The organism is Sphingomonas sp. NFR04, from assembly GCF_900114095.1.
Classification (GTDB): Bacteria; Pseudomonadota; Alphaproteobacteria; order Sphingomonadales; family Sphingomonadaceae; genus Sphingomonas.
This window is the reverse complement of the sequence record NZ_FORV01000004.1, coordinates 451,379-509,049: the sequence shown is the minus strand read 5'-3', so window position 1 is coordinate 509,049 and position 57,671 is coordinate 451,379. Positions and strand designations below refer to the sequence as shown.

At 65.2% G+C, this 57,671-nt stretch carries 46 protein-coding genes (2 of these 46 running past the window's edge); 36 read left to right on the top strand and 10 right to left on the bottom strand.

Features of this window, described 5'->3' with window-relative positions; translation table 11 throughout:
* A protein-coding gene (locus BM009_RS14725) for an AraC family transcriptional regulator (RefSeq protein WP_093297300.1) crosses the window boundary here: on the bottom strand, positions 1-689 show its 5' portion. Its footprint begins 115 nt before the window's first position; 689 of the gene's 804 nt are visible here — the first part of the coding sequence; its start codon is at positions 687-689; its stop codon lies beyond the left edge, outside the window.
* A gap of 145 nt (positions 690-834) precedes the next feature.
* Here BM009_RS14725 and BM009_RS14720 point away from each other — a divergent pair, with 145 nt between their 5' ends.
* The 7 genes from BM009_RS14720 to BM009_RS14690 all read left to right on the top strand — a co-directional run bounded on the left by BM009_RS14720 (position 835) and on the right by BM009_RS14690 (position 8,725).
* Positions 835-1,527, top strand: a complete 693-nt coding sequence (locus BM009_RS14720) for an O-methyltransferase (protein WP_093297299.1) — start codon at positions 835-837, stop codon at positions 1,525-1,527.
* Entirely contained in the window at positions 1,527-2,270 is a 744-nt protein-coding gene (locus BM009_RS14715) for a siderophore-interacting protein (protein WP_093297297.1), read from the top strand. Before BM009_RS14720 ends, BM009_RS14715 begins: the two co-directional genes overlap by 1 nt.
* A gap of 398 nt (positions 2,271-2,668) precedes the next feature.
* Complete coding sequence (locus BM009_RS14710) at positions 2,669-4,867, top strand: TonB-dependent hemoglobin/transferrin/lactoferrin family receptor (RefSeq protein WP_093297295.1); 2,199 nt, start codon at positions 2,669-2,671, stop codon at positions 4,865-4,867.
* Between the two features lie 17 nt (positions 4,868-4,884).
* Positions 4,885-6,003, top strand: a complete 1,119-nt coding sequence (locus BM009_RS14705) for a DUF6607 family protein (protein WP_254772297.1) — start codon at positions 4,885-4,887, stop codon at positions 6,001-6,003.
* A gap of 519 nt (positions 6,004-6,522) precedes the next feature.
* A complete protein-coding gene (locus tag BM009_RS14700; protein WP_139216630.1) occupies positions 6,523-7,065 on the top strand; it encodes a surface-adhesin E family protein in 543 nt (180 codons plus the stop codon).
* Entirely contained in the window at positions 7,062-7,778 is a 717-nt protein-coding gene (locus tag BM009_RS14695; protein WP_093297292.1) for a hypothetical protein, read from the top strand. The genes BM009_RS14700 and BM009_RS14695 overlap by 4 nt, the downstream gene beginning before the upstream one ends.
* A 5-nt stretch (positions 7,779-7,783) precedes the next feature.
* Positions 7,784-8,725: a hypothetical protein gene (locus BM009_RS14690; protein ID WP_093297290.1), complete on the top strand. Its 942-nt coding sequence runs from the start codon at positions 7,784-7,786 to the stop codon at positions 8,723-8,725.
* A gap of 300 nt (positions 8,726-9,025) precedes the next feature.
* On the opposite strand, the gene BM009_RS14685 is transcribed toward BM009_RS14690, so the two are convergent.
* On the bottom strand, positions 9,026-9,289 hold the full coding sequence (locus BM009_RS14685; RefSeq protein ID WP_093297288.1) for a hypothetical protein: 264 nt from the start codon (positions 9,287-9,289) through the stop codon (positions 9,026-9,028).
* 170 nt (positions 9,290-9,459) lie between these two features.
* On the bottom strand, positions 9,460-10,320 hold the full coding sequence (locus BM009_RS14680) for a class I SAM-dependent methyltransferase (RefSeq protein ID WP_217644204.1): 861 nt from the start codon (positions 10,318-10,320) through the stop codon (positions 9,460-9,462).
* A gap of 67 nt (positions 10,321-10,387) precedes the next feature.
* On the opposite strand from BM009_RS14680, the gene BM009_RS14675 reads away from it, so the two are divergent.
* The 12 genes from BM009_RS14675 (at position 10,388) to BM009_RS14620 (ending at position 27,590) form a co-directional block, all read left to right on the top strand.
* Complete coding sequence (locus tag BM009_RS14675) at positions 10,388-10,792, top strand: helix-turn-helix domain-containing protein (RefSeq protein ID WP_093297287.1); 405 nt, start codon at positions 10,388-10,390, stop codon at positions 10,790-10,792.
* Positions 10,793-11,762: 970 nt separating this feature from the next.
* Positions 11,763-13,559, top strand: a complete 1,797-nt coding sequence (locus tag BM009_RS14670; protein ID WP_093297285.1) for an alpha-glucosidase — start codon at positions 11,763-11,765, stop codon at positions 13,557-13,559.
* A gap of 208 nt (positions 13,560-13,767) precedes the next feature.
* The gene (locus BM009_RS14665) at positions 13,768-16,551 is read left to right on the top strand and encodes a TonB-dependent receptor (RefSeq protein WP_175488037.1); all 2,784 of its coding nucleotides are present in this window, start codon (positions 13,768-13,770) and stop codon (positions 16,549-16,551) included.
* 90 nt (positions 16,552-16,641) lie between these two features.
* Positions 16,642-18,144, top strand: coding sequence for a tryptophan halogenase family protein (locus tag BM009_RS14660; RefSeq protein WP_093297281.1), 1,503 nt, complete (start codon positions 16,642-16,644; stop codon positions 18,142-18,144).
* Entirely contained in the window at positions 18,141-19,658 is a 1,518-nt protein-coding gene (locus tag BM009_RS14655; RefSeq protein WP_093297279.1) for a tryptophan halogenase family protein, read from the top strand. The genes BM009_RS14660 and BM009_RS14655 overlap by 4 nt, the downstream gene beginning before the upstream one ends.
* Complete coding sequence (locus BM009_RS14650) at positions 19,655-20,689, top strand: cupin-like domain-containing protein (protein WP_093297277.1); 1,035 nt, start codon at positions 19,655-19,657, stop codon at positions 20,687-20,689. The genes BM009_RS14655 and BM009_RS14650 overlap by 4 nt, the downstream gene beginning before the upstream one ends.
* A gap of 72 nt (positions 20,690-20,761) precedes the next feature.
* On the top strand, positions 20,762-22,240 hold the full coding sequence (locus tag BM009_RS14645; protein WP_093297275.1) for an aldehyde dehydrogenase family protein: 1,479 nt from the start codon (positions 20,762-20,764) through the stop codon (positions 22,238-22,240).
* Positions 22,237-23,337 carry a zinc-binding dehydrogenase gene (locus tag BM009_RS14640; protein WP_093297273.1) on the top strand — a complete coding sequence of 367 codons (1,101 nt, stop codon included), beginning with the start codon at positions 22,237-22,239 and terminating at the stop codon, positions 23,335-23,337. Before BM009_RS14645 ends, BM009_RS14640 begins: the two co-directional genes overlap by 4 nt.
* 75 nt (positions 23,338-23,412) lie before the next feature.
* Positions 23,413-24,750, top strand: coding sequence for a histidinol dehydrogenase (gene hisD / locus BM009_RS14635; RefSeq protein ID WP_093297272.1), 1,338 nt, complete (start codon positions 23,413-23,415; stop codon positions 24,748-24,750).
* Positions 24,743-25,516 carry an SDR family NAD(P)-dependent oxidoreductase gene (locus BM009_RS14630; RefSeq protein ID WP_093297270.1) on the top strand — a complete coding sequence of 258 codons (774 nt, stop codon included), beginning with the start codon at positions 24,743-24,745 and terminating at the stop codon, positions 25,514-25,516. Before hisD (BM009_RS14635) ends, BM009_RS14630 begins: the two co-directional genes overlap by 8 nt.
* On the top strand, positions 25,513-26,262 hold the full coding sequence (locus tag BM009_RS14625) for an HpcH/HpaI aldolase family protein (RefSeq protein WP_093297390.1): 750 nt from the start codon (positions 25,513-25,515) through the stop codon (positions 26,260-26,262). Before BM009_RS14630 ends, BM009_RS14625 begins: the two co-directional genes overlap by 4 nt.
* Positions 26,259-27,590 carry an amidase gene (locus tag BM009_RS14620; protein ID WP_175488035.1) on the top strand — a complete coding sequence of 444 codons (1,332 nt, stop codon included), beginning with the start codon at positions 26,259-26,261 and terminating at the stop codon, positions 27,588-27,590. The genes BM009_RS14625 and BM009_RS14620 overlap by 4 nt, the downstream gene beginning before the upstream one ends.
* Positions 27,591-27,633: 43 nt before the next feature.
* Here BM009_RS14620 and BM009_RS14615 read toward each other — a convergent pair whose 3' ends face one another.
* Both BM009_RS14615 and BM009_RS14610 read right to left on the bottom strand, forming a co-directional pair.
* Positions 27,634-29,937: a TonB-dependent receptor gene (locus BM009_RS14615; protein WP_093297267.1), complete on the bottom strand. Its 2,304-nt coding sequence runs from the start codon at positions 29,935-29,937 to the stop codon at positions 27,634-27,636.
* 240 nt (positions 29,938-30,177) lie between these two features.
* A complete protein-coding gene (locus BM009_RS14610; protein ID WP_175488034.1) occupies positions 30,178-31,230 on the bottom strand; it encodes a LacI family DNA-binding transcriptional regulator in 1,053 nt (350 codons plus the stop codon).
* 147 nt (positions 31,231-31,377) lie between these two features.
* On the opposite strand from BM009_RS14610, the gene hisD (BM009_RS14605) reads away from it, so the two are divergent.
* Entirely contained in the window at positions 31,378-32,670 is a 1,293-nt protein-coding gene (hisD, locus tag BM009_RS14605; protein WP_093297263.1) for a histidinol dehydrogenase, read from the top strand.
* A 103-nt stretch (positions 32,671-32,773) separates the two neighbouring features.
* On the opposite strand, the gene BM009_RS14600 is transcribed toward hisD (BM009_RS14605), so the two are convergent.
* Complete coding sequence (locus BM009_RS14600) at positions 32,774-33,796, bottom strand: cupin domain-containing protein (protein WP_093297261.1); 1,023 nt, start codon at positions 33,794-33,796, stop codon at positions 32,774-32,776.
* A 3-nt stretch (positions 33,797-33,799) separates the two neighbouring features.
* Here BM009_RS14600 and BM009_RS14595 point away from each other — a divergent pair, with 3 nt between their 5' ends.
* The 3 genes from BM009_RS14595 to BM009_RS14585 all read left to right on the top strand — a co-directional run bounded on the left by BM009_RS14595 (position 33,800) and on the right by BM009_RS14585 (position 37,074).
* Positions 33,800-34,657: an alpha/beta fold hydrolase gene (locus tag BM009_RS14595; RefSeq protein ID WP_093297259.1), complete on the top strand. Its 858-nt coding sequence runs from the start codon at positions 33,800-33,802 to the stop codon at positions 34,655-34,657.
* A complete protein-coding gene (locus BM009_RS14590) occupies positions 34,654-35,790 on the top strand; it encodes a nuclear transport factor 2 family protein (RefSeq protein WP_175488032.1) in 1,137 nt (378 codons plus the stop codon). Before BM009_RS14595 ends, BM009_RS14590 begins: the two co-directional genes overlap by 4 nt.
* A 69-nt stretch (positions 35,791-35,859) precedes the next feature.
* On the top strand, positions 35,860-37,074 hold the full coding sequence (locus BM009_RS14585; RefSeq protein ID WP_093297258.1) for an MFS transporter: 1,215 nt from the start codon (positions 35,860-35,862) through the stop codon (positions 37,072-37,074).
* 138 nt (positions 37,075-37,212) lie between these two features.
* On the opposite strand, the gene BM009_RS22270 is transcribed toward BM009_RS14585, so the two are convergent.
* On the bottom strand, positions 37,213-37,488 hold the full coding sequence (locus BM009_RS22270) for a hypothetical protein (RefSeq protein ID WP_139216627.1): 276 nt from the start codon (positions 37,486-37,488) through the stop codon (positions 37,213-37,215).
* A gap of 91 nt (positions 37,489-37,579) precedes the next feature.
* A complete protein-coding gene (locus tag BM009_RS14580) occupies positions 37,580-40,153 on the bottom strand; it encodes a TonB-dependent receptor (protein WP_093297256.1) in 2,574 nt (857 codons plus the stop codon).
* Positions 40,154-40,314: 161 nt separating this feature from the next.
* Here BM009_RS14580 and BM009_RS14575 point away from each other — a divergent pair, with 161 nt between their 5' ends.
* The 8 genes from BM009_RS14575 (at position 40,315) to BM009_RS14540 (ending at position 47,833) form a co-directional block, all read left to right on the top strand.
* Positions 40,315-41,262 (top strand): aldo/keto reductase, encoded by a 948-nt coding sequence (locus BM009_RS14575; RefSeq protein ID WP_217644203.1) that lies wholly within the window; start codon positions 40,315-40,317, stop codon positions 41,260-41,262.
* Positions 41,262-42,356: an ABC transporter substrate-binding protein gene (locus BM009_RS14570; RefSeq protein ID WP_093297252.1), complete on the top strand. Its 1,095-nt coding sequence runs from the start codon at positions 41,262-41,264 to the stop codon at positions 42,354-42,356. Before BM009_RS14575 ends, BM009_RS14570 begins: the two co-directional genes overlap by 1 nt.
* Positions 42,353-43,228, top strand: coding sequence for an ABC transporter permease (locus BM009_RS14565; RefSeq protein WP_093297251.1), 876 nt, complete (start codon positions 42,353-42,355; stop codon positions 43,226-43,228). The genes BM009_RS14570 and BM009_RS14565 overlap by 4 nt, the downstream gene beginning before the upstream one ends.
* Positions 43,225-43,995, top strand: coding sequence for an ABC transporter ATP-binding protein (locus BM009_RS14560; RefSeq protein WP_254772296.1), 771 nt, complete (start codon positions 43,225-43,227; stop codon positions 43,993-43,995). The genes BM009_RS14565 and BM009_RS14560 overlap by 4 nt, the downstream gene beginning before the upstream one ends.
* A complete protein-coding gene (locus tag BM009_RS14555; protein ID WP_093297249.1) occupies positions 43,988-44,833 on the top strand; it encodes a nitroreductase family protein in 846 nt (281 codons plus the stop codon). The genes BM009_RS14560 and BM009_RS14555 overlap by 8 nt, the downstream gene beginning before the upstream one ends.
* 41 nt (positions 44,834-44,874) lie before the next feature.
* Entirely contained in the window at positions 44,875-45,990 is a 1,116-nt protein-coding gene (locus tag BM009_RS14550; protein WP_093297248.1) for an LLM class flavin-dependent oxidoreductase, read from the top strand.
* Between the two features lie 15 nt (positions 45,991-46,005).
* Entirely contained in the window at positions 46,006-47,256 is a 1,251-nt protein-coding gene (gene soxC, locus BM009_RS14545) for a sulfite dehydrogenase (protein ID WP_093297246.1), read from the top strand.
* A gap of 130 nt (positions 47,257-47,386) precedes the next feature.
* Positions 47,387-47,833, top strand: coding sequence for a c-type cytochrome (locus tag BM009_RS14540; RefSeq protein WP_093297385.1), 447 nt, complete (start codon positions 47,387-47,389; stop codon positions 47,831-47,833).
* A gap of 139 nt (positions 47,834-47,972) precedes the next feature.
* Here the strand turns inward: BM009_RS14540 and BM009_RS14535 are convergent, their stop codons facing one another.
* A complete protein-coding gene (locus tag BM009_RS14535) occupies positions 47,973-49,151 on the bottom strand; it encodes a winged helix-turn-helix domain-containing protein (protein ID WP_093297244.1) in 1,179 nt (392 codons plus the stop codon).
* A 230-nt stretch (positions 49,152-49,381) separates the two neighbouring features.
* Here BM009_RS14535 and BM009_RS14530 point away from each other — a divergent pair, with 230 nt between their 5' ends.
* Genes BM009_RS14530 through BM009_RS14520 form a run of 3 tightly spaced genes read left to right on the top strand, consistent with a single transcriptional unit; the run spans position 49,382 to position 51,583 of the window.
* The gene (locus BM009_RS14530) at positions 49,382-50,212 is read left to right on the top strand and encodes an oxidoreductase (protein WP_093297243.1); all 831 of its coding nucleotides are present in this window, start codon (positions 49,382-49,384) and stop codon (positions 50,210-50,212) included.
* Positions 50,209-51,231: an AraC family transcriptional regulator gene (locus BM009_RS14525; protein ID WP_217644202.1), complete on the top strand. Its 1,023-nt coding sequence runs from the start codon at positions 50,209-50,211 to the stop codon at positions 51,229-51,231. Before BM009_RS14530 ends, BM009_RS14525 begins: the two co-directional genes overlap by 4 nt.
* Positions 51,232-51,283: 52 nt before the next feature.
* On the top strand, positions 51,284-51,583 hold the full coding sequence (locus BM009_RS14520; protein ID WP_093297239.1) for a putative quinol monooxygenase: 300 nt from the start codon (positions 51,284-51,286) through the stop codon (positions 51,581-51,583).
* A 151-nt stretch (positions 51,584-51,734) separates the two neighbouring features.
* Here BM009_RS14520 and BM009_RS14515 read toward each other — a convergent pair whose 3' ends face one another.
* Positions 51,735-54,128 (bottom strand): zinc-dependent metalloprotease, encoded by a 2,394-nt coding sequence (locus BM009_RS14515; protein ID WP_254772295.1) that lies wholly within the window; start codon positions 54,126-54,128, stop codon positions 51,735-51,737.
* 152 nt (positions 54,129-54,280) lie between these two features.
* Here BM009_RS14515 and BM009_RS14510 point away from each other — a divergent pair, with 152 nt between their 5' ends.
* Both BM009_RS14510 and BM009_RS14505 read left to right on the top strand, forming a co-directional pair.
* Positions 54,281-54,781, top strand: a complete 501-nt coding sequence (locus BM009_RS14510; RefSeq protein ID WP_093297236.1) for an Lrp/AsnC family transcriptional regulator — start codon at positions 54,281-54,283, stop codon at positions 54,779-54,781.
* Between the two features lie 231 nt (positions 54,782-55,012).
* Positions 55,013-57,671 carry the 5' portion of a TonB-dependent receptor plug domain-containing protein gene (locus BM009_RS14505; protein WP_254772294.1) on the top strand. Its footprint extends 458 nt past the window's final position, so 2,659 of the gene's 3,117 nt are visible here — the first part of the coding sequence; its start codon is at positions 55,013-55,015; its stop codon lies off the right edge, out of view.

Below are 57,671 nucleotides of genomic sequence, written 5' to 3'. Positions count from 1 at the left end.
ATCGAGGCGCCCGCGGCGAGCCACTTGACTGCCAGCACAACGCCGAGCTGCTGGCGCCAGCGGCCGAAGCTCATCCCGGTCTCTCGATGGATCAACCGCTCCAGCGATCGTTCGCTCATGGCGGCGCGCTGCGCCCACACCTTCAGGCTGCCCCGATCCGCGGGCGACGCCATCATCTCGTCGACGACCTTGCGCAGGCGCGGATCGCTGGGCATTGGGAGATGCAGATTCTCGACTTGGGCCGCCGCAAGCTCGTCGAGCAGCACCGCCACCAGCCGCGCGTTGGCGCCATCCTCTTCATAGAAATACGGCAGATGCGCAGCGCGGGCCAGAAGCTCGCGCAGCAGCGGCGTCACCGAAACCGCGCAGCAGACCTTCGGCAACTGTCCGGCCATGGCGGCATCGACGAACGCATTATAGCCTTCGAGCGCGCCACTTGCTCTGATCGCGTGCAACGCGCCACCGGGGATCCAGATCGCGCTGCGCGGCGGCACGATCCACAGCCCGCCTTCGACCTCACAGCTGAGCGCGCCGCGCCGCACGAGCAGCATCTGCCCTTTCTTGTGGCAATGGGGTTCAAGCTCGAAGCCGTCCGCGTCGGACATCTGTGCGCCGAAGGCCACGATCGGACGCGGAACGTCGTCCGGTTCGATCCATTCGAAGTTCTGCAAGTCGCTGAGGATCGGCATCCTTACGCCCTACGCAAAATAAGTTCGGCTGGCGAGATCGGATAACATCTTGTCTGTCCTTCGTAATGACGCCAGTACGGCGCGCGTCTATCCGGGTTGCCATTCCGCCGAGCCGATCCGGCTCGGGGCATTGCGAGGTCCCATCATGAATACCCTGACCAGCCCCCGTGTCTCGGACCTTCTGACGGCGCTGCACCGCGAAGCTGAGACGAGCGATCGAGCACATGTTGCGGAGATGCAGGCCAAAATTGCGGCGCCGGGCGCATCGATCGAGGGCCTGGTTGCGGATTTGCTCGCGGATGAGCGCGCCGACTATCGCGCAGCTTATCGCGACCGCGCTGACAATTCCCTCGCGGTCTCGCCGGATTATGGGCGTTTCCTCTATGCGATCGCCCGCGCCCGCGGGGCGACCATGGTCGTCGAGTTCGGCACGTCGATGGGAATTTCGACGATCTATCTCGCCGCCGCGCTGCGCGACAATGGCGGCGGGCAGCTCATTGGCAGCGAGATGGAGCCGGCTAAGGTGACGCGGGCGCGGGCCAATCTCGACGAGGCGGGGCTGGCAGATCTCGTTGAAATCCGTGCCGGCGATGCGCTCGAGACGTTGAAGGACCTCGGCGGCGACGTCGACCTGTTGCTGGTGGACGGGGCCTTCTCGCTTTACCTGCAAGTACTCAAGCTGGTCGAGCCACGGCTTAAGCCCGGCGCTGTGATCCTCGGTGAGAACGCCTTCGAGCCTGGCTATCAGTCTTATGTAAGCGTTCCTGCTAACGGGTATGTTTCTTTCGCCCTGCCGGATGCAGGCCGCGGCAATGCATTCACCGTGAAGGTTTCGTGATGCTCGCCGCTGGATCAACGGAGCGCCCCATCAAGGGGCCGGGACGGCTGAGCAAGGCGTTGATGCGGCTGTGGATGAAGCCCGCAACTATCGTCGCCAACGATCAATTGGCCGATCGCTTCCATCTTATCACGCTGGAGGGCCCCGCACTCGCTGATGTCGCGTGGCTCCCAGGACAGAAAGTGCAAGTCGCAATGGGTTCAGCCTTCGCGACGCGAACCTACACGCCGATCGAATGGAACGCGTCGGCCGGGCGAACATGCATAGTGGGCTATGCGCATGCCGAGGGGCCGGGAAGCACCTGGGTCCGCAGCGTTGCGCCGGGTGATCAATGCGACATTTTTGGTCCGCGCCCATCGTTGGACCTGTCTCGTCTCCCGTATCCGCTTTTCATCACGGGCGACGAGACCTCGATGGGCCTTGTTTATGCGGCAAGCCATCAAGACCCAGCACGCCGCGTATCAGCCTGTCTCGAAGTCTCAGATCTAGAGGCCGCCCGGCGCGCCGCGGGACACCTTGGCCTGCAGGATATCGCGTTTTTCGCGAAGGGAGCCGACGATGCTCATATTTCGGCGATGCAAGCGGCGGTATCCGACGCAGCCACCACTGGCGCGTCGTCCGTGCTGACCGGAAACGCTTGGACGATTCAAGCGCTCCGCCAAAACCTGCGGCTGCAATCCAAATCCGCCGCACGCGTCGTCACCAAGGCTTATTGGGCGCCGGGCAAGACTGGCTTGGACTAACCTGGCACGGTACAATGCCGCTTGCCTCGCCTGAACCTGCCCGACCGCTCCCGGCCCGATTTCGATCCTCTCGATCGCGGGTCGAGCAATCGCCGGCATCGCGGCTCGGAACGGCAAGGCCCCACTTCTCCCCATGCAGACAACCGGCGACAGTCGGTGAACTCAGGCCGTTCACTGGTAGTGCTGCGAACGGCAGGCTTTGCCAAACTGGTCGTTAGCACGAACTCCAGCGAAGCTCGTGAGCCAACTGCCAGCAAGCCTTCCCGACACGGGCTGCTTGGTGACTTTGGGCGCCTACTTCGCCCGACCCTCCAATCGTTACGGCGTCGTTTGACACCCTTCAATTTGCGACTATAGCAAGTGCGACTCAGTCGCAGTAGCAAGCAAGGGGAGCCTTCGTGATCCATCTAATCGCCCGCCTGACGGGGGCGGCGAGCCTATTCGCCTACCTGTCTTCCACACCGGCGTTCGCGCAGGCGCAGCAGACACCCATCGCAGGGCAGGACGGCAAGCCTGATCTTGCCACCATCACCGTAACCGCGACGCGCCTCGCCACCGATACGCAAAAGGTGCCGGCGACAGTAACCGTGGTGACCGATGAGAAGATGGCCAATCAGCTGGTCAATGACCTGAAGGACCTCGTCCGCTTCGAACCCGGTATCAGCGTACCGCGCCAGCCCGCCCGCTTCGGCGCGGCATCGGGCACCACCGGCCGCGCGAGCAATGAGGGCTTCGTCGTGCGCGGCATCGGCGGCAACCGCGTGCTGATCCAGGTGGACGGCGTGCGCGTGCCCGACGGCTTCACCTTCGGCGCGCAGAGCGTGGGGCGCGGCGACTATGTCGACCTTGGCCTCGTCAAATCGGTGGAGATCCTGCGCGGCCCGGCCTCGGCGCTCTATGGCAGCGACGGCCTGGCGGGCGCGATCAGCTTCACCACCGCCGATCCGGGCGATTTCCTGACCGGCGGCAAATCGGTGGGCGGCCTGGTGCGGGCCGGCTACCAGTCGTCGGACCAGGAATGGAGCGAGACCGGCATCCTCGCTGCGCGCAGCGGCGCCTGGTCGGCAATGGTCGCCTATACCCGCCGCGACTTTTCCGAACTGGAGAACAAGGGCAGCGTCGGCGGCAGCGGGGCCGCGCGCACCGAGGCCAACCCGCAGGACGGTGAGTCGAACGCGGTGCTCGGCCGGATCGTCTACGAACCCGGCACCGGCCACAAGCTGCGGCTGACCGGCGAATATCTCGACAACGGGATGGACAGCAACGTGCTGACCAGCGTGACCGCGAGCGTCGCCGGGACCACCGCCAACGACAGCACCAAGCGCAAGCGCGCCGCATTCGACTGGACTTGGGCCGGGCAGGGCGCGATCCAGCGCACGCGACTCAGCCTCTACTGGCAGCAGGCCGAGGACCGCCAGTTCTCCGCCGAGGACCGTGTCACGCTCGCCGACCGCACCCGGCTGAACACCTTCGACAATCGCGTGTTCGGCGGGTCTGGTGAGATCGTGTTCGGCTATGAGACGGGGGCGCTGCGCCACCGGCTGATCGTCGGCGCCGACGCCAGCCGTACCCGCCAGGAGGGTATCCGCGACGGCACCGTGCCGCCGGCGGGCGAGACCTATCCCACCCGCGCCTTCCCGATCACCGATTTCACGCTGGCCGGCCTGTTCGTCTCGGACGAGATCAGCCTCGGCCCGGTCACCTTGTTCCCGGCGCTCCGCTTCGACCATTATGCGCTCGATCCGAAGAAGGATGCGGCGCTGCCGGCGTTCAACTCGGCGAGCCAGAGCGGCTCGCGCGTCTCGCCCAAGATCGGCGCGACGCTGGCGCTGAGCCCGGACGTGAGCCTGTTCGCCAATTATGCGCAGGGCTTCAAGGCGCCCGAGCCGAGCCAAGTCAACCAGTTCTTCCAGAACCTCGCCTTCGGCTATCGTTCGGAACCCAACCCCAATCTGAAGCCCGAGACGAGCCGCAGCGTCGAAGGCGGCATCCGCTTCGGCGGCGGCGGCGTGCGCGTGCAGCTGACCGGCTTCCATGCGGACTACGACAACTTCATCTCGCAGGAAGTGGTGGGCGGCGCCTTCACCTCCGCCAACCCGGCGGTCTATCAGTTCATCAACCTCGACGAGGCGCGGGTGAACGGCATCGAGGGCCGGGCGGATGCGCAGCTCGGCCGCGGCTTCACTGCGAACCTCGCCTTCGCCTATGCCGATGGCGACGTGATCCGGAATGGCGCCAGGGCGTCGCTCTCGACGGTGGATCCCGCGAAAATCGTCGGCGGGTTAGGCTATCGCGCGCCGGACGGAGCGTTCGGCGGTCAGCTGATCGTGACGCACAGCACCCGCAAGGAAGCGAGCGCCACCACCGGCGTGTGCACCGCCGCATGCTACCGGCCGGACGCCTTCACCATCCTCGACGCGACAGCCTTTGTGCGGCTGACCCAGGGGCTCACGTTGCGCGCCGGCATCTTCAACCTGCTCGACAAGAAATATGCCTGGTGGAACGACGTGCGCGGCCTCGCAGCCAGCTCGACGATCACCGACGCCTATACCCAGCCGGGGCGCAACGGCAGCGTCTCGATCAGCTACCGCTTCTGACCATCGGAGGGCACATCATGAAGTTTCGACGTTTCGGCCTGCTGGCCCTGAGCCTTGCCGCCATGGTTCCGGCGCTGCCTGCCCAGGCGGACGGTCCGGTCAAGCCCCGCACCGCCGCCGAGGAACAGGCGTCGTTTGAAGCCGACCGGCGCGACATCCTCACCATGGCGGGCACCTTCAAGGTCCGCTTCGATATGCAGGAATCGACCGCCTGGCGCGCCGACTACACCCCGATCGACCGGTCGATCTCCGGCGGCAACGAAGTGGTGCGGGTGATCGAGGACACCGGCCGCCATATCGTGCTCCAGCATCTGCTGGTGGTCGAGCAGGGCGGCAAGACCATGGTGATCAAGCACTGGCGGCAGGACTGGGACTATGAACCCGCCCGTGTGCTTGTGTACGCCGGCCCGAACGAATGGAAATGGGAAGCGGTGCCCGAGGCGATGCGGCGCGGCCGCTGGTCGCAGACCGTGTACCAAGTCGACGACAGCCCGCGCTATGGTAGCTGGGGCCAGTGGACCACCGAAGCCGGGGTACGGCGCTGGCGTTCCGGCTGGACCTGGCGTCCGCTCGCCCGGCGCGATGCGGTGCGCGGGCCGGTCTATGACCGCTATCTCGGCATCAACCGCCACCAGCCGACGCCGACCGGCTGGATCCACTGGCAGGACAATACCAAGATGGGTCTGATCGACGGCAAGCTGCAGCCGATTGTCCAGGAATATGTGCTCAACAGCTACACCCGCTTCGACGGCTATGACGTGAAGGCGGCCGACGCCTATTGGGCGGCGACCAAGGGCTATTGGGCGGCGATCCGTGCGGAATGGGATCGCATCGCGCAGGCCAAGAACGGCATCCGCGTCACCGAGGCCGCTCAGGCGGGAACGGTGGTCGCCAGCAGGCTGCTCGAGATCGCCGACGAGGTGCTAGCCGGAAAGAGGAAGGAAGCCGACGCGATCGCCCTGGCGAAGACGCTTATGGATCAGGCGACCAGGCCGCCTGATCCTGCGCGCGGGCCGGGGAGTTCGAAGGCCACCGGCCTGCGCGCGAATTGCGTGGCTGTATGCCGCACCTTGCGGCGCAGCGGAAAATCGAGGGGCGTCATACCCCGCGCTCGTGCGTGCGAAGGGACAGGGTGAGTTCAGTTTTGCCTCGACGCCTATCGATGTGGAAAGTGGTAAAATGAGCCCGGTGCATCTGCTGTCATCTGGTACGCGATCACGTAGCCGCTGAAAGTCGGCTTCTCAGAGCAGCTGCCGTTCAACATGCCGTTTGGTCACGGCCGTAAAGTCCCAGCACACGTCAATCCACCTTCCGGCAGCAGTCGACCAGAACGCGCCGTTCGTCGGCTGCGCCTCCACGGCAGCTTTTCCCATGAGCCGACGCCCAGCAGTTCCCCGACCGGTCATCGGAGTGCACCCGAAAATGGGCCGGTCGCGGACTGGCAGGTTCTAGGCGATCAACTTGCGAAAGCTGCTGCAGAGCTGGTACACGACAACTTCCGATCAGAATGCGTCGTTCAGGTGTCATCGCTGCATGGTTGGGTTCTGCTGCTAGCTACCTCTATGCCTAAGCGACTGTCATGCAATCATTGCGGTGGTTGAGAGCACCTTACTGTTCTAATGTCTTTGGGCATGTAGGCGCAAGGTGGGGAACTGATGGCGCAGAACATTACACCGCAAGAGGCAATCAGGCGGTTAGAGCGACCCCCCTGCGATCGCGCGGGCCTGTCGTTCGTACGGGGATTCGCGTTATCTGCTGCGTTGTTGGTGCCAGGGATTGCCCGCACACAGGACCTCCAGCCGTGGGCAGGCTACACCACACAGGGCTTAGCCGAGACCCGCGCACCTTGGCAGTTCAGGTGGGACGATCCCGAGAATGAATGGCTGAGGATAAGCACTGACAGCCAGAAGGCAACTTGGTTTCTACAGCTGGCCGCCAGCGATCTAAGGGCCAAGGATCAACCCAAGAGCGCGCGTCGCGTGTGGCTCAAGATCGACTACAGCAAGCAGGCAACCGAACGAGCACGCGAGGCCAAGGCGCTGTGGGTCGTGGATTGCAACAGCCAGACTTTCACGGTGCGTAACATGACCTGGTATGCGCCCGATGGCGTTTCCCAGGAGACCCGGTCCTATCCGACCACGGACATTATCCCGGAGAGCATGTCCGCGACAGTCTCGCGCCGGGTCTGCTCTCAATGAGCGAGGATGCCGACGACTTTATCGACTGCATGTTAGCGCCGGCGGGACCGACTGAACCAAAAGCCGAGCCACGCCGGCAACGTCGGATGCGGGCAATCGTAAGCAATCACCACGTCGATTACGCTCACAACGATGTCGCCAATGCGGCATGGTTTTTCAAAGAGCGATTGACCAAAGCGTTCCAAGACAAGGAGCGCAGCGATGGCATCTTCGTGGATATGATGGCGATGGCGACCATGACGGCGTTCGCGCTGGAGGGTTACGTCAATTTCGTTGGGATGACGCTGATCGAGCGCGGGCATGAAGGTGACAATGCCAAGGGTTCCTGGCTAAGGTTTGAGAAGAAGTCACCGCGAGATAAGATCAAGGTTATCCGTCGTCTAACCGGGGCAACAATCGATTGGAACAAGCGGCCTTACAGAACCGTCCGCGACCTGATGGGCCTGCGTAACATGCTTGCTCATCCCAAAGCCCACCGCCCTGAGCAAAGGGAGTTTGAAGCGGTCGGCACCGAGGACGAACTAAAGAAGATGCTGCGCGATTACCGGCCGGAGTACGAGCGCCAGCTGACGTGGGATTTTTTAACGATGGCCTACGAGGACGTCGAGGTAATTTGGAACGAACTGTTGGGCTTTGCCAAGATCGAGGCCCATGAAACGTGGAGCGGCGGGATGCAGGGCCTCGAATTTCTCGAACACGTCGATGAGGACTAGGGGCGATGAAGTTTCCGACACTTCCTAAGGACGTTATTGACGCTGCTCGTGCGGCGTTCGCTGACGCTAACGATCGGGTGTCTCACCTTCTAATGCGTCAGCCGGCGATGCACGAAGAGGGGCTCGATTTCCACTTGGTGTCTAAGTTGGACGAGGTGGGCGCGCAGGTTCTGCCGTCTGGAACAGCCCTGGTTATCGAAACCCATTGGCTGGGTGGTCGGCGACATTACGGGCGCTGGGAAATCTCCGACATAGCCATCGTGATCGCGGTGCGCGTCCAGGGTGGGCTGATCGCCAGGAAAGTTGCGTTGCTTCAAACGAAGCGGCTCTACTCCAAAGAAATACCGGTCGATCACACCGATAGGAGCGACTACGAAATCGGGATTGGCCGTCTCGTCGATCGCACCGATAAGGCGAAACCGCTGTTCATCCAGCGCAATTTTTCGTTCTCCGACAAATGCGTTTACGGTGCACTATCGGCGGGCAGTGAGCAGGTTCAGCGCATCGACGATTATGTCGATGAGCGCGGTATTCCCGTCTATTATGCGCTCTACAATCCACCTAAGGTACCAGCTAACGGACTTCATCCCCCAATAACCGGCTACGCGCGCCTCGATGAAAACGAGGTAGGGTGCCGCGTTCTCAAGCGGGAGGAAATCCACGGCGTCCTGGACGATCTACCTGCCGGTTCAACGCCCTCGTTCGGCGACATGCAGAACAGCAAGCGCAAAACGACATTTGATCCCTTCGCGGCTCACGGTTGGCGGCTTGAAACGTTCGTTGCAGATGAAGTCATGCGATGTCGAGAAGGCCGTCTGTTTGAGGACGCACAGGATGATGTCTTGGCCTCGCTGCTCTACCGTCGGTCAGCGCCAATCACGGCTGCGGTGGTTATGACGGTTGACCTTCCCAAGAGTGAATTAGCTTACGAGTATGGAGAATCTTGACCATCTTAGTTGTTGAACTTAATCGGTTGCTCGCTCGCTTGGCTGAGAGTCGAGACGAGACGATCGCGACAGCCCGGCTCCTCTCAGTCCATTGACAAGCGGCTAAGCCATGACCAACTTACGCGAACGGGCTTCTCCACGGAGGTGGGGCAGTCATCATCTGGAGTCACCTGTTCTATCAAGTTTGCCTGCATAGCTTCCTCCACATCATTATTGAAAGCCTACTGGAGAAGGGGAGAAAGCCTATGACTACATTCATTGATACAACTAAGGCCGCTTATAGTTCGTCCACTTGCTGGATTAAGAAATTCGCTGTTCCTGCTCTAGTTGCTCTGGCTGCAACAACATAAAGGCCCGCCGATTGGCGGGCCTTTGACGTTCTGCGTTTGGTTGTCCGCTGATGGTGATCTGGATGCTCTCGAGCGAGACGCCAAAGAAGATCAACAGCCTTTTCGTGGCGTCCGCGAAAACTTCGCGGCTTTGAGTTTGGGCGGCGCGGTGCAAAGTATGATCGCGGGGAGGGGGCATGGGTTTGACAGCTTTGCGGCAAAAGCCGCCCTTCATCGCCTGGCGCTTGAACGACGGCTTCGTCCCAAGAAACGTCGACCAGCCTTCCGACAGCAGTCGACCATAATGCGTCGCTGGGCGAGAGGGCATGGAGCGGCGGCATGTTCCTAAACACGCCGTTCGCCAGAGATTGCCTCCCCTCCCAACGGCAAGGTTTCTTTCGAGTGCTACTCTGACGAGCCGGCCTTTGCCCAGATTATCCAGCACGCAGCGTTGAAAGCCGCATGTCCTTCGACAAGAAAGGCGGCAAACGCCGCATCGAGCGTCGCTATGACGTCGTCACGAAGCGCATCGTCGAGGTCTGGCAGGATCGCGCCAACGCGCCCCATTCGCCGACTGTAGGTAATGAGATCGCCTGCAGTGAGGCTACATGCCACATCTGTGGGCGTGATATCGACATTGCGCCACCCTGCAGCGGCCAGGATGCGAAAAATGTGGGTGGCATTCGCGAAGGCAAACTGGCCAGGTGCTTCGGGGTTGGCCTCGGGCTCATCCTTCCACCCGAGCAGCGGCCCCGCCGCGCGTTCCGCCGCCGTCATGAAGGGGTTTTCCTCGCGGCCCCGCCATACCATGCAGGTCATCGTGCCGCCGTTGCGCACTGCCGCGCCGATATTCGCGAAGGCTGCGATAGGATCGTCGAAGAACATGACTCCGAAACGCGACACCACGGCGTCGAATGTACCGGGTGAGAACCGGTGGCGCTGTGCATCTCCAGCGATAAAGCGCACGTTATGCGCACCTGTCGCAAGGGCTCGCTGGCGTGCATGGTCCAGCATCGCCTCCGAGACATCGATGCCAGTGCAATGCGCCGACGGCCCCAGCCTGTCAGCCAGCGCCAGCGTAATGGCTCCGGTGCCGCAGCCGATATCGAGCACCGCCTGTGCGGGCTCGGTCGTCACGGTATCGACCAGCATCCGCTCAAACGGCAGGAACAACCGATCGAGCGTCGGCTGAAGGTCCACCCAGACGTTTCCACGCTGCTTGTTCCAGCCAAGCCCGCCGCTGTCCTGATCGTGATCGTGATTCACTGGCTCATCCTTGATACGGTTGATGATTCGCTGAACGGTGCCACTTCAAGTCAGCTTGAGGTCAAGGATGGGTTTGATCGATATTGCCGAGGTCGCGCGTCGTTCCGGCCTCCCGGCCTCGACCTTGCGCTACTACGAACAACAGGGATTGATTGAGTCACTCGGCCGCCGGGGCCTGCGGCGTACGTTTGCCGCCGACGTGATCGACCAACTGTCGCTGATCGCGCTGGGCCGGTCCGCCGGCTTGTCGCTTAGCGAGATTGGCGGGATGCTGAGCCCCGATGGCGAGATTCGGATTGATCGTGGGCTACTCGCCGCGAAGGCGGATGAGATCGGTCGCACTATCAGGAAGTGGGAGACGCTTCGCGACGGTCTTCGAAGTGCAGCGCGTTGCCCAGCGCCCAGCCATGCCGAATGTCCCACCTTTCGCAGCCTACAAGGAGCCGCCCTGGGTAGCCGCCGCGGGCAATAGCTCGGCGGGATCGAAGGGACGCGGGCCTTCGCGAACTTCTGCTTCCGCCGAAAGCCGTCGTTCGAAGCGCCTGCCTCCGATGACGGCTTTGTCCCACTTTTCGCCATCACTAGCGGGTGAACTCCGACACGTGCGCGAGTTTGGTGCAGGCGCCTCGCCGAGGCCACGCACGGGTGGGATCATTGATTTCACAACCGCCTGTACCGCAAAAGTCAAATACCCGTCGTTCCTTGCTCCGATTTGCGTTTCCGGGCGCCAGATGGCAATAGCCCGTCACGCGTTAGGCTGACACAAAGCTAGAATCGCCTGCTATTTTGGAATCGAACCCACCCCACATTTGCAAGTGACGGTATCTCGAACGGTATCTGGGCCGACGATATCTTGCTCAAGTCTTTGAAATAATTTTTTAATTTCAGTCAGTTCGATTCCGTCCCCGCATCGAACCGGGTGAACGCCGCCCCCTTCTTATCAAGACACCCCTCCTTCCCCGGCCCCGCGTTGCTCTTTCATTGATCGCTTTAGATGCGATCAGGCGGACAAAAGCACCACTCAGCACATCGGGCATCAGGGCGCCACTTCGCCGGTGCAGGGACGGTTCAAGAAAGAAGCGGCACTCACAACTTGCCATCCCGACCTGCTGCGGCAACTACCCCCCGGCAGCGCCGCGGACGCCCACGCGCGCTTTCGTTTAACGATGTTGATCCACGGTCCGTGCATTGCGGCACCAGCGTTCCTTGATCAGGGACAACGATCAGTGCATTCGAATGCAAATTGTTGTGGACATATTGAGCGCGCGTGCCTAGCGTTAGTCATCTGGAGCCGCACGAAGATGGTGGCACGGACGCAGGAGGTGCTCGCGCCTCAGAATCCGGCACCTTAGTGCCGGCTACACGAGCGCGTGATGGGATGTTGTCAAGCTACGCCGATGCGGCGTTGGCTTCAGGAAGGCTGTCAGTCGCGCATGCGCAGAATGAATTTTAGGAGCTCGGCCCGGCATGCCGTGCCGCTGAGCATTGCCCTCTTTACTGCGGGCCTGACTGCACCCGCACCAGCGTTTGCCCGCGGCGAAGAGGCGGCACATCGCCACCAAGCGCATCGGAATGCCAGCACGCCCTGGTGGAAGAAGGCGGTAATCTACCAGATCTACCCGCGCTCGTTTGCCGATTCGAATGGCGATGGCGTGGGCGACCTGAACGGCATCATCGGCCGGCTCGACTATCTCCAGTCGCTCGGTGTCAATGTGGTGTGGCTCAGCCCGCATTTCGACAGTCCGAACGTCGACAATGGCTATGACATCCGCGATTACCGCAAGGTCATGGCCGAATTCGGCACGATGCGCGATTTCGACCGGATGGTCACTGGAATGCGCGCGCGCGGCATCAAGCTGGTGATAGATCTCGTCGTCAATCACACCAGCGACGAGCACCGCTGGTTCGAAGACGCGAAACAGGGACCGAACGCAAGGTACCGCGACTATTATATCTGGCGCGCCCCCAAAGCCAACGGCACGCCGCCGAACAATGCCGCGAGCTTTTTTGGCGGCAGCGCCTGGTCGCGCGCAGGGAAAAATGGAGATTATTATCTCCACTATTTCGCCAAGCAGCAGCCAGATCTGAACTGGGACAATCCTAAGGTTCGCACCGACATCTACGACATCATGAAGTTCTGGTTGAACAAGGGTGTCGCCGGCTTCCGCATGGACGTGATCCCGCTGATCTCCAAGGATCCGGCGTTCCCGGATCTGACGCCCGCCCAGCTGGCGGACATTGCCGTGCCCTATGCGCACGGCCCGCGCACCCATCAGTATCTCCGCGAGATGAACCGCGAAGTGCTGCGCCGCTACGACGCAATGACCGTCGGCGAGGCCATCGGCATCAAGGACGACGAAGACCCGCTGTTCACCAGCCCTGCGCGGCAGGAACTGAACATGATCTTCCACTTCGACGCATCGAATGTCGATCGCGACGGCTGGAAGACCCGTGCCTGGACGCTCCCCGAGTGGAAGGCACGGTACGATCGCCTGTATACGGCGCTCGGGCCGCGCGGCTGGACGGCCACGTTCCTGACCAATCACGACAAGCCGCGTGCCGTATCGCATTTCGGCGACGATAGCCCAGAGTGGCGCGCGCTGTCCGCAAAGGCGCTCGCGACCATGTCGCTCCTGCAGCGTGGCACGCCTTTCGTCTACCAGGGCGACGAATTGGGAATGACCAACTTCCCGTTCACCGCAATCGATCAGTATCGCGACATCTCGGCGCTCAACCTGTGGCACGACAAAGTCGAGACGGGCGAGGCAGCAGCGAGCGATGTGCTCGCGGTACTGGCAAAGACCAGCCGCGACAACGCCCGCACACCGATGCAGTGGGACGGAACGGCCGCAGCGGGGTTCACCACCGGCACGCCCTGGATCGCCGTCAATCCGAATTACCGCACGATCAACGCCGCGCAGCAGGCGGCCGACACGACGTCCGTGCTCACCTATTACAAGCGCCTGATCCGCACGCGACGGAGCCTGCCCTTCCTCATCGACGGCAGCTATCGCGACATCGATCCCGGTCACGCCAACGTCTATGCGTTTACCCGAGTGGGGACCGGCGGTCGCGCGGTAGTGCTGATCAATTTCTCGAAGAAACCCGTCGACTATGCGCTGCCGCAGGGCATTCGCCTGCGGCGACGCATCATCAACAATGGCACGGGCGCTGCAGTAGCGCCGGGCGCCGCCCGGGTCGTTTTGGCGCCCTGGGAAGCCAGCGTCTACACCTTCTAAAATCAGAGAATACCACCGCCGGGGGGCTTCGAATGCCAACAACCGCATTCGAATGCATCATAGACCACTTATTGGTTGTTGTTTGGGGAGATCAAAACACGTGTCCACCACTTATCGCAAGTCGCTCATATCTTCGACAGCACTGGTGCTGTTGCTGACGGCCAATCATGCATTCGCACAAACCCAGGTAGGGCAGGTAGAGGCAGCTATGCCCCAGACGGCGGGCACTCAGGATGCTGCTGGCAGCGAAGAGGATCCCGCGATCGTCGTGACCGGCTACCGCGCTGGCCTTCAGCGCGCGCAGGCCGTGAAGCAGAACAACTTTTCGGTGGTCGAGGCGCTTTCTTCGGAAGACATTGGCAAGCTGCCGCAAGCAAGCGTCGCGGACTCGCTCGGCCGCCTGTCGGGCCTGGCCGGTGAACGGCGCGCCGGTCGCGTCAGCGGCATCTCGGTGCGCGGCTTCCGCGAGGATTATGTCGGCTCCATGCTCAACGGTCGCGAGCTGATCGGCATCGGCGACAATCGTGGGGTGGAATATGACCTGTATCCCACCGAGATCATGGCGGGCGCCACCGTCTACAAGACGCCGAATGCGGCCCTCGCCGCTACCGGCATCGGCGGCACGGTGGACCTGCAGACCATCCGCCCGCTCGAACACGCCAAGGTGCTGACGCTCAACGCCAGCTATGAGCAGAATGGTCAGAAGTCGGACAATCCCGACTTCAGCAATCGTGGCTATCGCTTCGCCGGTTCGTTCAGCGACAAGTTCGCCGACGACACGCTGGGGGTCGCATTTACTGCAGCGGTGACCTCGTCGCCGACGCAGGACGAATATACCAGCGTCTGGGGCTATAGTAAGGGCCAGGTCACGTCCGGCCCCAACGCCGGCAAGTACGCGCCGACGGGCGTGACGATCAGCTCAAACTCCAACGTGCTGAAGCGGACGACCTTTGCCGGCGTGGTGCAATGGAAGCCTTCCGACGTGTTCAACGTGACCTTGGATGGCCTGCACATCAATTACTCGGAAACCGGCATTTCGCGCGGCTTCTTCGACTCGCTCTCGCTCCAGTCCGACGGCAGCGGCGTGATCAGCGCGACGGATACCACGATCACCTCGGGGCGCAGCACCGGCTTCAACTCGGTGATGTTCCAAGACCCCCGTCGAAAGACCGGGAAGCTGAACGTGTTCGGGGGCAACTTCAAGTTCGATCCTTCGAGCGACTTCCATGTCAGCTTCGATGCATCGCATTCGGACAGCAACAAGAGCGACGCGCGCGACGAGACCTATGCCGGTCTGGGCCGCGCGGGCCTGACCAGCCAAGGACCCAACACGCTGCGCACCTATCAGGTGGCTGGGAACGGCATCCAGTTCTCAAACAACTCGCAATCGTTCGACAATTTCTCGGCCGTCAAGCTTGCCGGCCCGCAATCCTGGGGCGGCACGATGGCCCCGCTGGGAGCGCCCGGCGGTCCGCTGTACCAGACGGCGGTGCGTAATGCCTCCGGCACGCCGATCGGCTACGCCCAGGCGCAGGACGGCTTCATTAACGACGCGCTGTTCGACGAATTCCTCAATGCCGCGCGGCTGGACGTGCGCAAGGACTTTGCCGATGGCCTGGTCAAGAACATCCAGGCAGGCTTGCGCTACTCGTCGCACAAGAAGTCTAAGGTCAACCAGGGCTATTTCCTCGTCGCCTCGACCTACCCGAACGACGGCACCGTCCCCGCCGGCTCGCAGGCGGGGCTCGCCAGCCTCGAATGGACGGGCCTGGGCAAGATCGTCGCCTATGATGCGCGCGGTCTGATCGATAACGGCTTTTACAAGCGCTTCGACGATACCCAACTCGAGCCGGATCGCGCCGGTGATACCTACACCATCCGCGAAACCATCTGGCAGCCTTACGTGCAGAGCGATTTCGAGCACAACTTCGCCAGCGGCGCCCGGATCTTCGGCAATGCCGGCGTGCAGGGCGTGTTCACCAAGCAGCGCGGATCCGGGAACAACTCGTACACCGGTGCCAACCTGTACGATATCGCCATTCCGGTTTCGGACGGTGCGAGCTATGCGCGCGTTCTGCCCAGCCTGAACTTCAACCTCGACCTGACGCACGGGCACATGATCCGTCTGGCGCTTGCGAAGACTATCAGCCGCCCTCGCATCGACTCGCTCAACCCCGGATCCTCGGTCGCGTTCAAGAACAGTGTTGCGACGGTAACCAGTACCGATCCGGTGCAGGGCCCGTGGGTCTCCTCGGGTGGCAACGCGCAGCTTCGCCCCTATGAGGCCAATCAGGCGGACCTTTCGTACGAATATTACTTCGCACGCGACGGGTTCATTTCGGTCTCGGCGTTCTACAAGCACCTGGTGAACTGGAACAAGCTTTCCACCACGATCCGCAACTATAGCCAGTTCTACATCCCGGGCTATCACCAGGCCGTGAGCAACAACGGCTCGACCGTCTATACCCCGGCAACCTTCCTGGGCGTCAACACGGGCTATGTCGGCGGACTGAAGGGCGAGGTGAAGGGCGTCGAAGCCCAGGCGACGATCCCGCTGGGGCACCTCGTCCACTTCCTCGACGGCTTTGGTGTCGTGGCGGGTGCCGCTTATACCGACGGGTCCTTGGACGATGGTTCGCGCGTCCCGGGCCTGTCGGAGAACGTCTACCAGGCGACGCTCTTCTATGAAAAGGACGGCTTCGCGGTTCGCGTCTCGGGCAATCGTCGCTCGAAATGGCTGTCCGAGGATCGGGGCGGCAGCAACACGCTGGTGGCCGTCCAGCGCGCAGGCGAGACGCTGGTGGACGCCCAGATCAGCTATGACTTCAAGAACGCGGGCATCCGCGCCTTGAGCGGCCTGCGCCTGTCGCTGCAGGCGCAGAACCTGACCAACCAGCAAGATACCTACACCGACTCGGTCAGCGGACTAATCCTCCGCAACGAGCGCTTCGGTCGCAACTTCCTGCTGAACGCCACCTTTTCGCTGTTCTGATCCGGGGCTTCTCCGGACAGCATAAGGGCTAGAACGACGGCTCCACCAAGTGGCAGTGGTGGAGCCGGTTTTCGAAGAAGCGGGAGCGGGATGCAGGCCGACGCAACGTCAGTCATCGTGGTGGGCGGCGGCACGGCCGGGTGGATGACGGCCGCGCTGCTCGCCAAAATCCTAGGCGCGCGCGCACACGTAACGCTGGTGGAATCCGAGGCGATCGGGATCGTCGGCGTCGGAGAAGCAACGATACCCCCCATCTGCGCCGTGAATGCGATGCTGGGGATCGACGAAGGCGCGTTCCTCCGGGCAACAGGCGCCACAATCAAGCTGGGTATTCGCTTCGATGGCTGGGGCCGCCCAAGCGATTCCTACGATCACAGCTTCGGCGGCGCAGGCCGCGACCTGCCCTTTTGCGGCTTCCACCATTTCTGCACCCGCGCAGCAATGGAAGGGTTGCCCGCGAACTACTGGGACCATGACTTCAACGCATTGTGCATCCAGGCCGGCCGCTTCGCGCCCGATGCCGAGACGGCACCCAATCCCGTCTGGCCGCTGCCCCATGCCTATCATTTCGACGCCGGACTTTATGGCCACTTCTTGCGGGGCATCGCGGAAGGCCTGGGCGTGCGTCGCATCGAGGGGCGCGTAGTCGATATATCGCGCGCACCCGAAACCGGCGACGTCACCGCGCTCCACCTCGAAGACGGACGCAGTCTCGAAGGGGCGCTGTTCATCGATTGCTCGGGTAGCCGCGGTCTGCTGATCGAGCAGTTCCTGCAGACCGGCTATGAGGACTGGAGCCACTGGCTACCCTGCGACCGGGCCTTGGCGGTGCCATCGGCGCGCGAGGCGGTGTCACCGCTGTACACGCGCGCCACTGCACGGGCGGCGGGCTGGCAATGGCGCATCCCCCTGCAGCACCGCAACGGCAACGGCCTCGTTTATTCCAGCGCCTATATCGACGACGACGCGGCAGCCGACACGCTGATGGCGGGGCTGACCACGGCGGCGCAGGATGCCCCCCGTCTGCTCCGCTTCCGCACGGGTCGGGCGCGGCGGCAATGGCACCACAATGTCGTCGCGATCGGCCTGTCGAGCGGTTTTCTCGAGCCGCTGGAATCGACCAGCATCTATCTGATCCAGTCGGCAATCGTGCGGCTGCTGCATCTGTTTCCTCATGACGGCCGCCCCGATCCCCAGCGCGCCGAATATAATCGCCAGTCGGCGATCGAATATGAACGGATCCGCGATTTCGTCATCCTCCACTATCATGCGCAGCACCGCCCCGAGCCCTTTTGGACAGAGCGCCGCGCGGCGGCGCTGCCGGATCGACTTGACGAGAAGATCGCGCTGTTCGCCAGCACCGGCACGATTGTGCAGGACCCATTCGACATCTTCACCGAGGCATCCTGGGTGAAGGTGCTGCTCGGCCAAGGAATCACCCCCGCCGCCTATCACCCGCTCGCCGGCGGCTTCAGCCGCGATGCGCTGGCGCGTCAGTTCGAGCAGATGGCGATGGTCAAGCGACAGGGCGTGGCGCGGCTGCCGCTGCACGACGCGTGGCTCAGCGCCACGATGGCTCGCACCGCGGCATGACCCCGCCACGGCGCATCGTCATCGCCGGCGGCGGCACCGCAGGCTGGATGACCGCCAACCTCCTCGCGCATCGATGGCCGCTCATGTCGATCGAACTGCTGGAGGCACCCGAGATCCCGACGATCGGGGTCGGTGAGGGCTCCACGCCCTCGCTCAAGCGCTTCTTCGAAGTACTCGGCATCGCGGAAGCCGAGTGGATGCCGCGCTGCCACGCCACCTACAAGGCGAACATCCGCTTCGTCGGCTGGAGTCCAGATGCCCCAGCCGACGCCTATAGTCACCCTTTCACCACGCAGCTGGACCTGCACACCATTGACGCGTTCTTCGCGAATTGCCGCAACCGGCGCGGCGGCTATGACGTCCCGACCGACCCCGGCACCTTCCTCCTGAACGGGGCTCTCGCCGACGCCGGCAAGGCGCCGCTCGCGCCGCCGAGCTTCCCGTTCAAGATCGACTATGGCTATCATTTCGACGCGGCGCTGCTGGGCATGTTCCTGCGCGAGCGGGCGGTGGCGCGCGGCGTCGTTCACCGGCCCGCCAAGATCGTCTCAGCGGTGCGGCACGAGAATGGCGACATCGCTGCGGTGTGCACCGAGCGTGGCGACGTGGTTCCCGGCGACCTGTTCGTCGACTGCACCGGCTTCGCTGGCCTGTTGTTGCAGGGCGCGCTGGGCGTCGGCTTTCGCAGCTTTGCCGACAACCTGTTCAACGATGCCGCAGTGGTCATCCCCACCATGCCCACCGAGCCTGCGGCACCGCCGGTCGAGACGCGCGCCACGGCGCTGTCCAGCGGCTGGGCATGGTCCATCCCGCTGCAGAGCCGGGTCGGCAATGGCTATGTCTATGCGCGCGGCTATCTCTCGGACGATGCGGCGGAAGTCGAATTGCGGGGGCATCTCGGCTTGCTCGACAGCGACGTGGCCGCGCGGCACCTCCGGTTTCGAACTGGTCAGGTCGCGCAGCACTGGCATCGCAACGTGCTGGCAGTGGGACTGGCACAGGGCTTTATCGAGCCGCTGGAAGCGACGGCGCTGCACCTGGTGCTCAACACGGTCGAGAAGTTCATGCGCCAGTACGAAGAAGGCGGGTTCACTCCCGCCAAAGCGGGCGCGTTCAACGATACCATCCGTGCGATGTTCGAGCGGGTCCGCGACTATATCGTCGCGCATTACAAGCTGAACACGCGTACCGACACCGCCTACTGGATCGATAATCGCGCGCATGATTGTCTTTCGCTCCCGCTCCGCCGAATCCTCGACCTCTGGTATCGGCATGGCGATCTTGCGGCCGAGTTCGCGGCGGATCCGGACCTCACCTATTTCAGCGCTGAATCCTGGCACTGCCTGCTCGCCGGCTACGGCACGTTCCCGCCGCCACGGGCGGACCAGCGCGACGACGTCGATTTCCATCGCGCGAACGGCGTCGAAGCATTCCTGCACGGCTGCAGCATGAACTTCCCCTCGCATGCCGACGCGCTCGCCCGGCACACCGCGACTGCGAGCGCCGGCGCATGATCTGGCAAGACCTTCCCGAGACCCCGGTCGTTCCGCCGCAACAAGCACCGGGCGTTACGCCGATCTCGGGAGCGCGCGCCACCCCGACGATCTTCCGCGGCCAGACAGCGGACTGGGAAGCCGTCCGCGCCGCCCGCCAGTCGCCGCAGGCGGCGCTTGCCTATCTGTCCGCCTGCGCCAGCAGCGTCCCGGCTGAGGTCTGGGTGGGGCCGGCGAAGAGCAAGGGCCGCTTCTTCTACACCGAAGATCTTAGCGGACTGAATTTCGAACGACGGCTGGCGGCACTGCCCGAGATCATCGCGGCGCTAGGCAAGGCGCTGGCGGGAAGGTCATCGCATTCGATCTTCGCCGGCGCGGTCAATTTGGCGCGCCACGTGCCGGGGCTTGCCGACCAGGTACCGATGGCGCTGCTCCCCGAGGACCAGCACCGCCTCACCTCGCTCTGGATCGGCACGCCTTCCCGCACCGCTGCCCATTGGGACTATTCGGACAATCTCGCGTGCCCTGTGCTGGGCACGCGCGCCTTCCTGCTGTTCCCGCCCGAGGCGCTGCCGGACCTGTATCTCGGCCCGATCGACTGGACGCCGGCCGGGCAGCCGGTGAGCATGGTCGATTGCGAGCAGCCGGATCTCGCGCGCTACCCGCGCTACGCCCAGGCGCTGGAGCGCGCGCAGGTGGCACGGCTCGCACCGGGGGACGCGCTGTTCATCCCGTCGATGTGGTTTCATTACGTCCTGTCGCCGGAGCCGGTGGGCGCGCAGGTCAACTTCTGGTGGCACCAGGGCAGCGCCCGGCGATTGCCGCCGATGAACAGCCTGATGCATACGCTGCTCGCCCTGCGCGACGCCAGCCCGGCCGAACGAGATGCGTGGCGCATCGTCTTCGATCACTTCGTGTTCGGTGATCCCGCCGCTGTCGTGGCCCATTTGCCGCCATCGGCACAGGGGGTGCTCGATCCGGAGAACAAGACTGCAGCCGACCATCTCCGCAAGCAGCTCGATGCCACCTCGTTGGGTACGCGCAGCCGCTAAGAAACTACCGCCATCAGTGTTGCATTCGAATTCACTCCGCAGTAGCGATGTGCATGGGAGGGGTCGCATCACATGAACATAGAACAGGGGCGCACGGCCTATTCCGCGGAGACGCTGCCGGACAGCGAGCTGTATATCGGCGCCGGCTGGCGGAAGGGTGCGCGCGGCCGAACGGCTGCGGTGACCAATCCCGCAACCGGACGGCCGATCGGCGACGTCGCGCTGGCCGAGGCCGAAGATCTCGCTGACGCGGTGGCGGCCGGCGAGGCCGGGTTCCAAAGCTGGCGTCGCATGTCGGCCTTCCAGCGCGCCGCCATCCTGCGCCGCGCGGCGGCGCTGCTGCGCGAGCGTGCCGATGTGATGGCCCGCCGGATCACCCTGGAGCAGGGCAAGCCGCTCCGCGAGGCAACCGCCGAGATCCATTTTTCCGCCGAAGTGCTCGACTGGTTCGCCGATGAAGGCCGGCGCACCTATGGACGGATCATTCCTGCTCGGGCGAACGACGTCACGGCGCGCGCGACCATGGAGCCGCTGGGGCTGATCGCAGGCTTTACCCCATGGAACTACCCGGTCGGCCAGGCGGTGCGCAAGATCGCGATCGCGCTGGCAGCCGGCTGCTCGATCATCGTCAAGGTCGCGGAGGAAACGCCCTCAGCGGCCGTGGAAATGGTTCGCGCCTTCATCGATGCAGGCGTGCCGCCGGGGGTACTGCAGCTGGTCTACGGCGATCCGGCGCAGCTCTCGGCCTTTCTGATTGCGTGCCCCGAAGTTCGCGCGATCAGCTTCACCGGCTCAACGGCGGTGGGCAAGACGCTTACCGGGCTGGCTGGCCAGCATCTGAAGCGGTGCGTGATGGAGCTGGGTGGACACGCACCCGCCCTCGTCCTTGCGGACGCTGATGTCGATGCCGCGGCAGCATCGCTGGCAGGCGACAAGTTTCACAATGCAGGCCAAGCCTGCATCTCGCCCACGCGGCTGCTGGTTGCTCGAGGCGTAGTTGATCGGTTCACCGCGGCGTTCGTCGATCGCGCGTGGGCGGTCCGCGTCGGCAACGGTCTCGATGCGACCACGACGATGGGGCCGCTGGCGAATGCGCGGCGTGTCATCGCGCTTTCACGGCTCGTGGAGGATGCCGTCGCCCAAGGCGCGCGTCTGCTGTGCGGCGGAGCCGGTGGCCCGAGCGAACATGGCCACTTCTTCCTGCCTACCGTACTAGCGGAGGTGCCGCCCACGGCGCGCATTCTTCACGAGGAGCCTTTCGGCCCCGTGGCGATCATCAACGCAGTCGCGGATGTCCAGGAAGCGCTGATCGAGGCCAATCGCCTTCCCTATGCCCTTGCCGCCTATGGCTGGTCGCGAAATGCAACCGACATCGATGCGATGCAACGTCACCTTCGCGCAGGCATGGTGTCGCTCAACCACAATGGCCTGGGCTACCCCGAAGTCCCGTTCGGCGGCATTCTTGACTCCGGCTTCGGCGACGAAGGCGGGCCGGAAGCCTTGCGAGAAATGATGTACACGCGCTTCCTCTCGATCCGGAGTCCGCAATGAAGGCAGCAGTTCTGCGCGACTTCGGTCGCGACCTCGAGATCGAGGATATCGCGATCGCCGATCCGGGGTACCGCGAGGTGCTGGTCCGCATCATGGCCAGCGGCGTTTGCGCCAGTGACCTTTCGACGATCCGCGGCAAGACGGGATCTGCCCTGCCCCTCGTCCCTGGGCATGAGGCAGCGGGCGTGGTCGAGCGCGTCGGATCTGGGGTATCGAAGGTGAGGCCGGGCGACCCGGTCGTGCTCAGCTGGTCGCCCAATTGCGGGCACTGCTTCTATTGCCAGGACAGCCACCCGACCCTCTGCGACGTCTACGGGCATGCCGCAGCCCATGGTGGCCTGTGGGACGGCACGAGCCGGCTCGGACCACCCGAGGCGCCGATCGGCCATTATTCCTGTGTCTCCTCGTTCGCCGAGCTCGCGGTAGTGCCCGAAACCGGATGCATCCTGCTGCCGCCCGACATTCCGTTCGCGGTGGCCGCGCTCATCGGGTGTGCGGTGACCACCGGCTTCGGTGCGGTAGCAAATGACGCGCGCGTCCGTCCCGGCGATTCCGTCGCCGTCGTCGGCGTCGGCGGCGTGGGGATCAACGCTATCCAGGCCGCCGCGCTTGCGGGCGCACGGACGGTGATTGCCGTCGATACCAACCCGGCCCGAGCGCAGATGGCGCTCGCCAGCGGCGCGACCCATTTCGTCGATGGCGCTGCGCCCGACCTTGCAGACCAGGTGCGCGCCTGGACGAACGGGCGCGGCGTCGACCATGCGATCGAGAGCACCGGACACCCCGCCGCGATGGCAGGCGCCTATGCCATGACCCGGCCGGCGGGGTCGGTCGTGATCGTCGGGATCGCACCCGTCGGCGCGACCCTCGCCATTCCCGCCATCGGCTTCCCGGGATCGAAGAAGCGGATCCTCGGCTCGATCTATGGCGGCGGTGTGCCGGAACAGGATATTCATCGCATCCTTTCGCTCTATCGCGCTGGCCGGCTGGCGCTGGATGCCCAGATTGGCGAGCAGGTGCCGCTGGCGCAGGTCAACGACGCGCTTCGCTGGCTGGAGTCCGGCGTGCCGGGCAGGACGATCCTTCTGCCCAACTGACTAATACGACTTTTCTTGCATTCGAATGCATGCCGTTTAAGAAGGGTGCGTTCACACGACCCACGGAGCCCGACATTGCCCCAGTATCTGAAGCGCGGCGCCACTGCCGAATCGAAGGCCGCGGCGAACCGACAGGTTCGCGACACGGTCGAGACGATCCTTGCCGACATCGAGATGCGCGGCGATGCTGCCGTCCGCGATCTCTCGATCCGCTTCGATAACTGGGATCGCGACAGCTACCGCCTGTCCAACGCGGAAATCGCCGCCTGCATCGATACGCTGAGCCCGCAGGACGTGAAGGACATCGAGTTCGCGCAAACGCAGGTGCGCAACTTCGCGCAGGTCCAGCGCGCATCGATGCAGGATGTCGAGGTGGAGACGCTGCCGGGCGTCGTTCTCGGCCATCGCAACATCCCGTTGAACGCTGCCGGTTGCTACGTTCCCGGTGGCAAATACCCCTTGCTGGCATCGGCGCACATGTCGGTGATCACTGCCAAGGTTGCCGGTGTGCCGCGCGTCGTCACCTGCGCCCCACCCTTCCAGGGCAAACCGGCACCGGCAATCGTTGCGGCCCAGGCAATGGCCGGTGCCGACGAGATCTACTGCTTGGGCGGCATTCAAGCGGTTGCGGCAATGGGCCTCGGCACCCAGTCGATCGCACCCGTCGACATCCTGGTCGGTCCCGGCAACGCCTTCGTCGCAGAAGCCAAGCGACAGTTGTTCGGCCGCGTCGGCATCGACCTGTTCGCCGGCCCGACCGAGACGCTGGTCATCGCCGACGAAGCCGGCTGTGATGCCGAAATCGCTGCGACCGACCTGCTGGGTCAGGCGGAACATGGGCCGGACAGCCCGGCGGTGCTGCTGACTACCTCGGACAAGCTAGCCCGGGAGACCATGCGCGAAATCGACCGGCTGCTGGAAATTCTGCCGACGCGCGGCGTGGCGCGCAAGGCGTGGGAGGCGTTTGGCGAGGTCATTGTCGCCGAGAGCGATGCGGAGATGGTACGCATCGCCGACGAGATCGCTTCGGAGCACGTACAGGTGATGACCGCCGACCCGGACTATTTCCTGCAGCACATGACCAACTACGGTGCGCTCTTCCTCGGCCGGCGGACTAACGTGTCGTTCGGCGACAAGGTGATCGGCACCAACCACACGTTGCCCACCAAGAAGGCGGCGCGGTACACCGGCGGCCTGTGGGTGGGCAAATTCCTGAAGACCTGCACCTATCAGCGGGTGACGACCGATGCGGCATCCGCACTGATCGGCGAATATTGCAGCCGGCTCTGCGCACTGGAGGGCTTTGCCGGCCATGGCGAGCAGGCCAATGTCCGCGTCCGGCGCTTCGGCGGGCGTGACGTGCCCTATGGCGGCGCGGCGGCGCCCTCGGACCTGACCCGCGTCGATGCCTGATCCGCAGCTGCCCCGCACCCCCGGCTTCGCGCTGCACGGCCGGCGGGCGGTGGTGACGGGCGCCGGGCGCGGCATCGGTCTCGCCGCCGCGGCAGCACTGGCCGAGGCGGGTGCTGCCGTGACGCTGGTGGCCAGGTCCGCCGCCGAGATCGAAGCCGGCGCTGCCGCAATCCGCGCCGACGGCGGCAGCGCGGTGGCGGCCTGCCTCGACGTCTCTAACCTGCCGGCGGTGGCCGCTTTTTTCGAGGAGCAGCCGGCGTTCGACGTCCTCGTCAACAACGCGGGGACCAATCGGCCGATGCCGATGACCGCCGTAACGCCTGCCGACTACGATGCGGTGCTCGATCTGAACGTCAAAAGCGCCTTCTTCGTCGCGCAGGGTGCCGCGCAGGCGATGCTCCGCGCGGGAAAGGCTGGATCGCTGATCCACATGGGATCGCAAATGGGGCATGTAGGCGGCCCCAATCGCGCTCTTTACTGTGCGTCGAAATGGGCGCTGGAGGGCATGAGCAAGGCCATCGCGCTCGATCTCGCACCCCATCAGATCCGTTCGAACACGATTGCCCCGACCTTCATTGAGACGCCGTTGACCAAGCCCTATTTCGAAGATCCCGCGTTCAAGGCCAGCGTGCTGGCGAAGATCAAGCTCGGCCGCCTCGGCAAGGTCGAAGACCTTATGGGCGCCGTCCTGTTTCTCGCGTCCGACGCATCGGCGATGATGACGGGGACGAGCATCGTCGTCGACGGAGGATGGACCGCGGAATGACCTTCAAGGAAAAGCTCGCATCGGGGACGCCGCTGGTCGGCACCTTCGTCAAGACGCCCTCCCCGATCGTGGTGGAAGTGCTGGGCCTCACCGACCTGGATTGTCTCTGCCTCGACGCGGAACACGCCCCGTTCGACCGCATCGCTATCGACGGCTGCGTGGCGGCGGCGCGCGCGGCGGCCAAGCCGGCGCTGGTACGCGTGGCGACCGCTGCGCCCGAGCACATCCTCAACGCGCTCGATTGCGGCGCAAGCGGCGTCGTCGCGCCGCATATCCGCTCGGAGGCAGAAGCCGAGGCTTTTGCCCGCGCCTGTCGCTATGGCGCCGGCGGCCGGGGCTATGCGGGATCCTCGCGCGCGGCGGGGTACACCACGCGCAGTATGGCAGGCCATCTGGCCGCGAGCGCGGCCGGCGTCGTCGCGATCGCCCAGATCGAGGACCCGGAGGCGGTCGAGGATATCGATGCGATCGCGGCGGTCCCCGGCATTGACGCGCTGTTCGTCGGCCGCGCCGACCTTACCGTGGCGTACGGCGCAACAAGCCAGGACGATCCTGCGGTGATCGCTGCGGTGGAGGCCGTTTGCGCGGCGGGGCGCCGGCACGATCGCCGCGTCGGCATGTTCCTGGCCCGGATCGAAGACGTTCCGCACTGGACGGCGCGCGGCGCGAGCCTGTTCCTGCTCGGTTCGGACCATGGCTTTCTGCTACAAGGTGCAGCCGACCTGCTTCGGCGGGCGCGCGCTTGACCACAGCCGAACCGACGATCGCTACCCTCGCATCGCACCTGGCGAGCGGACAGCTCCGCGCGCGCGACTTGCTCGACGCCTGTCTGGTGGCGATCGCAGCACGCGACGGCAACCTCCACGCAATGCTCGCGATGAACCTGGACGCACGCGCCGAAGCCGACGCCGCGGATCGCGCGGCGGCACAAGGCAGGTCGCTGGGACCGCTCCACGGCATCCCCATTGTCGTAAAAGACAATATTGACGTGGCGGGCATGCCCACCACGTCCGGATGCATCGGACTGCGCGGCGCGATGCCGGTTGGCGACGCAAACGTGGTCTCGCGGCTGCGCGCGGCCGGCGCGGTACTGGTCGGCAAGACCAACCTGTCTGAACTCTCCTTCGAGATTCGATCGCGCAGTTCCCTCGGCGGCGACGTGCTGCACCCGCTGAACCTCGAGGTGACGCCGGGCGGATCGAGCGGCGGCACCGCCGTTGCGGTGGCCTGCGGCTTCGCAGTGGCGGGCCTCGGAACCGATACCGGCGGGTCCCTCCGCATTCCTGCCGCCTATACTGGCCTGGTGGGATTTCGCCCCGCCCAGTATGCCCTCCCGATGAACGGCATAGCACCGCTTGCGCCGGCGACCGACACGGTCGGACCGATCGCCCGCTCGGTCGACGATGTCGCGCTGCTGCTCGCGGCGCTCGGCCTGCGCTTCGCTGCGGCACCCGATCGCCAGCCGCGCATCGGCATCCTGCGTCAGGCATTCGGCAGCGATCGCGCCATCTCCGCGGCGCTGGCGCCGGCGATCGACGCACTCGCGCGGAGCGACGTTCAGATCATCGATCCGGTGGCGCTGCCGGACGCATTGCTGCCGATAAGCGGCGATCACATTGTCGATGCGCAGTTCGCTGATGCGTTCGACGGCTATCTTGCCACCAATTTCGTCCCCGGCACCGCGCCTGCGACACTGTCTGCGCTGGTGAAAAGCGGGGCGCACTTGCCCGATTATGCGCCGCAGTTGCGCGCCCGACTGGCGCGCAAGGGCGGAGCGACCGCCACGATCCTCGCCGAGCATGCCCGGCTACGAGACGCGATGGTGCACCTGCTGAACGAGAAGCAGGTCGATCTCCTGCTGTTTCCTACCTCGCAGGTCGTGCCCCGCTCTCTGGAGAACCCGAAGGGCGGCTGGGCGCCCGAGCTTGCGGCGCGCAGCGGCTGGCCCGCGCTCAGCGTGCCGTCTGGCGAGCAAATCGACGGCATGCCGGTCGGCGTCGAACTGATCGGGCCGCCAGGCTGCGAAACGATGCTCTTCGCCGCAGCCCGGCAGATCGAAGCGCGCGGGCGCTGAACGCGCCCGCGCTGCGGGGAAGGACAGCCTTCCCCGCCGGTCGTCAGAATGCGGCACCGATTCGCACGCCGTAGGTACGCGGCGCTCCATAGGACACCTGCACCCGCTCGCGGCGACCGATCACCGCGCTGTAGAGCACCGCCTCGTTGGAGAGGTTGGCGCCATAGGCCTCGATGAAATAGCGCTTGCGCGCCTCGGTCCAGCGCAGCGATGCGTCGAACTTGTCATACGCCTGCTGGTGATCGAGCACGGTGTTGTAGTCCGTGGTGAAATAGTCGGACGAGTGCAGCCAGATACCCTGGGGCGACAGCGTGCCCGCCGAACCCAGATCGATGTCATAGCTTACCACCAAAGTATTCTTCCACTTGGGTGATTGCGGGATGCGCTTGCCGGCAAGGTTCAGCGACACGGGGTCGTTGCCCCCCGACAGACCGTAGAAGTTGTTGCCGCTGACGTAGTAGGTGTACTTGGCATCCATATAGGCCAGCGTCGCATCGACGTGGAGCCCCGGTACGGGCGTCGCCCGCACGGTGAGTTCGGCGCCATTGCTCCGCGCCTTGCCCGCGCTGCCGAAGTAGGACACCCGCGGCGTGTAGACGTTGATCTGCAGGTTGCTGAACGCGTTGTGGAAGACCGACAGCTCTGTATCGAGCTTGCCGCCCAGGAAGCGCGCCTTGACGCCTGCCTCATAGGCGGTGACCTTTTGCGGGGCATAGGACTCCGGGATCGCCGGATCGCCGCCCGTATCGTTCACCCCGCCCGATGCGAAGCCCGTCGATACGGTAGCATAGAGCATGGTATTGCGATCCGGCGTCGCCTGCAGGCCGCCGCGCCACGTCCAGCTGTCGAAGCTCGGGCCGCCGGTGGTGGTGCTGTACGGCGTGCGGAAGTCATAGGTCCCTGGCGCTGCATCGACGAAGTCGGCGAAGCGGAATGCCTTCTTCTCGTGCGAATAGCGGACGCCGCCGATGACCTTCAGCAGGTCCGGCACCACGGCGAACGTACCCTGCGCATAGCCGGCGAACGCGTCGGTCTTCAGCGCTGCGTCACCGCGAAACGCACCGCTGGTGGCACCGGGTGCCGTCACCTTCTGCTGATAGGTCTCGAAGATGTCGTCGTGGAGATAATAGGCGCCGGCGATCCACTGCAGCGGCCCCGCGCCGTTCGACGCGACCTGCAGTTCCTGGGTGAAGGAGTTCGAGCGGGTGTTCGGCTCCTGCACCCCCGAGCCGTAGCCATAGGCCTCGAACACCTTGCTGCTCTGGTCGTTGTCGGCGCTGCGATGTGCGGTGAAGTGGGTATAGCCGCTGATCGAGCGCAACGTGACGCTGCCGAGATCATACGCGACCTGGCCGGACACATAGTCCTCGGCGATATGCTCGAACGGCTGGTAGTTCCAGTCGTTGGTCCAGGCGCCGCCGGTCACCGGCAGGCCGACATCGCGCCCGGCGACATTGGGGGCCCCGTTCGGCACCGAAGGATTGACCGCGAAGGGCTGCCCGTTGATCGACTGGAAGCCGGTCTGCGGATTGATCAGCGTGCCGGCCACTTTGTACCCATATGAGCCCGCACCCGCATCGTCCCGGCGCCAGCGGCCGGCGTGCAACGTCACCTCCAGTTCGGCACTGGGCTTCCAGCGGACATTCACGCGCTGGGCGTTCTCGTTGAGGTCGTTGAGCTCGATACCGGGCGTGGTCGACTTCACATATCCATCGTGCCGCTGGAACACACCGGCGACACGCACCTGCAGCGTCTCGGTGAGCGGCAGGTTGATATAGCCGTCGATCCGGGTCGAGTTGAAGTTGCCGACATCGACCGTGAACCCGGCTTCTTCCTTCTCGGTCGGCGCCTGCGTGACGATGCTGAGATTGCCGCCGAAGGTGTTGCGGCCGTACAGCGTGCCCTGCGGCCCGCGCTGCACCTCGATCCGGCCAACGTCGAAGATCGGGATGCTCTGCTGCTGGGTGCGGCTCTGGTAGATGCCGTCGATGTAGAACCCGATCACAGGATCGTTCTGGGCGCTGACGAGGCTGGTCCGCACGCCGCGGATTGCCGGGAAGGAATCCGATCCCTGAGAGCCCCAGGTGAAGCCAGGGGTCACGAGTTCCGCGCGGCTGACATTGTCGACGTGCAGTCGCGACAGGGTCTCGCTGGTCAGCGCGGTGATCGCGATCGGCACGTCGCGCAGTCGCTCGTCGCGACGCTGCGCAGTGACGATGATCTCGCTGCCGCTATTTTCTTCTGCCGCGACGGGCGCTTGCGCTTGCGTCTGCGCCAGAGCCGGTGCGCCGGCGAACATCAGGATCAGCACCGCGCTCGAGCACGCCATCTTGAGATCGTTTTTCATGAGCTCCCCACCTCTTCATTTGAGGCTTGAAAGCTATCGGTGGTCAGGCAACCCGTCCACTAATTTTTGCATTCGAAGTCATTCGATCAAGCGTTCGACCATGACGCGTCTAGTTAGAATTAATTGACAATTATCAACTTGTTAGGGAAGCAATCTTGTGGGGCGAGGCCATAAGGGTTTTCAGAGCATGCGATAGCCGCGGCAAAAATGTCACTATTTTGTAAAGCCGAATGCAGCGCCTCACGCCCCGAGTCGGGCCGAGGCGCCCTCGATCATTTGGCCGGAAAAGAGCCGCTGCTCAGCAGGCGACGCGGGATCCTCGATCCGCTCCATCAGCATCGCGGCAGCGGCGGCCGTCATACGGCCAACCGGCTGGCGAATGGTTGTCAGGCGGTAGCTTTCCCAAGTTGCCGGGCCCGAGCCGTCAAAACCGACGATCGACAGGTCCTTAGGCACGTCGCGCCCCAGCTCGATTCGCGCCTCATCCATGGCTCCGATCGCCATAAGATCGCTGGCGCAGACGACAGCGTCGAGCTTGGGCATGATGCGCGCAAGTTCGCGCACCCCCGCCCGCCCGCTCGCATAGCTGAAGTCGCCGCGCACCATCGGCACGTCCCCGAAGCCTCGCTCCGCGAGCAGCGTTCTGGCCGCACTGTTCCGCTCTTCGCCCACATAGCTGTCCTCGGGGCCGGCGATGATGCCGAAGTGTCGATGGCCGCTAGCGATCAGCCGTTCGACAAGGTCACGCTCGCCGCCTACCGAATCGCACCGGACAGAAGCAGCGTTGGGACCGCTGGCCAGGCGATTGTACATCACGACCGGGATCTGATGATCGGCGAACTGCTCCAGCTGCTGCTCGGACAGGCGCGCCGCCGCGATCACCCCGTCCACCGAATGGCGCCAGATCTGGTCGATCACGTCATCCACTTCGCTCTCAGCGCCGAGGCTGAACAGCAGCACCCGTACGTCGCGCTTGGTGAGGCTGGCACTCAGCCCGGCGAGCACTTCCGGATAGTAGAGATTGGTCAGGTTCGAGATCAGCACCGCGACCAGGTTCGTCCGCTTCGAAATCAGCGCCTGCGCAAGGGCATTGGGACGATAGCCCAGCTCCGACGCGACCTTCAGGATCAACTCGCGCTTTGCCGGCGCGATCGACGCATTGGGCGCGAAGCACCGCGACACCGCCGACTGCGAGACGCCGGCGATGCGCGCAACGTCATAGGAGGTAGGCCGTCGGCCCGACTGCGCGATGAACGAAGCGGTCGGTGCGCGGTCGGCGGTACGTTTTGGCATTTCCTTTGTGCCCCTTGCTGCAGCGCCTTCGCCATAACCGCAAAGCTTTGCAGCCGATAGCGCGATTAGCCCAATGACATTTGCATTCGGATGCATTATTCGGGCCCAAGATGCCCCGCATCGCTTTAGCAAATCGAGGAGAAGCTGATGAACGCGCCGCTTGGGTTTGAGTCCCGGACCCTCTACATCAAGCAACCAGAACGGGATCAGATCGCCGACAGCAGCGATGTCGCGGGGCTGGTGGCCAAGGTGCTGGCCGACGTGCGCGCCAATGGAGACGCCGCGGTCGCGCGCTATTCACGGGAATTCGACAAGGCCGATTTGGACCAGTTCGAGGTTTCGGCAGCCGACCGCGCCGCTGCTGTCGACGAACTGGACCCGCAGACCCGCGCTGACACCGAATTTGCGATCGAGAACGTCCGCCGCTTCGCACAGGCGCAGCTCGGCACGATCCTCCCGCTGGAAGTGGAGCCCTTGCCCGGCCTGCATCTCGGCCACCGCGTCATTCCTATCCAGCGCGTCGGCGCCTATGTGCCCGGCGGTCGCTTCCCGCTCCTCTCTGCGCCGATCATGACGATCGTGCCTGGAAAGGTGGCCGGATGCGATGAAGTGGTCGCGTGCCTGCCGCCAAACGCGCACCGCGCGATGATCGCCGGCTGCCACCTTTCCGGTGCAGACCGCATCTTCCGCATCGGTGGTGCCCAAGCGATTGCGGCGATGGCATTCGGCACCGAGACCGTGCCGAGCGTCGACAAGATCATGGGACCGGGCAACGCGTTCGTGAATGAGGCCAAGCGACAGGTGTTCGGACCGGTAGGCATCGATCAGCTGGCAGGTCCGTCCGAAATCTTCATCGTCGCCGATTCCACCGGCGACCCCGAACTGATCGCCACCGATTTGCTGGGCCAGGCGGAACACGACGTGCGTACCCGCGTGGGGCTGATCACCACCGATCGCAGCCTTGCCGAAGCGACCGTGCGCGAAGTCGCCCGGCAACTGGAGACGCTGGCCACCGCCGCCGTCGCCGGCCAGAGCTGGCGCGACTATGGCGAGGTCGTGCTGTGCGAGGACGAAGCAGCGATGATCGCCTATTCGGATCACGTCGCGGCGGAGCACCTCCAGGTCCATACCGCCGATCCGCATGCCTTTTCGCACAAGCTGCGCAACTATGGCTCGCTGTTCATCGGAGAAAATGCCAGCGTCGTCTATTCGGACAAGAATGTCGGCACCAACCACACGCTGCCGACCATGGGCGCGGGCCGCTATACCGGCGGGCTCTGGGTTGGCTCGTACGTCAAGATTGCGACCCATCAGTGGCTTGACGAAAGCGCGGTCGCCCAGGTCGCTCCCCCGGCGATCCGCCAGAGCGGCAGCGAAGGGCTGGAGGGTCACCAGAAGGCTGCGGCCATCCGCTTCGATCGTTTGCGCGTGCCGGCCTGAACCGCAAGGCGCCGCCTCGGATCGGGGCGGCGCACTGCCAAACAAAAGGGAGGGCGTGGCCGAGCTGGCCACGCCCTCCCTTTTTATCACCGTCGCTGTCCGGTTAGGCGGCAAACACCGGACGCGCGGGGTTCTCGGTGCCGCGGGTCACGAAGACCTGCGCCGGCACGGACGCCGTGTTCCGATAGGACCGGTAGAGGCCCTTGGGCACGGTGAGCGTGTCGCCCGCGCCCAGGAACAGCGATTCCTCGCCCCAACGCATCTCGAGCGCCCCCGATTGCACGAACAGCACCTCGGCCTCGCTGCGCGCATGCGGCGGCACGAACGCGCCACTCTCCAGCGTCAGCAGGCGAAGGTTGAAGCCATGCGGCCACCAGCCGACGATCGGACCGGGGGCGAAGCCGTCATCGGTCGCCTGCGGGACGATCAGCCCCGCCTCTTGCACGCCTTCCCTCGCGAGCGGCGACTGCGGATTGGCCTCGGCCATGCCGGCCCGCACGATGCACTGCAGCAGCTTCTCGAGGGGCGGGGTGACCAGTTGCTCGGCATGGCCCGTATCGATCGGCGCCGCGAGATCGGCCTCGCGCAGCGTGTAGTCACCGGCGCTGGTGTCGATCAGCATGCCTTCCTTGGTGAGCTTCAGGCCAAAGTCGGACGCGGCCTCGAACACCGCCGGGGCCCAGGTGACCTTGCCGGGATCATCCTCGCCCAGCACGGTGTATAGGAACCCCAGACCCCGATCGATCTTCTCGAAGCCGCGGAACATGCGCGTCGGCACCGACACGACATCGCCCGGTGCGATATCGAGCGTCCCATCCTCGCGATTCGGCCCGAACAGCAGGCGCCAATGCCCCGAATGAACGACGAACACCTCGGCGGTCTCGTGGCTGTGCTGCGAGTTGATGCACCCGAAGGGCTGCCGCGCCGCGCCGATGTTGAAGCCGTGCTTCTCGGTGATGTGGACGAACTGGTCGGCACTTTCGGACACCCCGGGGCCGATGATCGTGAAGTTTTCCTTCTCCGTCGACCCCGGCGTCCGGGTGTCTAGAAACGCCGTCCGGCATGGCACGAGATCGGCGTAGCGAACCAGCCGCTGCTCCATCTGCTCGCGAGTCCAATCTGTCACAACATGCTCCAACCAGTATTGCATTCGGATGCAAGTCTGGTAGGCCAATGTCATTGCTTATGCAAGGCGGCTCAGCCGCCCCTGGTGCGAGAGGCTGTCGAAAACACCGTGCGCGACGAACGATTGCCGCTGCTGCTACTGCCGGGCACGTTGTGCGATGCGAGCGTCTTCGCGCCGATGCTGCCGGCCAGGCACCCCTCGATCGCCGCGGATCTGACGGGCCATGAAGACATCGGTGACGCCGCCGAGGCGGTGCTGGCCAAAGCACCGCCGCGCTTCATCGCACTCGGCTTTTCGCTGGGCGGCATCGTCGCGCTCGAGATGGCGGCACGCGCACCCGAACGGATCGCCGCGATGGTGTTGATCGCCACCACGCCCCGCGACGTGCCGGTGGACCAGCATGGTGCGCGGCGCGCGCAGGTAGCGGATGGCGTGGATCCGGGAACGCTGGTCGGCGAGACGCTCTGGGCCAGGTACGTCCACCCCGATCGCACCGGCGATGCGGCGTTGCGCGACCAGATAATCGCCATGGCGCGGGCATGCCCGCCGGGCACAGCGCGTCGCCAAACCGAGCTTGCGCTTTCCCGCGCCGATCAGCGACCGCGGCTGGCAACCCTTCAGATGCCGGTCCTGATCCTCGCCGGGGAGGGCGACGTGGTCGCGCCTGCAGCGACGCAGGACGAACTCGCCGCCGGCCTTCGGAGGGTGCGCATTGAACGCATTCCCGGCGCGGGACACTTCGTGCTGCTGGAGAAGCCACAGGCATGCGCGCAGGCGCTCAGCAGCTGGCTATCGGATCTTTCGCAGGGCGCACCCAGCACCCTATCACGCACACATAGCGCATCATTGGAGGTTTCGTGACGGATAGCAGCAACAAGCCAGCAAAGCCTGTCGAGAGCGGAAAGGTGACGCCGTCGCCGGACGCCGCCGTGCTGCAGGTCGAGCGGCGCGATTTCACGCAGCTGGTGCCGGAGGATCGCCCCCGCGTCCAGTCGATGCGCGGCTTCGACCCCTGCTATACCGACATCGTCGACTACATCATCCGCTGCACCCATCGCATCTGGGACGAGCGCGACGTTGGCCTGATCTACACCCACTACACGCACAACTGCGTCGCCTACACGACGATGGGCACCATGTATGATCGCGAGACCCATATCCGCGATACAATCCAGCGGCTGGTGGAGTTTCCCGACCGCCGCGGCATGGCGCAGCAGGTCATCTGGCGCGGCAACGACGTCGACGGCTTCTACACCAGCCACATGACGCACGGCCTGGGTCGGCACAGCCAGTTCGGATCCTGGGGCAAGCCCACCGGCCGCACCTACTGCACGCGGACGGTGGCGGAATGCATGATCCTGGAGAACAAGATCTACAAGGAGTGGATCGTCCGCGACAATATGGGCCCGGTGATCCAGATCGGCCTCGATCCGCACGTCTTCGCCGAGGGTGTCGCCCGTAAGAAGGTCGAGAATGGCGAGGCAATGTTCGACCTCGTCGAAAACCGCCGCCTGCTTGGCCAATACCCTCCGGAAACGGAGGCGGACACGTCGATCGCGCACAATGAAGGCGAGGCCGAGCTGCTGCGCTGGCTGCACCACATCTACAACAAGCGCATGTTCGGTCTGATCCGCGACATCTATGCGCCCAACTGCCAGTGGCACGGGCCGCTGATGCGCGAGATCGCCGGCCCCGCTGCGGTGTTGCAGCAGACGATGCGGCTGGTCGCGCTGCTTCCCGATTGCGCCTTCGTCCCGCAGCATATCTGCTCGGTCGACAGCGAGGAGGGCGGCACCAAGTACGCGCTTCGCTGGACGATGGATGGCCATCATCTCGGCTATGGCAGCCTTGGCGCACCCACCGGCCACCCGCTGCACGTCATGGGGGTCACGCACTTCCACATCCGCGACGGCAAGATCGTCGACGAATGGGTGGTCTATGACGAGCTCGCGATGCTCGTTCAGCTCAAGATGTCCGCATTGCAGGCGTCCTGACGAAGCCCAACGCCGTCTGCGCGGCGCGGCCGCGCAGACGCCTCTCCCCGGTAAATCTGGACACAGCACATGGCGAGCAGCGCGATTTCTTCCCCGGCACCGGCCAACCCGCCGTTGCGCTTCCCGCGTCAGCTGGCGATCTTCGGGCTGCTGCTGGTCTGCGAATTCTTCTATGGCTGGGCCTGGAACACAGTGGACGTGCTGCGGCCGTTCCTCCGCCAGGCACTGGGGCTATCGCTGCTGGAGGCAGGCTCGGTCTATTCGGCGCAAGGTGCCGGGGCGCTGATCGGCGCGATCGTGATCGGCCAGATGGCGGATCGGTTCGGCAGGCGGCGGATGCTGGCGACGCTGGTCGTCGGTTATGGCGTCATGCTGCTGAGCGGCGTGGCGGTTGCCAGCTATGTCGAGCTTCTCGTCCAGCGCTTTCTGCTCGGCTTCTTCGCCGGTGCGTCGTTCCCGGTCGTCGTCGGCATCTATGTCAACCTCTTCAGCCCGACGATGCGGGGCCGTCTTGCCGGCATGCTCAATGCCACCTTTAGCCTTTCGATCGTGATGCTGGGCGTGGGCATGAGCGCCGTCTCAGCCCCGGACTGGCGCTTGCTGCTGTGGATCGGCGGTCTGCCCCCGCTGGCGCTTGCGCTGGTTGCGCTGGTCCTCATCCCGGCAGGCTCGCCCGTCGATCTCGTCCAGCGCGCAACCACCCGGCTGCCGATCGGCGAGCTGTTCGCGCCGGGCCTGCGCCGGCAGACGCTGATGCTTGCGGCGATGACCGGCCTGAACTTCTTCGGCTATGCCGCCTTCAGCGGCTGGCTGACGACCTATCTGACCGGCGAGCGCGGGCTGAGCACGGCAGTGGCGGGCGAGCTCGTGGCCTGGCAGTTCGGCGGCAACATCGTCGGCGGCTTCTTCTGGGGCTGGGCCGCCGATCGCTTCGGCCGCCGGTTCAACGCCGTTGGTTTTGGCATCGCCTCCCTGGCCATCATCGGCTTCCTGCTGGCGCCGTCCGATCCGCTGCTGCTCAAGCTGCTGGGGCTGCTGTACGGTAGCGCGCTCTGCTCGAGCGTGATCTGGGGGCCGTGGATGGCCGAGCTCTATCCGCGGCACCTGCAATCTACGGCCGCGTCGATCTTCAACTGGGGCCGGGTAATCAGCTTCTTCGCACCTCTCATCACCGCACAGATTGCCAGCAACTTTGGGCTGCGCACCGCAATGTTCACTGCTGCGGCGGCGTTTTCGAGCGCTGCGGTGCTCTGGCTGATGCAGCGCGAAACCCTGACTCGTTGAGAGTTCAAACGTGCTTGCAGCTTCATGGCTGCTCGCCTCTTACGGCAAATCTCTCGCTCAGCCCTTGCTGTATGATTGCATCCCGTTGAATTTTCCCGCTGAGTTAGCCTTGACCCCGATAGGCCACGTGCACGAATTTCAGCGATCGAGACTTACGACCCCGCCAGTTTTGCTCTCAAAGGGTTGCATTTCAGCCCAACTGGATGCAGCGTCGAAATCGCTTCCACTCGACGATAATGGATAAATCGTCTGCAATTCTTGGAATCGAACCAACCTACTTTTTGCATTGACGGTATATCGCACGGTATCGAGGTTGACAGTACCTTGCTTAAATCTTTGATTTAATTTTCGAATTTCAGTCAGTTCGACTCCGTCCCCGGCACCATCCACCTCTCCGCAGACATCCAGCAACATCCTGTTGCCGACGCATGGGACAGAGATACAGGACGCGACACGTCCCGTTAGGCTGCTCGTGTCTCGGCGAGAAGCATCGAGCATCGGCTGTTCAAATCTTGGCACGTAGCGTCAGACCATATCTGGCTGGCTGATTGTAGTTGACCGTTCGTCCGAGATACGCCGTCACCCCTGCCCCCGATGGCGCCGCCAGCAGGGCCTGCGAGATGATGTTCCGCTCGTTGGTCGCATTGTTGGCGAACAGCGATACATCGTACTTGCCGCTGTCGAGCCGCAGCCCCGCACGCAGGTTGAGGTTCGACTGGGCCGGCACCTGGGTATAGATCGATTGGGTCACGCCGGTGCCGTAGGCGGTGGTGTGCGAGAACTGCGCATAGCTGTAGAATTCGGTCCTGGCGTTGATCGCGATATCCCAGGAGGGCGTGATCGAGAGCGCCCATTTGGGCGAATAGGGTGCGCGCTGCCCCTTGGCGTCGATATTGGCGATACCGTTGTAGCTGAGTTCGGCCGGTGCCGGCAGCGAGGGCGCGCGGGTGTAGACCGCATCATTGTAGTTGCCGTCGAAGGTCAGCCGCAGGCCGGACCCGAAATTGGCCGCCGCGCTCCATTCCACCCCGCGCGCACGGATATCGCCGACATTGGTCGCGCCCCGCTGCGGGGTGCCGTCGGGCAGCGTGTACGAGATCGAGGTCTGAAAGCCGTCGAGCTTCTCGTGATAGGCCGAGAGCGCAAGCGTCAGGTGCTTGTCGAACAACGATGCCTTGATCCCGGCTTCGATATTCTTGGTCGTCGTTGGCTGGATCGCCGGCGCCGTCGGGTTGAGCGAGCGGTTGTTGAGATCGAGCCCGCCTGCCTGGAATCCGGTGGCGTAGGTGACATAGGCGGTGATGTCCGGCGTGATCTTGTACGAAAGGCTGGCCGTGCCGGACAGATTGTCGTTCGAGGTCCGCAGGTTGAGCGCATAGCCGGTGGTGGCGGGCGTCGTCGGATAGCCTGGCACGGCATAGGCGATGCCCACATTGCGCTGCACGGCATCGATCGCATTGTAGAAGGCCAGCAACTGCGCGTTGGTGATTCCCGCCGGAAGCGATGTCGGCAGTTGGCTGGTATCGACCGGGCTGGAGCCGTTCTTGCGGTCATAGGTGTAGCGCAGGCCGCCGGTGAGATCGAGCTTGCGGGTGAGGTGCCACGTCGCCTGCCCATAGGCGGCGGCGGTGCGGTTCTTGACCGTGGTATCCTCGATGATCTGCACGCCGGTCAGCTGCGAGCGAAACGACAGCGGTAGCGGCGTGAAGCTCGTACCGGCGATCGTGTTATAGGCGTTGTACCAGGGGATCACGTCCGCGCCGAACTGGTGCACCACATAATGGTCGCGCAGCTTGGAATAATAGAGGAAGGCGCCGGCCTGCCACTCGATCGGGCCGCGCCGATTGGACGCGAGGCGGAATTCCTGGCTGAACTGATCGCTGCGGCTGATCGCCATGTTCTGGTAGATGTCGATCGGCGTGCTGTCGCTGTCCTGTGGCGGATCGAAGGTCCAGAGCCGCCACGCGCTGATCGAGGTGAGCGTCACCGGACCGAAATCATAGTCGGCGGTCAGCGACACGCCCGCATTCTTGGTGCGCATCTGGTTGTAGTTGTTGGTGATGTTCGTGCGCGGATCGACGCTCGGCACCCAGTTCTGCACGCCGCCGTAGTTGGCAAGCTGCCCCAGCGCCTTGAGCGCGTTGCTCACGCGGGTCTGTTGCGCCGCCGTGGTGTTGATGCCCCAGTTGCCGGGCCCGAACAGCTCGACGATCCCGCCGCCCGAGCTGAAGCCGGACGAGCTGTCGCGCTCGACGTTGAGGTCCCCGGCCAGGTTCACCTTGAGCGGCCCGGTGGCGAGCAGGAACTGCTGGCGCACGCCCCAGCGGCCGGTTCCCGCCGTGGTCGCATCGTCGGTCGCGGTGGGCGCGTAGATGTTCTTCTGGGCTGCCGCCGCACGGAAGGCCGGACGGAAGGGCGTGGCGATCCAGCCGTCGCCGCTCGTGCCGAACGCGACCGTCCGGAAAGCGATGGTGTCGCTGATCGGGCCGGTGAGGATCGCCTTGCCCTGCGCGAAATTGTAGCGGCCATAGGTCACCTCGAAGGTGCGCGCCGGGGTGAAGCTGGGCTTGTTGAAGGTGATGTTGAGCGCGCCCGCCGCCGCGTTGCGGCCGAACAAAGTGCCCTGCGGGCCGCGCAGCACCTCGAAGCTCTGCACGTCGACGAGATCCTGCAGCACCTGCCCGGGGCGCGCCTGGTACACGCCGTCGAAATAGACGCCGATCGCGTTGTCGAGCCCGTCGGCGGCGGTGGGCGCATAGCCGATGCCCCGGATCGTGACCGAGAAGTTGCGCGGGTTGCCGCCGGTGGAGTTCAGGCCCGGTGTCTGGTCGATCAGGCTTTGCAGATCGATCGTTCCCTTGCGCTCCAGCGTCTCGCCACTGATCGCCTGCACCGAAATTGGCACGTCGTGGATATTCTCGGAACGGCGGCGCGCCATCACCAGGATGTCCTGCCCATCGCCTTCCTCGGCCAGGGCGGCGAGCTGGACCTGCTGCGTGGCTTGTCCCCGGGCCACTGCGGGCGTCGCAACGATGGCGGCGCTCGCGAGCAGCGAACGCGTGACATGCAGATGATTCATCGAGGACCCCCTTTGTTTAATTCCTATCGACTCGATAGATATTCGTATGAACGCGAATCCCCATCTATTAAGTAGGATTTGATTTAGAGGGCCGAAGTTTTTCTGCGTCGCCGCTTGTCGCCTCCCCCCGCACCCTGTCGGCACCAACCGGGAGAACGGATGTGGCGAGTATCGGTGGGGCGCAGGTCAGCGCCCAAGGCTTTGGCGCGATGGGATTATCCCATGTCTATGGGCAAGCGGACGAGGCGCAGTCGATCGCCACGCTGCGCCGGGCAATCGAGCTAGGCATCAATTTCTTCGACACCGCCACCGCCTATGGCAGCGGGCATAACGAAGAGCTGCTGGGCCGGGCGATCGCCGGGCGGCGTGACGGGCTCGTCATCGCCAGCAAGTTCACGCACCGGCGCAGCGACGGCAGCCGCGTCACCGCGCGCGAAGCGGTGGAGGCGAGCCTAGGCCGGCTCAAGGTGGAGCGGATCGACCTCTATTATCTGCACCGCGTCGATCCCGAGGTGCCGGTCGAGCAGTCGGTGGGCGAGCTGCGCGTGCTGCAGGACGAAGGCAAGATCGGCGGGATCGGTCTGTCCGAAGTCAGCGCCGAGCAGCTCCGCTCCGCCCATGCCGTGGCACCGATCGCCGCGCTGCAGAGCGAATATTCGCTGTGGACCCGCGGCGTCGAGGCGGAGATCCTGCCCACCGCGCGCGACCTCGGCATCGCCTTCGTCGCTTACAGCCCGCTGGGGCGCGGCTTTCTTGCCGGCGCCGGGCCGGTGGAGGAAAATGACCGCCGCAACATCCACCCGCGCTTCCAGGCCGAGGCCGTAGCAGCCAACGCGCGGCGCCGGCGGGCGATCGAGGACGTCGCGGAGCGGCTGCACGTCTCGCCGGCCCAGGTCAGCCTTGCCTGGGTGCTGGCGAAACAGGTCGTGCCGATCCCGGGCACACGGCACATCCGCCATCTCGAGGATAATTGGGCGGCGGGCGCGATCCAGCTGGACGAAGGCACGATCGAGGAACTCGAAGCCGCCTTCCCGCACGGCGCCACGGTCGGCGACCGCTACCCGACCGAGCAGATGAAGTCGGTCCCCGCCGACGCCGTGCCGGCCTGATGGCACGCACGACGCCTCGCTGGCCGGCCGGATCGGGCACGCTGGCGGCGGTCGTGGTTGCGTCCTCCGCGCTGTTGCTGGCCTTTGCGCCTGCGCGCCGCACGGCGGTGGCGGCGCCCAGCGCGGCACTCGCCGCGCCGATCCCGGATCGCGTGCCGCCGGGTGTCGTCCTCCGCGTCGGCGATCCGGTGACGCGCTGGGTGTTCGAGCATAATGGCTGGGACAAGCAGCTGCCCTTCCGCATCCAATGGGCGGAGATCACCGGCGGCCCCGACGTGACCGAGGCTTTCCATGCCGGCGTGCTCGAAGTCGGCTTCGGTGCCAGCGTGCCGCCGATCCATGCGGTGTGGGCCGGCATCCCGGTGCGCATCATCGCCTTTCGCGAATATGCCGATCGCACGCGACGCCACGCCTGGGTGTTCGGGATCGCGCCCAAGGCCGGGATCCACACGCTCGCGGGCCTGCGTGGCAAGCGTATCGCGTTCAGCCCGAGCCAGGTGCAGGGCCAGATCGTCATCGATACGCTCAAGGCCGCCGGCATCCCGCGCGATCAGGTGACGCTGGTCGAGCTGCCCTCGAGCATCGGCGGCGACGTCTATACCAACGCGCTCGCTTCCGGCGCGATCGACGCAGCGCCGATCCGCAATGATCTGGTCGCCCAGCGTTATGTGCGGGACTATGGGGCGCGGGGCGCGCACATCCTGCAGCACGCCCCCTTCCGCGACGACGGGGGCAATATCTACGTGCCCGAAAAGGTGCTCGCCGATCCCGGCAAGGCCGCCGCGCTGCGCATCTTCATCCAATATTGGGGGCGCGGCCAGGCGTGGATCAACACCCACACCGAAGCGCTGGCGCGCGGCTATTATGCCGGCAAGCGCGGGCTGCCGCTCGCCGATGCCCGCGTGCTCGCGAACTATACCGCCAACGTCGCCATTCCCGATAAGTGGGACGGCGCCATCGCCTATGAGCAGGCGGCGATCGACACGCTGGCCCCCGAGACCAAACGCCCGCGCCTCGACGCGGCGACGCTTTTCGACCGCCGCTTCGAGGGAATCGCCGGCGCGGCGGCAGCAGCGAAGGGAATTGCACCATGAACGCCTATGCGGAACGTCTGTACGTGCCGGCGACGGCGCCAAGGACCCCGGCCATTGCGCCTGCGGAGCAAGGCCGCCCCCGCCCGGCGCGGCCCCGGCAGAGGCTGAGCCCCGGCACCCCTGCCCGCTATGGCAGCCTGCTGGGCCCTGGCTTGCTGCTCTTCTATTGGTCGCTGCTCTCCGCCACCGGCTGGCTCGATCCCCGCATCCTGCCCGCACCCTGGACCGCGGTGACCACCGGCATCGAACTGGTCCGCGAAGGCCGCCTGCAGGAGCATCTCGGCATCTCCGCCTGGCGGGCGATGAGCGGGCTCGGCTTCGGCGTGGTGATGGGCACCGCGCTCGCGCTCCTCTCGGGGCTGTCGCTGCTCGGCGGCTATGTCATCGACGGGCTGGTGCAGATCAAGCGCGGCGTGCCGATCCTCGCGCTGATCCCGTTCATGATCCTGTGGCTCGGCATCGGCGAGACGATGAAGGTCACGCTGATCGCGGTCGCCGTGTTCGTGCCGATCTACATCAACACCCACAATGCCCTGCGGGCGATCGACCTGCGCCATGTCGAGCTGGCCGAGACCGTCGGCCTCTCGCGCTGGCAGTTCCTCCGCCACGTCGTCGTACCCGGATCGCTGCCCGGTTTCCTCACCGGCCTGCGCTTTGCGGTCACCTCCTCTTGGCTCGCGCTGGTGGTGGTCGAGCAGCTCAACGCGACCAGCGGCATCGGCTATATGGTCACCCTCGCGCGCAACTATGCGCAGACCGACGTGATGCTGGTCGGCCTCGTCGTCTACGCGCTGCTCGGCTTCGGCTCGGACGCGCTGGTTCGCCTGCTCGAACGCCGCCTGCTGCGCTGGCGCCGGACGCTCGGCCGGTGAGCGTGCGTGCGGAAAGCCTGGCCGTGCAGGTCCGCGGTCTCACCCGGTCGTTCACCAGCAAGGGCGTGCTCAACGGCATCGACCTCGACGTCGCCCCGGGCGAGTTCGTCGCGCTGCTCGGCCGCAGCGGCTCGGGCAAGAGCACCCTGCTCCGCGCTCTCGCCCGGATCGACCATGAGGCGGAGGGCGAAGGCGAGATCCGGCTCCCCGAGCGGCTCTCGGTGATCTTCCAGGATGCCCGGCTGCTGCCGTGGATGCGGGTGCTCGACAATGTCCTGCTGGGCATTTCGGGCGGGCGCGACCGCGGACGCGCCGCGCTCGCCGAAGTGGGGCTGGGCGGCCGCGAACGCGCCTGGCCGCACGAGCTTTCGGGCGGCGAACAGCAACGTGTTGCCCTCGCCCGCGCGCTGGTGCGCGAGCCTAAGCTGCTGCTCGCCGACGAGCCGTTCGGCGCGCTCGATGCGCTGACCCGCGTCCAGATGCACGCGCTGCTGCGGCGGCTGGTCGATGCCCACCAGCCTGCCGTGTTGCTCGTCACCCACGATATCGACGAGGCGATCCTGCTCGCCGATCGCATCGTCCTGCTCGAGGACGGCCGGCTGGCCGCCGACATCGCGGTCGCGCTGCCCGGCACGGGCATCGCGCGCCGCGCCCGCATCGCCGAACTGCGCGCGCTGCTCCACCGGCTGCTCGGTGTCGAGGAATTCCCCGACGGCGCGTCCGACGCCGCCATTCCGCTGCCGTCGCTCGGAGAACGCCATGGATGACCTGATCGAAACCGCCGACTGGGCGGACGTACCCGCCGCACGCCTGTTCGAACGCTATCGCGAACCGCGCAAGGCGCCGGTCTTCTGGAACGAGACACTCGACGGCCTGCTCTCGCACCGCTCGGTCCGCGCCTATCTGCCCGACCCGGTGCCTGCTGGAACGGTGGAGCTGCTGGTCGGCGCCGCCCAGTCGGCCGCGAGCTCGTCCAACCTCCAGCCCTGGAGCGTGATCGCCGTGGAGGATACGGCGCGCAAGGCCAGGCTCGCGGCGCTGGCGGGGAACCAGAAGCAGATCCTAGACGCCCCGCTCTTCCTCCTGTGGATCGTCGACCATCACCGGCTGACCAGTATCGGCGAGGCGATAGGAACCCCGGCGAATGCGCTTCACTTTCTCGAGAGCTTCCTGCTCGGCGCCGTCGACACCTCGCTCGCCGCGCAGAACGCAGTCGTGGCGCTGGAATCGATCGGGCTCGGCAGCTGCTATATCGGCGGCATCCGCAACAAGCCTGCCGAGGTCGCCGCCGAACTCGGGCTGCCGCCGCAGAGCTTTGCGCTGTTCGGGCTGACGGTCGGCTATCCCGATCCCGCGCGGCCCGCCGCGGTCAAGCCCCGCCTGCCGCAGGACGCCGTGCTCTTCCGCGAACGCTATGGCGCGGCGGCAAGCCCACCTGCGATCGCCGCCTATGATCGACGCCTCCGCAGCTTCCAGCGCGAGCAGCACCTGCCCGAGCGCGACTGGAGCGACCAGGCGACCCAGCGCGTCCGCGGCGCGGAGTCGATTGCCGGGCGCGATGCCCTCCGCGCCGTCCTCCACGGCCTCGGCTTCCGGCTCGACTAGCCGGCAGCCGCCCCTTCCCCACCCCCAGCAATGGAGTCCTTATGACGAACCACACCGAGTTCCTCTGGTACATCCCCAATCAGGTCGAGGGTGGCCACCGCGGCGACGTCAGCGATCCCGAGCCGGCAAGCCTGGAGACGCTGACCAGCCATGCGCGCGCGCTCGAAGACCATGGCTGGGACGGCGCGCTGATCGGCACCGGCTGGGGGCGGCCCGACACCTTCACCGTCGCCGCCGCGCTCACCGCCCGCACCAGGACGTTCGAGCCGCTGATCGCGATCCGCCCCGGCTATTGGCGGCCCGCCAACTTCGCCTCGGCGGCGGCGACGCTGGATGCGCTGAGCGGCGGACGGGTGCGCATCAACATCGTCTCCGGCCAGGACAATCTCGCCGCCTATGGCGACAGCGAGGGCGACCAGGCCCATCGCTATGCCCGCACCAAGGACTTCATGCGGTTGGTGCGGCGGCTGTGGACCGAAACCGACGTCACGTTCGAAAGCGAGCATTTCCAGGTCGCTGGATCGACGGTGGTGCCCCGCATCCCGCCCCGTGGCGATCGGCTGCACCCGCGGCTCTATTTCGGCGGCGCGTCAGAGGCGGCCGAGCGCGTCGCGGCGACCGAGGCGGACGTCCAGCTCTTCTGGGGCGAGCCGCTGGACGGCGTGGCGGAGCGGATCGCGCGGCTGAAACGGCTGAGCCGCGATCTCGACCGCGACCTCCCGCCGCTCGAATTCGGTCTCCGCATCACCACGCTGGTGCGCGACACCACCGAACAGGCCTGGGCCGATGCCGAGGCGAAGGTGGACGAGATGGCGGCCAAGCAGGCGCAGGTCGACCAGCATCGCCGCAGCCCTGCGGTGGGCCAGCAGCGGCTGCTCGACCTGCATGCGCGCGGCGAGGTGCTCGACGACAATCTCTATACTGCGCCCGGCCGCTATGGCGGCGGCGGTGCCGGGACCACCTGGCTGGTCGGATCGGCCGAGGACGTTGCACGCTCGCTGCGCAAGTATCGCGATCTCGGGATCAACCACTTCGTCCTGTCCGACACGCCCTATCTGTCGGAAATCCGACGCCAGGGCGACCAGCTGCTGCCATTGCTGCGCGACGGAGCCACGGAAGCGTCGACGGAGCCGCTCCGGGCCGATGCGGTCGCTTGAAGCGCGCGATCGAGGATGACGGACGGTTCCGAAGGATGGGAGCAGGTCGCTGGCGGCGGCCTGCTCCACCGCCGCGCGCTGCTGCTCGGCGGCGGGCTGGCGGCCGCTGGTCTCGCGACAGGGGTACGCGCGGCGGTGGGTGCCAGGTCGCCTGCCGGCATGCTGCAACCCGGTGCGCCGCTCTCCGGCGGAGGGACGCCGGGTAACCCGGCGCGGCGCATCGTCCCAGACCTGCCGTTTCCGGGAACCGGATCATCGCGCACGCCGCTCGACAAGCTGCACGGAACCCGGACGCCCAACGGCCTGCACTTCGAACGCCACCATAACGGCATTCCCGACATCGACGCGGCGAAGCACGAACTCCTCGTACACGGACTGGTGCGCCAGCCGCTGCTGTTCCGCTACGAGGACCTGCTGCGCTACCCCCGCTACACGCGCACGCTGTTCCTGGAATGCTCGGGCAACAGTGGAACGCTGGCGGCGCCAGTGCCCGTCCAGGCGAGCGCCGGGCAGCTGAACGGGCTGGTGTCGGGCGCGGAATGGTCCGGCGTCCGGCTTTCCACCCTGCTCGACGAGGCCGGGATCGACCCGCACGCGCGGTGGATGCAGGCGGAGGGTGCCGATGCCGCGGCGATGACGCGCAGCGTGCCGCTGTCGCTCTGCCTCGACGACGCGATGATCGCGCTGTTCCAGAATGGCGAGCCGCTGCGACCGGCGCAGGGCTTCCCGATGCGGCTGCTGCTGCCCGGTATCGAAGGCAATGCTTCCGTCAAATGGCTTCGCAGGCTCAAGCTGCTCCACGACCCCGCATTTTCGCGCGAGGAGACGTCGAAATACACCGATCTGCTCGCCGGCGGCAAAGCCGAGATGTTCTCGCTACGGATGGGGGTGAAGTCGATCCTGCTGCGGCCATCCTTCGGGCTGGATCTGCAGCACCCCGGTTATCATGAGATCGACGGGCTGGCCTGGTCCGGCAGGGGCCGCATACGCAGGGTCGAGGTCTCGGCGGACGGCGGCGCCAGCTGGGCCGACGCGACACTCGACCAGCCAGTGCTGCCCCAGGCGCTGACCGCATTCCGCATGCCCTGGCGGTGGAACGGCGCGCCTGCCGTGCTGATGAGCCGCGCCACCGACGAGGCGGGCGCGGTGCAGCCCCGCCGCGCCGATTGGCTCGGCAAATATGCCCCCGGGCAGGGCTATCACAGCAATGCGATCCAGGCGTGGAGCGTGGGCACGGACGGCAAGGTCGCCCATGTCTACGCGTAGGCGGAGGGTGCTCCTTGGCGGCGTGGCTGTCGTTGGCGCGGTGCTGGCAGGGCTCTTGCTCGCCCGCGACCGCACCGTCGGGGCTAGCCCAAAGCTCGGCCGCCCCGCCCCCGCCGAGATAGTACGGCGCATGGACCTGACGGTCTTGGCGGACGGGACCGGGCTTCCGCCGGGTTCCGGTTCGGTTGCAGCCGGGCGTGCCACGTTCGACGCGAAATGTGCATCTTGCCACGGTGCCGCAGGTCGGGGCGGTATCGCCGACCGTCTGACCGGCGGGGTCGGCTCGCTCGGCTCGGCGAAGCCGGTGCGGACGGTCGCGAGCTACTGGCCCTACGCGCCGCCGCTGTTCGACTATATCCGCCGCGCCATGCCGCTCACTGCCCCGCAGTCGCTGCGCGACGAGGAGGTCTACGGCGTCGTCGCCTACCTGCTGTCGGTCGACGGTATCGTGAAGGCCGACGCCAGGCTCGATGCGGCGTCGCTTCTGCGCGTTCGCATGCCGAACCGCGATGGGTTCGTCAGCCTTGAGGACAAAGGCTTTGACGGGACGCTAGTTCGAGCAGCGCCTGGAAATTGAAGCTTGTTCGTTCTCGCCGGCATCGCTTCGCCAACGTCGAGGTGGACGCCGCGAAGATCTCCCAGGTGGCCGCCGACCGATTGGGGAGAACGGCTAAGCGTAAAAGTTGTCGGGGCACCGGCGGCTGACACGTGCCGGCCTATTGAGCCACGACGATTTCGCCGAGCAACAAGGCCCCGAGGCCGAGCCACGCTGCCATGCGTTCAAGTTCAGTGACCAGGTGCTCGCGGGTGTCGAGCGGCGCATCCCGCTCGAGCGTGATGCGCTGCGCTCGCAGTACGCCATCCTGGCGGTCGGCTTTGAGGTCCACCCGGGCTACCAGTGCTTCATCAAGCAGGAATGGCAGCACGTAATAGCCATGGGTACGAAGCGGCTGCGGGACGTAGATCTCGATACGATAGCGAAAGCCGAACAGCCGCTCTGTTCGACTGCGCTCCCAAATGAGCGGGTCAAAAGGCGCCAGCAGCGCTGCACCGCGTATTCGGCGTGGCTTGGCTGCCTCGCGATGCAGCCACGCTTTTTGGCTCCATCCCTCAACCTCGACCGGTTCAAGGACACCCTCCTCGACCAGGCTCGCTATCGCTGGATCGCCTTCCGCCGGTTTCAGCCGGAAGTAGTCGCGGAGGTCGGCAGCCGTGGCAACACCGAGTGCTCGCGCACTACGTTCGATGAGCATGCGCTGCGCGGTAGCCGCATTTGGTGTAGGGAGTCCGAGGACGCCTGCCGGGATTACTCGCTCTGTCAGATCGTACAGGCGCGCGAAACTGCCACGCCGCGTCGCGGTGGTGATGCGCCCCGCCCAGAACAGATACTCCAGCGCATGCTTCGTGTCACTCCACTCCCACCAGCCGCTCCGGCTTGAGCCGTTCTCGAAGTCGGCGGCAGCGAGTGGGCCATCCGCAGCAATTCGCGCGAGAACCGCATCGGCTTCGACGCGGCGCTCGCCCGCAAAGCGCCTGAGCGCAACGTATCCGGTCTCGCCGCGCTCGGCCTTCGCCATCCGCCACCGTAACAGCGGATGCAAATCCATCGGGAGGAGCGAAGCTTCATGAGCCCAATACTCGAAAAGGCGTCGACCGGATTTCGGACCCCATGCATCGCGCTCGAGTAGTGCACGATCGTAAATGCCCAGCCGTGAGAAGGCTGGTAGATAGTGAGCACGCGTCAGCACGTTAACGCTGTCGATCTGGAAAAGGCTGAGGCGATCTACGGTTCGGCGTAACTGGGCTGCGCCGACCTGTGAGGGAATTCGGGAGGCAAACCCCTGCGCGGCTAGAGCAATCCGCCGTGCATCAGCGAGGGAAAGGCTGGTCGTCATCCCGTCGCTGATTGATCCGAGAATGGGCGAGGTCAAGCGACGCAGCACTGGCAATTATCAGATGCATGTAGACGGTTGCGCACTCACTTCCCGCTGTTCGGCCGGCTCACCGAGCCTGCCAAAAGCCGCCACAGACTGGATGGCGCGATCGGTGAGTAAATCGGCGCCGCCGGTGAATGTGGCGGCGCCGTGTCCCGCCTAGATCGGGTTCATCGAAGGAGGACTCGATCATGTTTAGCAAAGACCGCAAGACCGCTCTCGTTACCGGCGCATCGTCGGGGATGGGAAAGGAAATCGCCAAGCGCCTGAACGCTGACGGCTATCAGGTTTTCGTCGCCGCTCGCAGCGTCGAGCGGATGCAGGATTTGGCCGAGCTTGGCGCCGAGCCGATCGTGATGGATGTTTCGAATGGTGCCGAGATCGCGTCGGCCGTCGCCAGGATCATGGCGCTGACCGGCGGCGTTGACGTGCTAGTCAACAATGCCGGTTTTGGGCTTTATGGACCGATGGAAGAAGTCGGCATCGACGAAGCGCGCTATCAGTTCGAGGTCAACCTGTTCGGCGCGGCGCATCTGACGCAACTGCTGCTGCCGGCAATGCGCGCGAAGGGGGCGGGACGGATCGTCAACATCAGCTCGATGGGCGGCAAGATGTATACCCCGCTCGGCAGCTGGTATCATGCCACCAAGCATGCGCTCGAAGGCTGGTCCGACTGCCTGCGCCTCGAACTCGCGCCCTTTGGCATCGACGTCATCATCATCGAGCCGGGCATCATCGAGACGAGTTTCGGTGATGTCGCCGCGGGTGGCCTGATGGATCGATCGGGCACGGGACCGTATGCCGCGCTTGTGGAGGCGATCGTGCGCGGCACGCGCGACGCCTATCGCCCGGGAAAGAGCTCCCCGCCTAGTCTCATCGCCGACATTGTGGGCAAGGCCGTGGCGGCCCGCCGTCCGCGTACGCGCTATGCCGCGGGCAAGTTCGCCAAACTGCTGATCGGATTGCGCATGTGGCTGGGAGACCGGATGTTCGACCGCATCATCCTGAGCCAGGCAGCATGAATATGGTCAAGGCACCCGCAGACCGCTGCAAGATCCCGCCGGGCTTCTGGCACGCGGTGGAGGCGGCCGGCGTTCGCCCGCTCGACCTGCTCCACCGCGCGCAGCTGCCGCTCAACCTCCCGCTCGCCAGCGAGGGCATCCTGACGACGGCGCAGTATTTCGCGCTGATGGCGGCGCTGGGCCAGCTGTCGGAGATGGCGGCGGTAGGTTTGCACCTTGTCGAATTCGCAGACACCGCAGCGCACCCGCCATCAACCGTCGCCGCCTTCTATGCTCGCGATCTGCGCGATGGCCTCGAGCGGCTCGCCCGGTTCAAGCGGCTTTGCACGGCCGAGCGACTGGTCGTCACGCAGGAGCAGGACCGTTGTGTGGTGACCATCGATTGGCTGCACGCCGCGGGTCCCGAGCCGGAGGTAAGCGTCGACCTCACCTTCGCCACGCTGATGGAACTGGCACGGCGGGGAATTGGTCGGCGGGTCATGCCGCAGGCTGTTGAACTCAGCCGCCCAATGGCGTCGCACGGCGAATATGAGCGTTATTTTGGAGTGCCGGTGCGGTTCGACAGGCCGCGCAATGCGCTGACGTTCGACATCGCCGACATGGACACTCCGTTTCCCGGGCACAACGCCGCGATGATCGAGCTGTTGACGCCAGCGCTCACGTCCGAGTTGCAGAACCTCGACCGGCCAGTCACGATCTCCGAACAGGTGGTGACTGCGCTCAAGGCGAGGCTACCGAGTGGTCGCCCCGACATCAGTGATATCGCACGCCAGCTGGGGATGAGCGAGCGCACCCTGCAGCGTCGCATCACCGATGAAGGGACCAGCTTCAAGGAACTGCTGGTCGAAGCGCGGCAGGCGACATGTCGCCGCCTGCTCGCCGACATTGCGGTGCAGATCGACGAGGTCGCCTATTTGCTTGGCTATCAGGACACGCGCTCGTTCTACCGCGCATTCAAGGACTGGGAGGGTGTGACGCCAGCGACGTGGCGGCAGCGCCACCGGGCGGCGGCTGACTGAGGCGGGCTCCACTACCCGCTTACCTGATTCTCTCTTTTTGCGGGGATGCGCAATGTCCGAACCCCTGATCCTGTTCGCTCGCCTGAAGGCGCAGCCCGGCCAAGCCGAGGCGCTCGAACTCGCGCTGCGCGCGCTGGTCGGGCCGACCCGTGCCGAAGCGGGCTGCCTGACCTATGTCCTGCATCGCGCGATCGCGTTGCCCGATACCTGGCTCCTCTATGAAAGCTGGGCGTCGCGCGCCGCGCTCGACGCGCATTTTGCGCAGCCTTACATGCAGGCACTGATGAGCCGCGTCCCCGCGTTGGTCGATGGCGCGGTCGAGATGACCTTCGCAACGACGATCGGTGAGTGACCTATGAAGCGCGCGCCGCCCTCTGCTGTTGTCAAAAGTTAAATGTCTGGAGGTCGAACAGGCGGATCCCAACAGCGAGCGGACCTCATTTAGATAGTCTGGCGGTCAAAAAGGGCGTTCGACACTTCTCGACCGCCCCACGATAGTCGGATCAATCGTCGAACCAGCCCGTATCGCCTATGGGCATGCCCGGCGGGATGGCGGGCGCTGCCTGGCGATTTTCCAACTTGCGCTGCAACGCCTCCTTGTCGCGCAGCAACGCAGCGGTGTGCCGGGCCCATGCGCCGTCCTGGCCGGTGCCGACCGCAGCCAGCGTGGCGGCGATCGTCGACAGACGATCCTCGAGAAGCGCCGCCACGTCCGGGCCGGTCTCGGGATCGCGCGCGGCGGCGGCGATCGACAGCAGCATGCGATAGGCGATGCGACGCCCCACCGCATCGCGTCGCGCGGTGGGGAGCGTCGCCTGCAGGCGATCGAGCAGCGCCTCGACACCCGGCAGCGACGGATCGCGCCGATGCTGTTCGAACAGCCGGCGCAGGCGTGCCGGGGCGAGCAGCGTATCGAGCGTCAGCTGCGCCGCCACGTCCGCCGCGACCAGCGGATCGAAGGCGAAGGACCCGGCATTGCGGAACACTTCTTGGTCGAACTGCGGATCGTCGCGGCCGTTGATCGCCGCGGAAAGCGGCATCACCAGCCGATCGGGCACGGTGAGCGTTGCCGGCGACAGCGTTTCGATCAGCGCATCGAGCGCCGCCGCCTGCGTGGCGGCGGGCACCGGCTTGGCCATCGGGTGGTTGTCGCCCGCCACCGCATAGTCGGAATCGATCCCGCCGACGAGCTTGCCGACGGCATCGATGTCGTAGCGGTGGAGCAGCCAGACGGGCACGAACTTGCGCCGCAGATCGGCCAGCGGCTCGTCCTTGCGCAGCGCGCCCGGCCCGAAATTGGCGAGCGCCACGCGCCGCACTGCCAGCATGTGGCGCAGCGACGCCACCGGATCCGGCCCGTCGTCCCACATGCTTCCCCAGGGGCTCGGCGTATCGGGCGCGCGGCCATCCACATCGGTGACGTATCGCAGCCCGCGCGCCTGCACGGCGAGGGCCTTCTGCCGCGCCGCCGCGTCCGGATCGACACCCGGGGCGGGCTGGCCATAGAGCCAGTCGACAATGAAGTCGTCCCACGCGCCGCCGCCTTTGGCATAGGCGTCGGACAGATCGATCGCGCCGCCGACCAGTTTGATGCGCGGCGGCGGATAATCCATCACGGTGGTGCGATCCTGGGTGCTGCCGGCGAAATTGTGCATGAAGCCGAGCGCATGGCCCACTTCGTGCGCGCCGAGCTGGCGAATGCGATCGAGCGAGACGCGCACCGGATCGTTGGCACCGCCGCTGCTATTCTGGGCGGTACCGACCAGCCCTTCGAAGATGGTCATGTCCTGCCGCACGCGCAGCGCGCCGATCACGACATTGCCCTTGATGATCTCGCCCGTGCGCGGATCGACGATGCCGCCGCCATAGGACCAGCCGCGCGTCAGCCGGTTGCTCCAGTTGACCATGTTGTAGCGCACGTCCATCGGATCGGCGCCCTCGGGCAGCACCTCGGCGCGGAAGGCGTCGATCAGCCCGGCCTTGTCGAATGCGGTGCGCCAATAGTTCACGCCTTCCACAAGCGCGGTGCGGATCGGCTCGGGGGCGGCGCGATCGACATAGAAGACGATCGGCTTCTTCACCCGCGAGCGCGGCGCGGCGGGATCCACCTTCTCGAGGCGGAAATGGTTGGCGAGTTGCTGCACCACGTCCTGGCCGAGCGGCGTGCCATAGTCGTAATAGCGCTCCCCGCTGGTCCCCGACCGCGGATCGAAGCGCCGCACCTGGAAGCCGGGGGCGGGCAGGCGCACGAAGCTGTGATGGACGACGAAGCCGATCTGGCGCGGTTCGGCGGCGATGGCGGAGACTTCGCGGCCGGGCGTGTCGCTCTGATAGGTCTGGAGGGCGTCGATTTCGATATTGTCGGGGAACGCCTTGACCGAGCCCGGATCGGCGGCGCTCAGCGATTCCGCCAGGCGGAAACCCTTGCCGCCCTCGTTCAGCGCGTCGGCCAGCCCCACCGTGTCGCGGGTGAGGAATGGCGCGATGTCGATCGTCAGCGTCCCGTCGGGCCCGGACGCCACCACGTCGAGCATCGCCACCACGTTAAACGGGAAGCTGGAGCGGCCGCCCTCGGCCACCGCGGCATCGCCCGTGGCCCGGAAGCGCCAGTTCTCGAAGGTCACCGCCACCTTCTTGCCGATGCGGCGAAAGGCGAGGATCTGTTCGGGGCCGACCATGCCGCGATCGATGCGGAGATTGGCCGATCCCAACCCGCTGCGCATCGTCGTCGCATAGAGGAAGCGACCGGCCACGCCGTCGGCATCGGGGCGGGGCAGCGTGAACAGGATGCGGCCCTCGGCCGGCACGGCCTTCACCGGCAGCAGCGGCGCCTCCTGCGCGCGCGCCGGGAGCGCTGCGGCCGCCGATGCCGCCGCCGCGGCCAAGATGATCGCCATCGCCATTCTGCTCACCCTATCCCGCATGCCCGATCTCCCCATTGCAGTGCTGCACTGCGCCATCCTACTCGGAAAAACGATTGTGCATCCCGGCAATTTTCTACAATTTTCAGGGTGAAAACGATCGATTTGTTCAACGGAAGGGGCGCCAAATGAACAATTCCGCTACGGACGATATCGACGGGACCGATCTTCGCATCCTCAACCACTTGGTCTGCGACGGCCGCAGCTCGGATGTCGCGTTGGGTGAACGCGTTCATCTGTCGAGCACGGCAACGGCACGGCGGCGCAAGATCCTCGAGGATCGCGGCGTCATCCGGGGCTATACCGCCGAGCTCAACATGGCCGCACTTGGCTATGGCATCGACGTGCTGGTTTCGATCGAGCTCAGTTCCCAGGCGGAACAGGCGCTCAACGAGTTCGAATTGGCGGTGGTGCGCTGTCCTTCGATGTCGTTCTGCAGCTTCGTCTCGGGCGAGACGGACTTCATCATGATGATCCATGTCCGTTCGTTCGAGGATTATGATCGCGTTTATCGGCGCGAGCTATCGACCCTCCCGCACGTCGCGCGGATCCGCAGCAGCTTCCTCATGCGCTCGGTCGAACGCCGGATCGTCGCACCCGTAGTGCTCGAATCCATCCGTCACGCCTGATACTAAGCTTCAAGACAAAGGATTGCTGAGAACGAATCCAGCGTAAACTACCGGCTTTTCGTTCGATTCCGTCAATCAGCCGGTCCAGGCGCATGTTCTTTGCCGAGAAGCGACGACGCCTGTTCGCTACACTGCATCGCATAACAGGGGCGACGCAACGACGGAACGCACCCGAGGCAGGACGAACCAACCACGCGGGAGAGACGGCACGTCACCACGGGGGTTCACAACATGCACGAGAGTCGCATCGGCCGCGCATCCGCGCGTCCGTCCAGCATCCAGCGCCGCGCCCGCTTCGCCACGGTCGCGCCGGGCGCATTGATCCTTTGCCTCGCCTGGTCGGGGTCGGCCTTGGCGCAGGCGGAGGCGCGGGGACCCGACAAGTCGGCGCCGGCGGAAGGGCAGACTACCAACACGCCGGGCGGCAAGCCGGAGATCCCGGTCGATCCGCTGACCGGCGAGCCGAGTGTCGAGCAAGGCGGCGAGATCGTCGTCACCGGCTCGCGCATCGAACGCGACGGCTATAGCGCGCCCACCCCAGTCAGCGTGATCAGCAGCAAGGAGATCCAGACCGAGGCGCCGGCCAACATCGCCGATCTCGTCAACACCCTGCCGGCGGTGCGCGGCAGCTCGACCGCCGGCAATTCCAACGGCTCGCTGAGCAACGGGCTTGCAGGCATCGCCTCGGTCAATTTGCGCGCGCTCGGCGCCAATCGCACGCTGGTGCTGTTCGACGGGCAGCGCTCGGTCGCTTCCGCCACCAGCGGCGTGGTCGACATCAACACCTTTCCCCAGGCGCTGATCAAGCGCGTCGAGGTGGTCACCGGCGGCGCCTCCTCGGCCTATGGCTCGGACGCGGTGTCGGGCGTGGTGAACTTCATCCTCGACAAGGAATTCAAGGGCGTCTCGGGCGATTATGAGTACGGCATCACCACCTATGGGGATGGCCCGAACCACAAGGTATCGCTCACCGCCGGCACGCCATTCGCCGGGGGCAAGGGGCACCTCCTCGCCAGCGGCGAATATTTCAAGCAATATGGCATCCAGACGATCGACCGCGACTGGAACGATGCCGGCTTCTTCCAGATCGACAACCCCGCCTATTCGGCCGCGGCCTGCACCGACAACAACGCCGCGACGATCTGCTACCCGGCGCGCCTGATCCAGGGCGGCATCGGCACCAGCCAGTTCACCCCCGGCGGCCTGATCAGCACCGGCCCGTTCCGCGGCACCTATTTCGGCACGATCGATCCGGCGACCGGCAAGGCGACCACCGGCACGCTCGCCTTCGGCCAGGTCAACGGCCAGTGGATGGTGGGCGGCGATTACAAGCTGACCCGCGAAGGCCATCTGAGCAGCGCCACGCTGCTCCCCGCCGAAACGCGCGGCAGCGGCTTCGGGCGGGCGAGCTACGCCTTTTCCGATGCGATCGAGCTCTACGCCCAGGTCGCGTACAGCCGCTACCAGGGCCAGAGCTATTACCAGCAGACGCCATCGACCGGCGTGACCATCCAGGTGGCGCCCAGCGCCGCCAATGGCGGGCTGGTCAACGCCTATCTGCCGCAATCCTTCCTGAACCAGGTGAGCGCCTACAACGCGTCGGTGGCGGCGGCGAGCCGCATCTCCACCATCGCGATCGGCACCAGCAATGCCGGCATCCCGCCCCAGGGCAGCGACAATACCCGCGAAGTCTATCGCTATGTGCTCGGCGGCAGCGGCAAGTTCGTCGTCGGGCCGATCGACTGGGCCTGGAGCGGCTATTACCAGAAGGGCGTCACCAAGACGCAGGAACTGCTGACCAACGCCTGGAACGTAACCCGCCTCGCCCAGGCGACCGACGCGGTGGTCGCGCCAGCCGGCAACAGCGCCGGCATCGCCGCAGGCACGATCGTCTGCCGCTCGACGCTGACCAGCCCGAGCAACGGCTGCGTGCCGATCAACCGCATCGGCGTCGGCGGCGTCACCCAGGCGGCGCTCGACTATATCTTCTACGACGGCCAGCAGCCGCTGCGCTACCAGACGCTCAAGCAGGACGTCGCGGCGCTCAATTTCTCGACCAACAATCTGGTCGATCTCTGGGCGGGGCCGATCTCGCTGGCCTTTGGCGGAGAATGGCGGCGCGAGGCGGTGTCGGGCTATGTCGACCCGCTGTTCCAGCCGAGCCTGGTCAACGGCGTCTCCACGCCCACGTGGATCTACGGCAATTACCTGCCCAGCTTCGGCCACTATACGGTGAAGGAAGCCTATGCCGAGACGCTGGTGCCACTGTTCAAGGGCGCCGACTTCAACGGCGCGCTGCGCGTCACCGACTATTCCACCTCGGGCAGCGTCACCACCTGGAAGGCCGGGGCCACCTGGCAGCCGATCCCGGACATCAAGCTGCGCGCGACCTATTCGCGCGACATCCGCGCACCCAATCTGGGCGAGCTGTTTGCCGCCGCCACCGGCCGCACCAACACGGTGAACGTGCCGCTGGCCAATGGCGCCCAGCGGACCGACCAGTTCCTCGAAGCGACAATCGGCAACCCCGCGCTTAACCCGGAGATCGCCAAGACGTTGGGCGTCGGCGCGGTGTTCACCCCCAGCTTCGTGCCGGGCCTCGCCGCTTCGGTCGACTTCTACCGGATCAAGCTGGGCGGGGCGATCAACACGATCACCGCGCAGACGCTGGTCACGCAATGCTATGAGCAGGCCAATGCCGCTGCCTGCGCGGCGATCACCACCACCGGCGGGCGCGGTGCGACCGCCGCGGGGCTCGCGATCACCAATATCGAGCTGAAGCCCACCAACTTCGTCTCGATCCTCTCCAAGGGCATCGACTTCGAGCTGAGCTATCGCCGCAATCTGGGCGCCGGCAAGATGACGCTGCGCGCGCTGGTGACGCGCAACC

Bases quoted from the DNA above. Each gene is read 5' to 3' on its own strand.
- BM009_RS14720 (WP_093297299.1), top strand. From the start codon at position 835: ATGAATACCCTGACCAGCCCCCGTGTCTCGGACCTTCTGACGGCGCTG.
- BM009_RS14715 (WP_093297297.1), top strand. From the start codon at position 1,527: ATGCTCGCCGCTGGATCAACGGAGCGCCCCATCAAGGGGCCGGGACGG.
- BM009_RS14705 (WP_254772297.1), top strand. From the start codon at position 4,885: ATGAAGTTTCGACGTTTCGGCCTGCTGGCCCTGAGCCTTGCCGCCATG.
- BM009_RS14700 (WP_139216630.1), top strand. From the start codon at position 6,523: ATGGCGCAGAACATTACACCGCAAGAGGCAATCAGGCGGTTAGAGCGA.
- BM009_RS14695 (WP_093297292.1), top strand. From the start codon at position 7,062: ATGAGCGAGGATGCCGACGACTTTATCGACTGCATGTTAGCGCCGGCG.
- BM009_RS14690 (WP_093297290.1), top strand. From the start codon at position 7,784: ATGAAGTTTCCGACACTTCCTAAGGACGTTATTGACGCTGCTCGTGCG.
- BM009_RS14685 (WP_093297288.1), bottom strand. From the start codon at position 9,289: ATGAAGGGCGGCTTTTGCCGCAAAGCTGTCAAACCCATGCCCCCTCCC.
- BM009_RS14675 (WP_093297287.1), top strand. From the start codon at position 10,388: ATGGGTTTGATCGATATTGCCGAGGTCGCGCGTCGTTCCGGCCTCCCG.
- BM009_RS14670 (WP_093297285.1), top strand. From the start codon at position 11,763: ATGAATTTTAGGAGCTCGGCCCGGCATGCCGTGCCGCTGAGCATTGCC.
- BM009_RS14665 (WP_175488037.1), top strand. From the start codon at position 13,768: ATGCCCCAGACGGCGGGCACTCAGGATGCTGCTGGCAGCGAAGAGGAT.
- BM009_RS14660 (WP_093297281.1), top strand. From the start codon at position 16,642: ATGCAGGCCGACGCAACGTCAGTCATCGTGGTGGGCGGCGGCACGGCC.
- BM009_RS14655 (WP_093297279.1), top strand. From the start codon at position 18,141: ATGACCCCGCCACGGCGCATCGTCATCGCCGGCGGCGGCACCGCAGGC.
- BM009_RS14650 (WP_093297277.1), top strand. From the start codon at position 19,655: ATGATCTGGCAAGACCTTCCCGAGACCCCGGTCGTTCCGCCGCAACAA.
- BM009_RS14645 (WP_093297275.1), top strand. From the start codon at position 20,762: ATGAACATAGAACAGGGGCGCACGGCCTATTCCGCGGAGACGCTGCCG.
- BM009_RS14640 (WP_093297273.1), top strand. From the start codon at position 22,237: ATGAAGGCAGCAGTTCTGCGCGACTTCGGTCGCGACCTCGAGATCGAG.
- BM009_RS14630 (WP_093297270.1), top strand. From the start codon at position 24,743: ATGCCTGATCCGCAGCTGCCCCGCACCCCCGGCTTCGCGCTGCACGGC.
- BM009_RS14625 (WP_093297390.1), top strand. From the start codon at position 25,513: ATGACCTTCAAGGAAAAGCTCGCATCGGGGACGCCGCTGGTCGGCACC.
- BM009_RS14615 (WP_093297267.1), bottom strand. From the start codon at position 29,937: ATGAAAAACGATCTCAAGATGGCGTGCTCGAGCGCGGTGCTGATCCTG.
- BM009_RS14610 (WP_175488034.1), bottom strand. From the start codon at position 31,230: ATGCCAAAACGTACCGCCGACCGCGCACCGACCGCTTCGTTCATCGCG.
- hisD (WP_093297263.1), top strand. From the start codon at position 31,378: ATGAACGCGCCGCTTGGGTTTGAGTCCCGGACCCTCTACATCAAGCAA.
- BM009_RS14595 (WP_093297259.1), top strand. From the start codon at position 33,800: ATGCTCCAACCAGTATTGCATTCGGATGCAAGTCTGGTAGGCCAATGT.
- BM009_RS14585 (WP_093297258.1), top strand. From the start codon at position 35,860: ATGGCGAGCAGCGCGATTTCTTCCCCGGCACCGGCCAACCCGCCGTTG.
- BM009_RS22270 (WP_139216627.1), bottom strand. From the start codon at position 37,488: ATGTTGCTGGATGTCTGCGGAGAGGTGGATGGTGCCGGGGACGGAGTC.
- BM009_RS14580 (WP_093297256.1), bottom strand. From the start codon at position 40,153: ATGAATCATCTGCATGTCACGCGTTCGCTGCTCGCGAGCGCCGCCATC.
- BM009_RS14570 (WP_093297252.1), top strand. From the start codon at position 41,262: ATGGCACGCACGACGCCTCGCTGGCCGGCCGGATCGGGCACGCTGGCG.
- BM009_RS14565 (WP_093297251.1), top strand. From the start codon at position 42,353: ATGAACGCCTATGCGGAACGTCTGTACGTGCCGGCGACGGCGCCAAGG.
- BM009_RS14555 (WP_093297249.1), top strand. From the start codon at position 43,988: ATGGATGACCTGATCGAAACCGCCGACTGGGCGGACGTACCCGCCGCA.
- BM009_RS14550 (WP_093297248.1), top strand. From the start codon at position 44,875: ATGACGAACCACACCGAGTTCCTCTGGTACATCCCCAATCAGGTCGAG.
- soxC (WP_093297246.1), top strand. From the start codon at position 46,006: ATGACGGACGGTTCCGAAGGATGGGAGCAGGTCGCTGGCGGCGGCCTG.
- BM009_RS14540 (WP_093297385.1), top strand. From the start codon at position 47,387: ATGGACCTGACGGTCTTGGCGGACGGGACCGGGCTTCCGCCGGGTTCC.
- BM009_RS14535 (WP_093297244.1), bottom strand. From the start codon at position 49,151: ATGACGACCAGCCTTTCCCTCGCTGATGCACGGCGGATTGCTCTAGCC.
- BM009_RS14530 (WP_093297243.1), top strand. From the start codon at position 49,382: ATGTTTAGCAAAGACCGCAAGACCGCTCTCGTTACCGGCGCATCGTCG.
- BM009_RS14525 (WP_217644202.1), top strand. From the start codon at position 50,209: ATGAATATGGTCAAGGCACCCGCAGACCGCTGCAAGATCCCGCCGGGC.
- BM009_RS14520 (WP_093297239.1), top strand. From the start codon at position 51,284: ATGTCCGAACCCCTGATCCTGTTCGCTCGCCTGAAGGCGCAGCCCGGC.
- BM009_RS14515 (WP_254772295.1), bottom strand. From the start codon at position 54,128: ATGGCGATCATCTTGGCCGCGGCGGCGGCATCGGCGGCCGCAGCGCTC.
- BM009_RS14510 (WP_093297236.1), top strand. From the start codon at position 54,281: ATGAACAATTCCGCTACGGACGATATCGACGGGACCGATCTTCGCATC.